The organism is Micromonospora sp. CMU55-4 (assembly GCF_011602315.1).
GTDB classification, from domain to species: Bacteria; Actinomycetota; Actinomycetes; order Mycobacteriales; family Micromonosporaceae; genus Micromonospora; species Micromonospora chalcea.
Window position 1 is genome coordinate 56923 of record NZ_JAAOLH010000008.1, and the last position, 56629, is coordinate 113551.

The 56629-nt window shown below is 72.7% G+C and carries 56 protein-coding genes (2 of these 56 running past the window's edge); 42 read left to right on the forward strand and 14 right to left on the reverse strand.

Features of this window, described 5'->3' with window-relative positions:
* Positions 1–75, forward strand: the end of a protein-coding gene (locus HA073_RS15800; RefSeq protein WP_166456763.1) for a hypothetical protein. 765 nt of this gene lie to the left of the window's left edge; the window shows 75 of its 840 coding nt (coding positions 766–840); its start codon lies off the left edge, out of view; the stop codon is at positions 73–75.
* 72 nt (positions 76–147) lie between these two features.
* On the opposite strand, the gene corA is transcribed toward HA073_RS15800, so the two are convergent.
* The gene (gene corA, locus HA073_RS15805; protein WP_043327771.1) at positions 148–1299 is read right to left on the reverse strand and encodes a magnesium/cobalt transporter CorA; all 1152 of its coding nucleotides are present in this window, start codon (positions 1297–1299) and stop codon (positions 148–150) included.
* A gap of 323 nt (positions 1300–1622) precedes the next feature.
* Positions 1623–2717 carry a PLP-dependent aminotransferase family protein gene (locus HA073_RS15810; protein WP_030499384.1) on the reverse strand — a complete coding sequence of 365 codons (1095 nt, stop codon included), beginning with the start codon at positions 2715–2717 and terminating at the stop codon, positions 1623–1625.
* A gap of 199 nt (positions 2718–2916) precedes the next feature.
* On the opposite strand from HA073_RS15810, the gene HA073_RS15815 reads away from it, so the two are divergent.
* Positions 2917–3795, forward strand: a complete 879-nt coding sequence (locus tag HA073_RS15815) for a 3'(2'),5'-bisphosphate nucleotidase CysQ (protein ID WP_043327770.1) — start codon at positions 2917–2919, stop codon at positions 3793–3795.
* Positions 3796–3895: 100 nt separating this feature from the next.
* Complete coding sequence (locus HA073_RS15820) at positions 3896–5392, forward strand: hypothetical protein (protein WP_166456764.1); 1497 nt, start codon at positions 3896–3898, stop codon at positions 5390–5392.
* A gap of 60 nt (positions 5393–5452) precedes the next feature.
* On the opposite strand, the gene HA073_RS15825 is transcribed toward HA073_RS15820, so the two are convergent.
* From HA073_RS15825 to HA073_RS15840, 4 genes are read right to left on the reverse strand one after another with little or no spacing between them, the layout of a single operon-like run.
* Entirely contained in the window at positions 5453–6367 is a 915-nt protein-coding gene (locus HA073_RS15825) for a glycosyltransferase family 2 protein (RefSeq protein ID WP_013289266.1), read from the reverse strand.
* Complete coding sequence (locus HA073_RS15830; RefSeq protein WP_043327767.1) at positions 6364–7362, reverse strand: sulfotransferase; 999 nt, start codon at positions 7360–7362, stop codon at positions 6364–6366. Before HA073_RS15830 ends, HA073_RS15825 begins: the two co-directional genes overlap by 4 nt.
* Entirely contained in the window at positions 7359–7937 is a 579-nt protein-coding gene (locus HA073_RS15835) for a glycosyltransferase (protein WP_113974519.1), read from the reverse strand. The genes HA073_RS15830 and HA073_RS15835 overlap by 4 nt, the downstream gene beginning before the upstream one ends.
* Complete coding sequence (locus HA073_RS15840) at positions 7937–8413, reverse strand: polysaccharide biosynthesis protein (protein ID WP_030499390.1); 477 nt, start codon at positions 8411–8413, stop codon at positions 7937–7939. Before HA073_RS15840 ends, HA073_RS15835 begins: the two co-directional genes overlap by 1 nt.
* Before the next feature lie 498 nt (positions 8414–8911).
* On the opposite strand from HA073_RS15840, the gene HA073_RS15845 reads away from it, so the two are divergent.
* From HA073_RS15845 to HA073_RS15885, 9 genes are all read left to right on the forward strand, one after another.
* On the forward strand, positions 8912–10735 hold the full coding sequence (locus tag HA073_RS15845; RefSeq protein WP_166456765.1) for a Wzz/FepE/Etk N-terminal domain-containing protein: 1824 nt from the start codon (positions 8912–8914) through the stop codon (positions 10733–10735).
* Positions 10732–11739 (forward strand): DUF3048 domain-containing protein, encoded by a 1008-nt coding sequence (locus HA073_RS15850; RefSeq protein WP_166456766.1) that lies wholly within the window; start codon positions 10732–10734, stop codon positions 11737–11739. The genes HA073_RS15845 and HA073_RS15850 overlap by 4 nt, the downstream gene beginning before the upstream one ends.
* On the forward strand, positions 11736–13217 hold the full coding sequence (locus HA073_RS15855) for an O-antigen ligase (RefSeq protein ID WP_069089222.1): 1482 nt from the start codon (positions 11736–11738) through the stop codon (positions 13215–13217). The genes HA073_RS15850 and HA073_RS15855 overlap by 4 nt, the downstream gene beginning before the upstream one ends.
* Positions 13217–14422: a hypothetical protein gene (locus tag HA073_RS15860; RefSeq protein ID WP_064448107.1), complete on the forward strand. Its 1206-nt coding sequence runs from the start codon at positions 13217–13219 to the stop codon at positions 14420–14422. The genes HA073_RS15855 and HA073_RS15860 overlap by 1 nt, the downstream gene beginning before the upstream one ends.
* Before the next feature lie 17 nt (positions 14423–14439).
* On the forward strand, positions 14440–15303 hold the full coding sequence (locus HA073_RS15865) for a sulfotransferase (RefSeq protein ID WP_043327762.1): 864 nt from the start codon (positions 14440–14442) through the stop codon (positions 15301–15303).
* Positions 15270–16883 carry an oligosaccharide flippase family protein gene (locus HA073_RS15870; RefSeq protein ID WP_166456767.1) on the forward strand — a complete coding sequence of 538 codons (1614 nt, stop codon included), beginning with the start codon at positions 15270–15272 and terminating at the stop codon, positions 16881–16883. Before HA073_RS15865 ends, HA073_RS15870 begins: the two co-directional genes overlap by 34 nt.
* A 28-nt stretch (positions 16884–16911) precedes the next feature.
* Positions 16912–17844, forward strand: coding sequence for a sulfotransferase (locus HA073_RS15875; RefSeq protein WP_166456768.1), 933 nt, complete (start codon positions 16912–16914; stop codon positions 17842–17844).
* 141 nt (positions 17845–17985) lie between these two features.
* The gene (locus tag HA073_RS15880; protein ID WP_043327759.1) at positions 17986–19029 is read left to right on the forward strand and encodes a glycoside hydrolase family 26 protein; all 1044 of its coding nucleotides are present in this window, start codon (positions 17986–17988) and stop codon (positions 19027–19029) included.
* A 219-nt stretch (positions 19030–19248) separates the two neighbouring features.
* A complete protein-coding gene (locus HA073_RS15885) occupies positions 19249–22305 on the forward strand; it encodes a malectin domain-containing carbohydrate-binding protein (protein WP_233514793.1) in 3057 nt (1018 codons plus the stop codon).
* A gap of 96 nt (positions 22306–22401) precedes the next feature.
* Here the strand turns inward: HA073_RS15885 and HA073_RS15890 are convergent, their stop codons facing one another.
* A complete protein-coding gene (locus tag HA073_RS15890) occupies positions 22402–22794 on the reverse strand; it encodes a cyclic nucleotide-binding/CBS domain-containing protein (protein WP_030499400.1) in 393 nt (130 codons plus the stop codon).
* Positions 22795–22906: 112 nt separating this feature from the next.
* Here HA073_RS15890 and HA073_RS15895 point away from each other — a divergent pair, with 112 nt between their 5' ends.
* The 4 genes from HA073_RS15895 (at position 22907) to HA073_RS15910 (ending at position 25916) form a co-directional block, all read left to right on the forward strand.
* Positions 22907–23362 (forward strand): NUDIX domain-containing protein, encoded by a 456-nt coding sequence (locus tag HA073_RS15895; protein ID WP_231915615.1) that lies wholly within the window; start codon positions 22907–22909, stop codon positions 23360–23362.
* Between the two features lie 70 nt (positions 23363–23432).
* Positions 23433–24164 carry a sugar phosphate nucleotidyltransferase gene (locus HA073_RS15900; RefSeq protein ID WP_043327756.1) on the forward strand — a complete coding sequence of 244 codons (732 nt, stop codon included), beginning with the start codon at positions 23433–23435 and terminating at the stop codon, positions 24162–24164.
* Positions 24152–25219 carry an iron-containing alcohol dehydrogenase family protein gene (locus tag HA073_RS15905; protein WP_166456769.1) on the forward strand — a complete coding sequence of 356 codons (1068 nt, stop codon included), beginning with the start codon at positions 24152–24154 and terminating at the stop codon, positions 25217–25219. Before HA073_RS15900 ends, HA073_RS15905 begins: the two co-directional genes overlap by 13 nt.
* Positions 25194–25916, forward strand: a complete 723-nt coding sequence (locus HA073_RS15910) for a CDP-alcohol phosphatidyltransferase family protein (RefSeq protein WP_069089255.1) — start codon at positions 25194–25196, stop codon at positions 25914–25916. Before HA073_RS15905 ends, HA073_RS15910 begins: the two co-directional genes overlap by 26 nt.
* Positions 25917–26004: 88 nt before the next feature.
* Here HA073_RS15910 and HA073_RS15915 read toward each other — a convergent pair whose 3' ends face one another.
* Entirely contained in the window at positions 26005–27279 is a 1275-nt protein-coding gene (locus HA073_RS15915; RefSeq protein ID WP_166456770.1) for a glycosyltransferase family 4 protein, read from the reverse strand.
* Positions 27280–27303: 24 nt separating this feature from the next.
* Between HA073_RS15915 and HA073_RS15920 the strand changes: the two genes are divergently transcribed.
* The 5 genes from HA073_RS15920 (at position 27304) to HA073_RS15940 (ending at position 32733) form a co-directional block, all read left to right on the forward strand.
* Complete coding sequence (locus tag HA073_RS15920) at positions 27304–28164, forward strand: Fpg/Nei family DNA glycosylase (RefSeq protein ID WP_030499405.1); 861 nt, start codon at positions 27304–27306, stop codon at positions 28162–28164.
* Positions 28165–28489: 325 nt separating this feature from the next.
* Positions 28490–29995, forward strand: coding sequence for a sugar transferase (locus HA073_RS15925; protein ID WP_069089258.1), 1506 nt, complete (start codon positions 28490–28492; stop codon positions 29993–29995).
* A gap of 33 nt (positions 29996–30028) precedes the next feature.
* On the forward strand, positions 30029–31252 hold the full coding sequence (locus tag HA073_RS15930) for a histidine kinase (RefSeq protein WP_064448098.1): 1224 nt from the start codon (positions 30029–30031) through the stop codon (positions 31250–31252).
* A complete protein-coding gene (locus tag HA073_RS15935) occupies positions 31249–32004 on the forward strand; it encodes a LytTR family DNA-binding domain-containing protein (protein ID WP_043327751.1) in 756 nt (251 codons plus the stop codon). Before HA073_RS15930 ends, HA073_RS15935 begins: the two co-directional genes overlap by 4 nt.
* Before the next feature lie 66 nt (positions 32005–32070).
* Positions 32071–32733, forward strand: a complete 663-nt coding sequence (locus HA073_RS15940; RefSeq protein WP_240925799.1) for a DUF5701 family protein — start codon at positions 32071–32073, stop codon at positions 32731–32733.
* 22 nt (positions 32734–32755) lie between these two features.
* Here the strand turns inward: HA073_RS15940 and HA073_RS15945 are convergent, their stop codons facing one another.
* Complete coding sequence (locus HA073_RS15945; RefSeq protein WP_166456772.1) at positions 32756–33307, reverse strand: Uma2 family endonuclease; 552 nt, start codon at positions 33305–33307, stop codon at positions 32756–32758.
* Positions 33308–33614: 307 nt separating this feature from the next.
* On the opposite strand from HA073_RS15945, the gene HA073_RS15950 reads away from it, so the two are divergent.
* On the forward strand, positions 33615–33965 hold the full coding sequence (locus HA073_RS15950) for a hypothetical protein (protein ID WP_051611565.1): 351 nt from the start codon (positions 33615–33617) through the stop codon (positions 33963–33965).
* Positions 33965–35605, forward strand: a complete 1641-nt coding sequence (locus HA073_RS15955; protein WP_113974508.1) for a cation acetate symporter — start codon at positions 33965–33967, stop codon at positions 35603–35605. The genes HA073_RS15950 and HA073_RS15955 overlap by 1 nt, the downstream gene beginning before the upstream one ends.
* 45 nt (positions 35606–35650) lie before the next feature.
* Here HA073_RS15955 and HA073_RS30630 read toward each other — a convergent pair whose 3' ends face one another.
* Both HA073_RS30630 and HA073_RS15965 read right to left on the reverse strand, forming a co-directional pair.
* Entirely contained in the window at positions 35651–36508 is an 858-nt protein-coding gene (locus HA073_RS30630; RefSeq protein WP_064448094.1) for a hypothetical protein, read from the reverse strand.
* Positions 36501–37001: a SigE family RNA polymerase sigma factor gene (locus tag HA073_RS15965; RefSeq protein WP_043327745.1), complete on the reverse strand. Its 501-nt coding sequence runs from the start codon at positions 36999–37001 to the stop codon at positions 36501–36503. The genes HA073_RS30630 and HA073_RS15965 overlap by 8 nt, the downstream gene beginning before the upstream one ends.
* Positions 37002–37152: 151 nt before the next feature.
* On the opposite strand from HA073_RS15965, the gene HA073_RS15970 reads away from it, so the two are divergent.
* The 3 genes from HA073_RS15970 to HA073_RS15980 are packed head-to-tail and all read left to right on the forward strand — an operon-like array spanning position 37153 to position 40081.
* Positions 37153–37917 carry an ABC transporter ATP-binding protein gene (locus HA073_RS15970; protein WP_043327744.1) on the forward strand — a complete coding sequence of 255 codons (765 nt, stop codon included), beginning with the start codon at positions 37153–37155 and terminating at the stop codon, positions 37915–37917.
* The gene (locus tag HA073_RS15975) at positions 37902–39590 is read left to right on the forward strand and encodes a hypothetical protein (protein ID WP_064448093.1); all 1689 of its coding nucleotides are present in this window, start codon (positions 37902–37904) and stop codon (positions 39588–39590) included. The genes HA073_RS15970 and HA073_RS15975 overlap by 16 nt, the downstream gene beginning before the upstream one ends.
* Positions 39590–40081 (forward strand): SRPBCC family protein, encoded by a 492-nt coding sequence (locus tag HA073_RS15980; RefSeq protein ID WP_043327742.1) that lies wholly within the window; start codon positions 39590–39592, stop codon positions 40079–40081. The genes HA073_RS15975 and HA073_RS15980 overlap by 1 nt, the downstream gene beginning before the upstream one ends.
* 6 nt (positions 40082–40087) lie before the next feature.
* On the opposite strand, the gene HA073_RS15985 is transcribed toward HA073_RS15980, so the two are convergent.
* The gene (locus HA073_RS15985; RefSeq protein ID WP_043327741.1) at positions 40088–40345 is read right to left on the reverse strand and encodes a hypothetical protein; all 258 of its coding nucleotides are present in this window, start codon (positions 40343–40345) and stop codon (positions 40088–40090) included.
* Here HA073_RS15985 and HA073_RS15990 point away from each other — a divergent pair.
* From HA073_RS15990 to HA073_RS16045, 12 genes are all read left to right on the forward strand, one after another.
* Entirely contained in the window at positions 40335–40931 is a 597-nt protein-coding gene (locus HA073_RS15990) for a flavin reductase family protein (RefSeq protein WP_374102394.1), read from the forward strand. The genes HA073_RS15985 and HA073_RS15990 overlap by 11 nt on opposite strands.
* Positions 40932–41105: 174 nt before the next feature.
* Entirely contained in the window at positions 41106–41474 is a 369-nt protein-coding gene (locus HA073_RS15995; protein ID WP_030499418.1) for a DUF485 domain-containing protein, read from the forward strand.
* Positions 41452–43125: a cation acetate symporter gene (locus HA073_RS16000; RefSeq protein ID WP_043327738.1), complete on the forward strand. Its 1674-nt coding sequence runs from the start codon at positions 41452–41454 to the stop codon at positions 43123–43125. Before HA073_RS15995 ends, HA073_RS16000 begins: the two co-directional genes overlap by 23 nt.
* A 66-nt stretch (positions 43126–43191) precedes the next feature.
* Positions 43192–44169: an NAD-dependent epimerase/dehydratase family protein gene (locus HA073_RS16005; RefSeq protein ID WP_043327737.1), complete on the forward strand. Its 978-nt coding sequence runs from the start codon at positions 43192–43194 to the stop codon at positions 44167–44169.
* 74 nt (positions 44170–44243) lie between these two features.
* Positions 44244–45491, forward strand: coding sequence for an LCP family protein (locus HA073_RS16010; RefSeq protein WP_043327736.1), 1248 nt, complete (start codon positions 44244–44246; stop codon positions 45489–45491).
* Between the two features lie 203 nt (positions 45492–45694).
* Complete coding sequence (locus HA073_RS16015; protein ID WP_043327735.1) at positions 45695–46909, forward strand: LCP family protein; 1215 nt, start codon at positions 45695–45697, stop codon at positions 46907–46909.
* Between the two features lie 197 nt (positions 46910–47106).
* Positions 47107–48024: an LCP family protein gene (locus tag HA073_RS16020; RefSeq protein ID WP_233607736.1), complete on the forward strand. Its 918-nt coding sequence runs from the start codon at positions 47107–47109 to the stop codon at positions 48022–48024.
* A gap of 28 nt (positions 48025–48052) precedes the next feature.
* Positions 48053–48388 (forward strand): rhodanese-like domain-containing protein, encoded by a 336-nt coding sequence (locus HA073_RS16025; protein ID WP_030499424.1) that lies wholly within the window; start codon positions 48053–48055, stop codon positions 48386–48388.
* Between the two features lie 7 nt (positions 48389–48395).
* Positions 48396–49187 carry a glycerophosphodiester phosphodiesterase family protein gene (locus HA073_RS16030; RefSeq protein ID WP_166456774.1) on the forward strand — a complete coding sequence of 264 codons (792 nt, stop codon included), beginning with the start codon at positions 48396–48398 and terminating at the stop codon, positions 49185–49187.
* Between the two features lie 76 nt (positions 49188–49263).
* The gene (locus HA073_RS16035; RefSeq protein WP_043327733.1) at positions 49264–50718 is read left to right on the forward strand and encodes an ATP-binding protein; all 1455 of its coding nucleotides are present in this window, start codon (positions 49264–49266) and stop codon (positions 50716–50718) included.
* 63 nt (positions 50719–50781) lie between these two features.
* Complete coding sequence (locus tag HA073_RS16040; RefSeq protein ID WP_176722903.1) at positions 50782–51198, forward strand: ATP-binding protein; 417 nt, start codon at positions 50782–50784, stop codon at positions 51196–51198.
* A gap of 60 nt (positions 51199–51258) precedes the next feature.
* Positions 51259–52143, forward strand: a complete 885-nt coding sequence (locus HA073_RS16045; RefSeq protein ID WP_166456775.1) for a DUF5926 family protein — start codon at positions 51259–51261, stop codon at positions 52141–52143.
* Positions 52144–52151: 8 nt separating this feature from the next.
* Here the strand turns inward: HA073_RS16045 and HA073_RS16050 are convergent, their stop codons facing one another.
* Positions 52152–53366, reverse strand: coding sequence for an arginine deiminase (locus tag HA073_RS16050; RefSeq protein WP_043327730.1), 1215 nt, complete (start codon positions 53364–53366; stop codon positions 52152–52154).
* A 162-nt stretch (positions 53367–53528) separates the two neighbouring features.
* Between HA073_RS16050 and HA073_RS16055 the strand changes: the two genes are divergently transcribed.
* The 4 genes from HA073_RS16055 (at position 53529) to pheA (ending at position 56443) form a co-directional block, all read left to right on the forward strand.
* Positions 53529–54266: a hypothetical protein gene (locus tag HA073_RS16055; protein ID WP_043330823.1), complete on the forward strand. Its 738-nt coding sequence runs from the start codon at positions 53529–53531 to the stop codon at positions 54264–54266.
* A 144-nt stretch (positions 54267–54410) separates the two neighbouring features.
* The gene (locus tag HA073_RS16060; protein ID WP_030499431.1) at positions 54411–54863 is read left to right on the forward strand and encodes a hypothetical protein; all 453 of its coding nucleotides are present in this window, start codon (positions 54411–54413) and stop codon (positions 54861–54863) included.
* Positions 54864–54936: 73 nt separating this feature from the next.
* On the forward strand, positions 54937–55476 hold the full coding sequence (locus tag HA073_RS16065) for a hypothetical protein (RefSeq protein WP_166456776.1): 540 nt from the start codon (positions 54937–54939) through the stop codon (positions 55474–55476).
* A 10-nt stretch (positions 55477–55486) separates the two neighbouring features.
* Positions 55487–56443 carry a prephenate dehydratase gene (gene pheA / locus HA073_RS16070; protein ID WP_043327728.1) on the forward strand — a complete coding sequence of 319 codons (957 nt, stop codon included), beginning with the start codon at positions 55487–55489 and terminating at the stop codon, positions 56441–56443.
* 43 nt (positions 56444–56486) lie between these two features.
* Here pheA and HA073_RS16075 read toward each other — a convergent pair whose 3' ends face one another.
* Positions 56487–56629: the 3' portion of an AIM24 family protein gene (locus HA073_RS16075; protein ID WP_043327727.1), read on the reverse strand. Its footprint extends 577 nt past the window's final position; the window shows 143 of its 720 coding nt (coding positions 578–720); its start codon lies off the right edge, out of view; the stop codon is at positions 56487–56489.

Below are 56629 nucleotides of genomic sequence, written 5' to 3' on the forward strand. Positions count from 1 at the left end.
GGCCGTCCGGCCGACGACATCACCAAGGCCGTGCAGGCCGGCAAGAACGCCGCGAAGGCCGGCGGTCGCCGCTGACCTCGTACCGTCGGATCAGCGCCGGCACGCGGGGCGACCCGCGTGGCCGGCGCTTCCGCGTGTACGGGGCGGCTACAGCCAGCCGTTGCGGCGGAACAGGCGGTACAGCGTGAAGGACGCCGCGAGCATCAGCGCCCACACGCCCGGATAGCCGTACGTCCATTTCAGCTCGGGCATGTTGTCGAAGTTCATGCCGTAGATGCCGGCGATCGCCGTCCACACCGCACCGATCGCGGCCCAGGCGGCGATCTTGCGCATGTCGTTGTTCTGGTCGACGGTGACCTGGGCCAGCCGGGCCTGGAGGATCGAGTTCAGCAGGTCGTCGTAGGAGTTCACCTGCTCGACCGTGCGGCTGAGGTGGTCCTGCACGTCCCGGAAGTAGCGCCGGACCTCCTGCGGCACCGCGCGGTTGACCTGCGAGGTGAGCGTCATCAGCGGGCGCTGCAACGGCGCCACCGCCCGCTTGAACTCGACCAGCTCCCGCTTCATCTGGTAGATCCGCTGGATCCGGCCGCTGCTCTGCCGGTCGAAGACGTCCGCCTCCAGCACGTCGAGGTCGTCCTCCAGCCGGTCGGCGACCTCCAGGTAGAGGTCGACCACGCGGTCGGTGATCGCGTACGCGACCGCCCACGGGCCGTGCCGCAGCAGGTCCCGCTTCGCCTCCAGGTCGGCGCGGACCGGCGCCAGCCGGCAGGCGTCGCCGTGACGCACGCTGATCACGAAGTGCGGCCCGATGAAGAGCATCACCTGGCCGGTCTCCACCACCTCGGAGTTCTCGGTCAGCTCCGCGTGCTCGCAGTAGCGGGCGGTCCGCAACACCAGGAAGACGATCTCGCCGAAGTGCTCCAGCTTCGGGCGCTGCTGGGCCTTCACCGCGTCCTCCACAGCCAGCTCGTGCAGGCCGAAGGTGGCGGCGATCTCGGTCATCTCGGTCAGGTCGGGCTCGTGCAGGCCGAGCCAGACGAAGCCGTCCCGCTCCTGCCGGGCGGCGGCCAGGGCCTCGGCGTACTGGGGGCGGCCGGGGCGGCGCTCGCCGTCGACGTACAGCCCGCAGTCGACGATCCCGCTGCGCTCCGGGCCGGCCGGCTGGGCGGCACGGGGGGAGCCGTCGGCGTTGAGGATGCGGGACATCGCGCGTACCGGGGCCGCCCAGGCGCGGGGGCGCAGTGCCCGGCTGCCGCCGTCGGCGCCGGCGGTTCGGTCGCGTGCCACCCGGTCCGTCATCTCTCGCCCCCTCTCCCTAGAGCTGCGGCTTGCAGGTTACGCCGACCGGCGGCAGGCGCAGCGCGGGAGCGGGACGGGCGGTGCGACGGGCGTCACGCCCCGGCGCCGGGCGGGCCGGGCCGCGTCAGGGGGGTGAGGGGCGACACGGCCCACCCGGCACCCCTTGGGGGCGGGAGTGATGCTGGGCGTGCCGTCGGCCCTGGCCGGAGCGGCCCGGCCACCGGAAAGGTGAACGACACTCGCAGCATTGTGGGCTGCTGGCCGGTCCAGCGGGAGTGCCGAACCGGCCAGCGGGGCCTTTTTGTCAGAAACCCGACAGAAAATCAGCCGCGTACGGCGGCCATCGCCTCCGCGAGACGCCGGACGCCCTCGTCGATCCGGTCCGCGGTCACCGCCGAGTACGCCAGCCGCAGCGCGTGCCGGCCGCCGTCGACCATGAAGTCGCTGCCCTTCACCACCGCCACGCCACGCTCGGCGGCGGCCGGCGCGAGTCGGTCGACCTCGACGTCCTCCGGCAGCTCGACCCAGAGGAAGTAGCCGCCGTCCGGCTCCACGAACCGGGCCTCCGGGATGTGCCGGCGCAGCGACTCGGCCAGTACCGCCGACCGCTCGCCGAGCGCCGTACGGACCGTCCGGATCGACTCCTCGATCGCGCCGGAGACGCAGAACTGGTGCACGATCGCCTGGGCCACCATGCCCGGCGAGATGTAGAGGTTGGTGGCGCGCTTCGCGATCGTCGCGATCAGCTCGGCCGGGCCGACCAGGTAGCCGACCCGCACCCCCGGGCAGACCGTCTTGGTGAAGCTGGACGCGTGCACCACCACGCCACGGGTGTCCATCGACAGCATCGACGGCAGCGGCTCGCCCCGGAACCGGATGTCCGCGTACGGGTCGTCCTCGAAGATCGTGAACCCGTACTCGGCGGCCAGGTCGAGCAGCTCACGGCGCTTCTCCAGGGAGAGGGTCACACCGGCCGGGTTCTGGTAGTTGGGGATCACGTGCGCCAGCCGCGGCCGTACCCCGGACTCCAGCAGCTTGCGCAGCTCGGCGGTGTCCAGGCCGTCCGGCTGGATCGTCACGCCGTGCACCTCGCCGCCCATCTGCTGGAGGTTGAGCAGCGTGCGGTCGTACGTCGGGCGCTCGACCACCACCGCGTCGCCCCGGCGGACCAGGTGGTCGAAGAGGAACGCGTCGGCCTGCAGCGAGCCGTTGGTGATCAGCACCTGATCGGCCTCGACGCCGTGCTTCTCGGCGATCCACTTCCGCAGGGGCGGGTAGCCGACGGAGGTGCCGTACGCGGTGACCCCGGCGGGGTCGGCGTCGAAGGCGCGGACAGCGGCGGCCTTGAGCCCTTCGACATCGACGATGTCCAGCGAAGGCGCGCCACGGGCGAACGAGATCAGCTGCTCGGCGGTCATGCGCAGAGCCTAGGGCCTGGCCCGGCGGGTCCGACCGCCATACACGCGAAGTTCAACATGCGGGCGGCCGGGCGGGGCACCGGGTGCGTCCGGGGGATCCGAGGGCACCTCGCGACTGTCTACGATCCGACGGACGCTGGCGCCGGTCCGACCGGACGCCGAAGGATGACGGGTCGCGGCAGACCCGGGAGAACAAGGGATGAGGCTCGTGACCGAGGACGAGGCGGGACGGCTCGACGACCAGCGGTTCGCGCAGTGGCTGGCGACCGAGGCCGGCAAGGCGCTCACCGCGCTGCGGGACCGGCAGGGCTTCGCCGACCCGAAGGCGCTCAAGGACGCCGGCGACCGCGCGTCGCACGAGCTGATGACGGCGGCGCTGGCCCGCCTGCGGCCGGCCGACGCGGTGCTCTCCGAAGAGGAGGCCGACGCCCGCCGCGCATGGGCGGACGGCGAGCGAGCGCCCCGGCACGAGGCGGACCGGGTCTGGATCATCGACCCGCTGGACGGCACCCGTGAGTTCTCCGAGGAGGGGCGGGACGACTGGGCGGTGCACGTGGCGCTCTGGCAGCGCTCCGCCGCGCCCGACGGCGCCCTGGTCGCCGGTGCCGTCGGCATGCCGGCGCGGACCACGGTGGACGGTACGCCGCTCGTGCTCGGCACCACCTGCCCGCCGCCGAAGCCGACCGACGGGCCGATCCGGATCGCGGTGAGCCGCAGCCGCCCGCCCGCGTTCGTGGGCGAGCTGGTCGAGATGCTCGGTGCGACCGCCGTACCGATGGGCTCGGCCGGTGTGAAGGTCTGCGCCGTGGTGACCGGCGAGGTCGACGCGTACGTCCACGCGGGCGGCCAGTACGAGTGGGACAGTGCCGCCCCGGTCGCGGTGGCGCTCGGCGCGGGCATGCACGCGTCCCGGATCGACGGTTCGCCGCTGCGCTACAACCGCGCCGACCCGCGCCTGCCCGACCTGCTGGTCTGCCGGCCGGAGCTGGCCGACCAGTTGCTCGACGCGATCGCGCGGACCGGGGTCGAGATGCCCGCTTCGACCGTCACCGACACCCCCGGTCAGGCGTTCGGCTGAGTGTCACGGTACATACGGCCAGGTGAATGAGGGTTATCGTCGGGCAGGTATGCGTGGCGATCTGAGCCCGGACACGGGCCGCCGACAGCCAGGGAGGGTCATGCCGGCCGATCGAGAGCCGCACAACGCCTTCGGGCAGCCGACCGGCCTGTGGCCGGGTCAGGACATTCCACGCCAGGCAGGCGGCCCGTCGCTGCCCTGGCCGGAGGCCGAGGTCACCTCGTCTCCGCCGCCACCGGCCCGGACCGGCGGCGGCGACCTGCCGTGGCCGGAACGGCCGGACGCCGGCCACCGGGACGCCGCCTGGCCGCAGGACGAGCCGACGGTCCACGGTGACCCCGGCTGGGCGCCGCACGACGACGCCGACTGGGCCGGGCCGGGTCCGGCGGGCGACGCGGTACGGGGTGCGGGCGCGGCGGCGACCGCCACCCTGACCGGGCCGCCTCCGGTGGACGCCCCGCACGATCCGGCCACCGGCGGGCCGGGCCGCCCGCCCGCTCCGCCGCTCGCACCGGGGACGACTCCGCCGCCCGGCGGCGCCCGGCGACGCTGGCGCGTGGCGGTCGCGGCGGCGCTGGCGCTGGCAGTGGCCGGCGGCGGGGTCGCGGTGGCCGCGCTGCGGCCCGACTCCGCGAACCCGCAAGCAGGCGAGGCGCCCGGATCGGTCGGCCCGGCGACCTCGATGGGCCCGGGCGCGCCGGCTACGCCGGGTGCGTCCCCGAGCGCCGACCAGGGCCTCGGTGGCAAACCCTCGGCCCGCCCGTCGGCCTCCGAGAACGCGGGCCCGGCCTTCGGCGGTACGCGGCTGACGCTGCCCGGCGCCTCGATCGGCGTGCAGAACGGGGAGACCTTCGGTCAGGCGCTGGCCCGCTCCGACCGGACGTTCGGCAAGCTGCGGATGGCCCGGATCTTCTTCCCCGGCCTGCCGCCGGCCTGGTCCGGCAGCCGGGCCGACGTGGTGGACCGGACCGTTGTGGTGTCCTTCAAGGCGGCGCCGCAGGAGATCAACACCGGCAAGTTCGACTCCCGCCTGACCTCCTGGTTCGCCTCGATCCCGCGCGAGCACAACGTCTACTGGTCGTACTTCCACGAGCCGGAGGACGACGTCGAGCGCGGCGCCTTCACCACCGAGGCGTACCGGACCGCGTGGAAGCGGGTGGCCGGGCTGGCCGCCCGGGCGAACAACCCCAAGCTGATCAACACGCTGATCCTGATGTGCTGGACGCTCGACCCGAAATCCGGGCGCAGCTTCGACGCGTTCTACCCCGGCTCCGACGTGATCGAGACGCTCGGCTGGGACTGCTACAACTGGGGCAAGAAGTGGAAGCGGTACGCCCCGCCGCAGGAGATCTACGGCCCGATGATCAGCAAGTCGAAGGCGCTCGGCAAGCCGTGGGGCGTCGCGGAGACCGGCAGCGACCTGGTGCCGGGTGACCCGGGCACCGGCCGGGCGGCCTGGATCCGGTCGATGACGAACTTCCTCAACGGCCAGCGGCCGGAATTCGTCGCGTACTACAACCAGACCGTCAGCCAGGGCGACTTCCGGCTGCTCGACCAGCCGAGCATCCAGGCGTGGAAGTCCTTCTGCACGGCCTGACCTGACGACCGGACGAGAACGGGCGGGCGACCGAGGTCGCCCGCCCGTTCCGCGTACGCGTCAGATGCCCCGGCCGCGCTTGTGCAGCGTGCGCAGCACCCGGTCGGCCTGCACCGCCCGGCTCGCCACCGCCAGCGCCAGGTAGGCGCGCGGCTCCTTCGGGTTGCGGGCCAGCGTGCGCCGCGCCCAGCGGACCGCGTCCCGCCGGTTACCCATGGCGGCCTGCGCGAACGCGATCTGACCGGCCACCCGAGCCTCGCCGTGCGGCACGGTGGCGAACTCCGGGTAGCGGCGCAGCAGCCACTGCAACGCGGTCGAGATGGTCTCCCAGCGCTGTGCGAAGTAGGACCGCTTGTGCCAGCGGACCAGCACGTACGGGCTTTCCACGTTCACCAGCGGCGCGTACCGGGCGGCGCGGAGCAGGAACTCGTAGTCCTCCGCGTAGCTGCCCGGGATCTGCTCGTCGACCAGGCCGATCGCGTCGAGCAGCGCGGCCCGGCGGATCAGGAACGTGGACGGGTGCAGCTCGGTGAGCCGGTCGCGCAGCAGCGCCTCCAGCGAGATTCGGGCGCGGTCCAGCGATCGGTCCACCGTACGGTCGTCGTAGCTGACCCGGATGCCGCAGCTCACCAGCGCGCCGTCCGGGTGCGCGTCGAGCGCCCCGAACTGGGCGGCGAGCTTGCCGGGCAGCCACTCGTCGTCGTCGTCGCAGAACGCCACCCAGTCGCCGGTGGCCGCCTCGATGCCGGTGTTGCGCGCCCCGGCCAGCCCGGCGGTACGGGTGTTGGTGATCACCCGGATCCGGCGGTCACCCCGGTCGGTCTCCAGCGACCGGTCCGGCTCGGACTGGTCGTAGACCACGATCGCCTCGATCAGCCCCGGGTGCGCCTGGCTGAGGATCGCGTCGAGCGCCGCGCGCAGCAGCTCCGGACGGTCCCGCGTCGGTACGACCACCGAGATGCTCGGCCCACTCATGCTCTCTCCACGGACTCGTCGGATCCCCGCTGGCCCAGATAGCCGTAACGGACCCGCAGGGGAAGCGTGGCCAGGCTGACCACGGCACGGCTGCGTCGCGGCAGGCGGTCGCGCCATGCCTCGTCGCGGCGCACTGTCAACGGCCCGCCGCTGAACCGCAACGGGTTGCCGGCGACGCTGTGCGCGCGGAACGGCGCGGCCGGCTCGCTCGCCGCGTCGGCCGCGTCCGCCGAGAGGATCCGCAGCGCGGCCGGGTCGTCCGGCAGGCCGGCGAAGTCCCGCACCCGGCTTACGGTGCCGGCCGGGTCGGCGGTGAAGTCCTCGTACCGCAGCCGCAGCACCTTGGCCCTGGAGGCGAGCAGGTGGAACGCCGCGTTCTGCGCGGTCCACAGCTTGCTCACCTCGAACGGCGAGAAGGTCGGCATGAAGTCCTCGCCGTCGACCACCTCGGGGCGGCGCACCTGCTTGCCCCACGAGTACGCCACCGCCCGGCTGTCCCGGACCAGGTGCAGGACCCGCAGGTCGAGCCCTTCGGCCCAGCGCAGCGCGAACGCGAGCGAGGCGTGCTTGCTGGAGTCCACCACGACCCGGGCGCCGGTCACCGCGAGCGCGGCCCGGTAGATCCGGGTGTACAGGTCGGCGTAGCGGCGCACGTCGGCGAGCTGCTCCGGCGGGAGCGCCTCCTTGGCGAGCCGGGGGATGTGCCGGGTCCGGTCGACCCGGTCCTTGAGCGCCAGCACGTCGTCCCGGTCGACCGCGTCCCAGCCGCCGAACGCCTGGTCGCCGACCTGCCGCCAGAACGGGCAGCCGGTGAACCGCTCGCCGCAGCCGCACCGCTCGTCGGCCCCGAGCGCCCGCTCCCACAGGTGCACGACCTCACCGACGGCGCACACGTCGGCGCTCTGCGCGAGCAGCAGCTCCAGCAGCGTGGAGCCGCTGCGGCCGAGGCCGCCGACGAAGAGGACCCGCGGCGCAGCCGGGTCCGGGCCGCTCATCCGCGCCGCCCGGCGGTCCGCTGGCGTACCCGGCCGGCGACCAGGCCGTCGATCACCGCGCCGACCCGGGCGACCGCCTCGGCGCGCGGGTCCGGACGGCCCGGGTCGGCGGCCAGGACGAACCGGCTCGGGTCGGCCAGGCCCTCGTCCAGCGCGGCGACCAGCTCGACCTCGGACTCGCACAGCCGCACCATGCCGGCCGCGCCCAGGCGGCGGGAGAACAGCTGCTGGTGGTTGTCGACGTGCTCGTCGTGGGCCGGGTCGCGGGGCACCACGATCGGCAGGTGGCCGGTGCGCCGGGCCTCGGTGATGGTGGCCGGGCCGCCGTGGCTGACCACGAGCGTGGACTCCGCCATCGCCTGCTGGAGTTCCTCGTGGCCGAGGAACGGGGTGGCCTCGGGCAGGGCCGGGGTGCGGCTGTGGCCGTACTGGAGGACCAGCCGGACCTCGGGCCGGGCGGCGTGCCAGCGTTCCAGCCAGCCGACCAGCCGGTCGAAGCGGTGCACGTCGGTGCCGACCACGACCAGCACGAACGGCCTGGACCGCCGGTCCCGCTGCTGGGGAATGTGCGCCATCAGAGGAGGTTCCCCACGACGGTCGCCTCCGGGTACATCCGGCGCTGCTCCTCCCACTGCACGAGCATTGCGGAGAGGAAGGGCCGGCAGAGCCGGGCGGTGAGCGTCGCGCTGTCGATCCGGTCGTACACCTCGATGTAGACCGTCGGGATCTTGCGCATGCGGGCCGCCACCACGAACGGCAGTGCGACCCCGGCGCCGGTGGTGACGACCGCGTCGACCTGGCGCCGGCGGATGACCTTCAGCGCGAGGAACGCGTTGCGTACCAGGTTCTTGACGTTGCGTGTGGTGGGGTGGTGCGCCCAGACCACGTCCTCGCCGGCGAGCAGCGAGCGCGCGTCCGGGGTGTCGAAGGTTACCCATGCGCGGCGCCGATCCCGGTACCACGGTTCCAGGGCCAGGAGCTGGGCCAGGTGCCCGCCACTGGAACCCACCAGCAGGACCTGTCCCGAGTCCTCGGTTGACCCGCTCACCACAAACGTCCTCCCGTACGCGGATGACGCGTCCGGATTTTTGTGAATGCCCCTCGGACGCGTCCTGACAACCTACTGGCGGGCCCGTGGGCAACTGAAGGGGCCATTGGACGGATCCTCGCTCGCCGGTCGGCTCACCTCGCGATTCCCGTCAACGGGATGCGCGTCGACCGGCCGTCGGGCAGGTCAGCCCGGCCGCGCCCGGACCACGGGCCGGGACACCCGGACGAAGTGAGATGTGTCAGGATTCCGTCACCGCTCCGCACGAGAGCCGTCGGCGACGTCGGCTTACCGGGGGCAAGTCGGGCCCGGCACCGGGAAACCCGCCGAATGGTCAGCGCCGATCGGCCATTTCTACGCGGGCTGCCCACACCCGGGCAGGCTTACCGGAACGTGAGCAGACTTTCCCTCGTCGTTCGGATCGGGGACACTCAAGGCCACGGTCAGGTCCAGCTGTGCCGTGGACTGCCCGGCTCGGTCGAAAGGGAGCGACAGACTCTGATGCCCTCACCCCATTTGGCCGAGAGCGACGCCGACGGTCTTGCCCTGATGGCCTACCTGGGCTGGCTGCGCCGCCGTTGGTGGATCCTGCTGCTCGCCGCGGTCCTCGGCCTGGGCGGAGGGCTGGCGCTGAGCCAGGTCCAGGAGGCGCGCTACACCTCGACCACGTCGCTGCTGGTGCGCCCGCTCGGCTCGGGCGCGGAGAACAACCCCAACGCCAAGGTCAACCTCGACACCGAGGCGCAGGTGGTCCGCTCGCTCGTGGTGGCGGAGCGGGCCAAGGCGCTGATGAAGGTCGACACCGGGGCCGACCAGCTCGTCAAGTCGGTGACCGTCAAGGTCCCGCCGAACAGCCAGATCCTCCAGGTGGCGTACGAGGCGAACAGCCCCGAGGGCGCCCAGTCGGGCTCGCACGCGTTCGCCCAGGCCTACCTGGACCTGCGCAAGGCCACCGCGCAGAAGTCGCTGGAGAACGAGACGAACACGCTCAAGCAGCAGATCGCCGATCTGCAGAAGCAGTTGAGCGCGATCGCCGGACGGATCTCGGCGGCGCCGTCCAACTCGCCCGAGCGGGAGCGGGCCGAATCCGACCGCCAGCTCGTCACCAACCAGATCAGCAACCTGTACAACCGGCTCAACCCGCTGAGCGCGGCCGGCTCCGATCCCGGCGAGATCATCTCCGACGCCCGGCTGCCGGAGCGGCCCAGCTCGCCGAACCGCACGCTCAACCTCGCCAGCGGCATGGGCGCGGGTCTGCTGCTCGGCATCGTGCTGGCGCTGGTGCTGGACCGGCTGGACACCCGGATCCGCCGCGGACGCGACATCTCCGACCGGGTCGGCCTGCCGCTGCTGGTGGAACTGCCGTCGCGCGCGCCGTCGCTCGCAGTCCTGCCGGCCACCCACCGGGCCTCCCGCGAGCTGGGCCGGCTGCGCAACGTGCTGCTCTCCGCGGTGCCCGAAGCGGCGCAGGGCGGGCGCGGGCGCCAACTGCTGCTCTGTGACGCCTCGGCCGGCACCGCCGCCGGGTTCGTCGCCGCCAACCTCGCCGCCTCGTACGCCCGCACCGGCCAGCAGGTCGCGCTGATCACCACCAAGCCCGACTCGGCGGTGGGCGCGATCACCGGCGTCGCCGAGGGGCGGCACAGCCTCGCCTCGGTGCTGCGCCGCGACGTGCCCCCGCTCAAGGCGCTCGCGCCGGTGCCGGGGCTCGGCCAGCTCCGGGTGCTGGTGCCGGGCGACCTGGACGCCGAGGTCGAACTGCCGGTCGCCGGTCTGCTGGAGATCCTGCACGAGCTGTCCGCGCGCTTCGACCACGTGATCATCGAGACCGCGCAGCCCACGTTCGCCGTGGAGGCCCAGGCCCTGGGCCGGTACGTCGACGCGGTGATCATGGTGGCCGAGGCGGGCAAGACCCGCAGCGGTGAGATCACCGCCGCGCTCCAGCAGTTCGAGCAGGTGAACGCGCCGGTGATCGGCGCCGTGCTGGCTCCGCGCCTGCCCGAACCGCCCGCCGGCGCCACCCGCCCGGCGACGTCCGGCGGGTCGAACGTGTCGAGCGCGCCGGCTGCCCCGGCCAACCGGCCCAAGCCCCGGCCCAGCCCCGGCCCGTCCGCCGAGTCGACCATGGTGCTGCCGCGCATGCAGTCGTCCCGGCCCGCCCCGGCGAAGCCGGCCGCTCCGGCGCCGCAGATGCCCGGCAAGGCCACCCCGCCCGCCGCCCCGGGCAAGCCGGTGCCGCTCAACGGCACCGGCGGCACGTACCGCTCCCGGGGTGACGGCGACGGCCGCAGCTACGCCCTCGACTCCGGCGAGGACCTGGGGTGAACCGTCGGCAGATGCTCCGCGCCGCCATCGCCCCCGCCGTCGTCCTCGGCGTCGGGACCGGGTGCAGCGAGCCCGAGCCCAAGCCGGGCAAGGTCCAGGTGGTGGACCCGGGCGACGTCACCTCCTCGCCGTCCGCGGCCAGCGCTTCGCCGACCCTGCCCAAGGGCCCGCTGACCGGGGCTCCGGTCAGCACCCCGGCCGCGGCGACCCGCCAGGCGGTCGCGGTGCCGCTGCGGGTGAGCCCCGCGACCACACCGGCCGGCCTGGACGCCGCCGACCTGGTCTACGCCGAGTTCGCCGAGGCGGACACGCTGCACCTGACCGCGGTGTTCCACTCCAAGGACGCCGCGAAGATCGGCCCGGTCACCGAGATCCGGCCGGTCGACATCCGGTCGCTCACTGTGCTGCGCCCGTTCGTCGGCTACAACGGCGGCCCCACCGGCTTCCTCACCCAGTTCGAGAACTCCGACCTCGACGGCGTCACGCCCGACGACGACAGCAAGGTCTTCTCCGGCGGCTACACGTCGACCGCCGCGCTGCTCAAGGCCGCCCCGAAGGGGGGCCAGCCGCCCCCTGCGCCGATCGACCACACCACCGACGGCGAGGCGCTCGCCACCCGCGACCTGGCACCCGCCACCGAACTCACCGTCACCGTCTCCGGCGGTCCGCCGATGGTCTGGCGGTACGACCAGGCGAAGTCCGTCTGGGCCGGCAGGATCGGCAAGGTCACCGTGACCGCCGCATCCGTCATCGTGCTGACGATGGAGTACCGCACGCTCGACGTACGCAACCCGTCCCCGCGCTCGCTGCCCTCGGCGAACGTCTTCGGTGAGGGCGCGGTGCTCGCCGTGTCCGGGCCGAACAGCGCCAAGGGCCGGTGGCGCAAGCCCGGCCTGCCTCTGGTCTGCACGCTCGCCGACACCGGCGGCGACCTCCTGCGCCCCCAGCCCGGCAACGCGTGGGTCATCTACGCGCCGACCACCGCCAAGGTCTCCGTGAAATGAGCACCGCCACCCCGCCCCGTACCGCGCGCGGGTCGGTTCCGCTCGCCGCGGTGTCGCCCGGCGGGAACCGCCTCCGCCCGGTGCGGGTACGGCCGGAGGGCTGGTCGTGGCGGCTGCCGACGGCATGGCCGCTGATCGCGGTCTTCCTGCTGTACCCGCTGTGGTGGGTGCTCGGCGTGTCGAGCTTCGTGTTCGTCATCTTCGCGGTGCCGATGGTGGCGCAGATGCGCAAACGCGGCCCGGTCCGGGTGCCGCCCGGCTTCGGGATCTGGATGGTCCTGCTGCTCTGGGTGTTCCTGTCCGTGCTCACCCTCGACCTCACCGCGCCGAACACGCTGCCGCCCGGCGGCAGCGGCAAGTACATCGGCTGGGGCATCCGGCTCGCCAACTACGTCGCGATGACAGTGACCATGCTCTACGTCTACAACCTGCGCGAACGGGAGCTGTCCCAGCGCCGGATGGTGCGACTGTTCGGGTTCATGGGCGTGGTCGTGGTGCTCGGCGGCTGGATCGGCTCGCTCTTCCCGAACCTCAGGTTCGTCGCGCCGCTGCGGTTCGTGCTGCCGCAGTCGATCGCCGGCCACCCGTACGTCACCTCGCTCATGGAGATCAAGTTCGCCCAGGTGCAGCAGGTGATCGAGGGGGAGGCCAGCTCGCCCCGCCCGTCCGCGCCGTTCACCTACACGAACTCGTGGGGCCAGAACACCGCGATCCTGCTGGTCTGGCTGATCGTCGGCTGGGTGGTGCTGGGCAAGCCGCTGCGCCGCACCGCCGGCGTGGCCATCGCGCTGGCGGCGATCTTCCCGATCGTCTACTCCCTCAACCGCGGCCTCTGGATCGGCCTCGGCATCGCCGCCGCGTACGTGGCGCTGCGGCTCGCGCTGCGCGGCCGGATGGTGGTGCTCGGCGGGCTCGCCCTGGCGGTCGGACTGATCGGCGTGCTGATCGTCGCGACCCCGCTCGGCCGCACCTTCGACGAACGCCTGCAGAACGGGCACAGCGACGACATCCGCACCACCCTGTCGCAGGGCGCGGTCCGGGCGGCCAACCAGTCGCCGATCCTCGGCTACGGCGGCAACCGGGCGCTGATCGGCAGCAACCGGTCGATCGCCATCGGCAAGTCCGAGGACTGCAAGCAGTGCGGCAACCGGGAGCTGGGCAGCAACGGCCAGGTCTGGGCGCTGCTCGTCGGGCAGGGCTGGGTCGGCGCGATCTGCTACAACGCGTTCTTCATCTACTGCATCTGGCGCTACCGGCGCGACCACAGCGCCATCGGGATCGCCGGCACGCTCGTGCTCATCCTCATGCTCTTCTTCCAGTTCACCTACGGTGCGATGGAAGCAACCCTCGCCTACGCCCTGATCACTGTCGCCCTGCTGGCCCGCAACGACCGGATCCGCCGGTCGCTCGCGCCCGCGCCACCGCAGGGCACGATCGCCGGGCTACGGGCCCGGCTGGAAGCGACCGGTGACCGCTGATGGTGTTCCGCGTACCCCCGGACGGCGACGGCCGTGCCGCGTACCTCGGTGAACTGGCCGGGCTGATCTGGCCCGCGCCGGCCGAGCCCAGCCTGCGCCGCGGCGGCGCCGGCTGGGTGGTGGTGCCCTCGGCGGCCCGCCCCCGGCTGCTCGTGCCCACCGGCTCCGGCCGGGCGGCGGCGAGCGCGGTCCGGCACTCCACCGAGGCCGTCGGCCGCAAGGCCAAGCTGGTCCGGCAGGGCCTCGCCACCGCGTTCCGGCTCGGTCTCGGGCCGCTCGTCTTCCGCGACCGGCTGGTCGTCGACGGCGGCGGGCTGGACGCGCACCTGGCCGAGGTGCTGGGTGAGCCGGCGCTGGTCAGCCTGCACATCGGGCCGGCCCGCGCGAACCGCAAGCCGGTGCTGCAACTGCTCGCCCCGGACGGCCGGGCCCTCGGGTACGCGAAACTCGGCGTCGACCCGCTGACCCGCGCGCTCGTGCACGCGGAGGCGGACGCGCTGCGCCGCCTCGCCGAGGTGCCGCTCGGCCCGGTGGTCCTGGCCGGGGTACGCCACCACGGCGACTGGCACGGGCACGCGCTGCTCGTGCAGGAGGCGCTGCCGGTGCGGCTGCCCCGGGCCGCCCCGGCCGCCGCGCAGGCGGCCGAACGCGCGGCCATGGTGGCGGTCGCCGGCTGTCTCGGCGTACGCCGGGAGTCGTGGGCGGCCAGCGGGCACGCGGCCCGGCTCACCGCCGCGGTGGACGCGCTCGGACCCCGGCCGGAGGCCGGGCGGCTGCGCGCGGTGCTGAAGTCCGTCGCGGACGCCGACCCGGTGGTCGCCTTCGGCGCGTGGCACGGGGACTGGAACGGCGGCAACAGCGCGGTGCTCGCCGACGGCCGGGTGCTGGTCTGGGACTGGGAGCGGTTCGAGGCGGACGTGCCGGCCGGGTACGACGCGCTGCACCTGGCGGTGCAGGGCGCGATGAGCCACGACGGGGTGGAACCGGTCGAGGCCGCGCGTGCGCTGATCGCCGGCGCCGGGGCAACCCTGGCACCGTTCGACCAGACCGGTGGGGGCGCCGATCTGGTCGCCGTGCTCTACCTGGTGGAGCTGGCTGCGCGCTACCTGCGCGACCGGCAGGCGGAGGCGGGTGCGCGACTGGGGCACGTCGACACCTGGCTGCTGCCCGCCGTGGAGGAACACCTGGCCCGCCGGGCCCGGTGAGAGTGAGGAGTGGGGACGTGACGGTGGCCAGGGAGCAGGCGCTCCGCGCGGTGAAGTCGGTGAGCCGGACGGTCGGTCGGTTGACCGCCGGTTCACGGATGGTGCCGGGATTCCTGATCGTGGGGGCGCAGCGCTGCGGCACCACCTCGCTTTTCAAGACGCTCTCGCAGCACCCCGGCGTGCTGCCGCCCGCGTACCACAAGGGCGTGCACTACTTCGACATGGACTACCACCGGGGGATGAACTGGTACCTCGGGCACTTCCCCACCACGGCCAAGGCCGAGGCGGTCAAGGCCCAGATCGGGGTACGCGGGATCACCGGCGAGTCCAGCCCGTACTACATGTTCCACCCGCTGGCCGGGCAGCGCATCGCCAAGGACCTGCCCTCGGTGAAGCTGCTGGTGCTGCTGCGTGACCCGGTGGAGCGGGCGTACTCGGCGCACTCGCACGAGCTGGCGCGGGGCTACGAGACCGAGTCTGACTTCGAGCGGGCGCTGGCGCTGGAGGAGCAGCGGACCGCGGGCGAGCGGGAGCGGATGATCCGCTCGGCCGCGTACGCGAGCGAGCACCTGCAGCACAACGCGTACCTGGCCCGGGGCCGCTACATCGAGCAGCTGGAGCGGCTGGAGGCGCTCGTCGGGCGGGAGCGGATGCACGTCATCGACAGCGACGACTTCTTCGCCGACCCGCGCCCGTCCTTCGACGCGGTCTGCGACTTCCTCGGGCTGCCCCGCTGGGCGGACATCGCGTTCGGCAAGCACAACTCGCGGTCCCGTTCGCCCATGTCGGCGGAGCTGCGGGCCCGGCTGGAGGACCACTTCGCCCCGTACGACGAGCGGCTGGCGGCGTGGTGGGGACGCGTGCCGTCGTGGCGGCGGTGACCCGGCCGGACGCCGGCGGCACCCCGACGCTCACCGCACCGCCGCCCGGGCCGGGCGCGGGGCTCGGCGGCGCGGCCCGGCAGGGCTTCGCGAACCTGGTCGGTGTCGGCCTGGCCGCGGTGGCCGGGTTCGGGCTCAACATCGTCATCGCCCGGGGCTGGTCCGTCCGCGAGGCCGGCATGTTCTTCGCGGCCACCAGCGCGTTCATGATCGCCGCGTCGGCGGCCCGGCTCGGCACCGACGTCGGCACCGTCTACTTCGTCAGCCGCCAGCGCACGCTGGACCGCCGCGACCAGATCCGGGGCACGATCCTGGTCGGGTTGCTGCCGGTGCTCGCGGTCGGCGCGCTGCTCGGCCTCGCCGGCTGGCTGGCCGCGCCGGCGCTGGCCCGGGCCACCATGCCGGAGGCCGGGCCGGATGCGGTGACCGCGCTGCGCATCCTGCTGGCGTTCGTGCCGCTGGCCGCGCTCAACGACTACGCGCTCGCCGCCTGCCGGGGCTTCGGCCAGATGCGCCCGCTGCTGACAGTGGAGCGACTCGGCCGCACGCTGGTGCAGTTCCTGGCCGTGGCGGTGGCCGCCTGGCTCGGGCTGTCCGCCACCGTGGCGCTGCCGTTGGCCTGGGTGGTGCCGTACCTGCTCGCCGCGGTGGTCGCGCTGTTCTGGCTGAGCCGGCTCGTCGGCCGGGCCGGGCGGCAGGTGACCCGGCCGGTGCCGGCGCGTGAGCTGGCCGGGCCGTTCTGGCGCTTCACCGGGCCACGTGCGGTCAGCAGCCTGGCCGCGATCGTGGTGCAGCGGCTGGACATCGTGCTGCTCAGCGCGCTGCGCGGGCCGGCCGAGGCGGCCATCTACACGGCGGCGACCCGGTTCCTGGCGCTGGGCCAGCTCTCCAGCGTCGCGCTGTCCAGCTCGGTGCAGCACCGGCTGGCCGCCGCGTTCGCCCGCAACGACCGGGCCGAGGCGGGCCAGCTCTACCAGGTCGCCACCGGCTGGCTGGTGATCCTCTCCTGGCCCGCGTACCTGATCTTCGCGGCCTTCGCGACGCCGATGCTGGCGCTCTTCGGCGCCGGTTACGCCGACGGCCGCCGGGTCGTGGTGCTGCTGGCGCTGACCATGCTGCTGGCCACCGGATGCGGCATGGTCGACATGGTGCTCAACATGGCCGGGCGCACCGCGTGGACGTTCTACAACGCGATGACCGGCACCGTGCTCAACGTGGTCGGCAACCTGCTGCTCATCCCGCGGTTCGGCATCCTCGGCGCGGCTCTGGCCTGGACGATCTCGATCCTGGTCACCAACCTGGTGCCGCTGACCCAGCTCTGGTGGTCGATGCGGCTGCACCCGTTCGGCGCCGGCACCCGTACCGCGATGGCGCTCGCCGTCGTGGCGCTGGGCCTGCCGCTGGGCGCGGCGAGCCTGCTCGACGCCACGCCGCCGGTGCTCGCGCTGGTGAGCGCCGTCGGCCTGGCCGCGTACGCGGCGGGTGTCTGGCGCTGGCGGCGCACGCTGAACCTCGACGCGCTGCGGTCCCTTCGCCGCGGCCGCAACCGCGCCGGGTCGGACCCGGCCGCCCAGTCCTGACCGATCCTGCGCACCGATGGGACCTTCGATGACCAGCGACTCCCCCCTCGCCCCGCACTCCGGGCTGTCCACCGTGAAGGCCGCGAAGCTCGCCGCGGTCGGCCTGCTGGCGGACCGCAAGGAACGCCGCGAGCTGGAACGGCCGGTGGAGGCGGGCAACCGCCGCCTCACGCTGAAGGTGGAGCGCCCGATCTTCATCCTGGGGGCCCCGCGTTCCGGCACCACGTTCCTGGGCAGTTGCGTCGGCGCGCTGCCGGACGTGTCGTACCACTTCGAGCCGCGCCTGACCAAGGCGGTCGCCCGCTGTGTCTACGAGGGAAGCTGGACGCCGCAGCGGGCGGCCCGCTACTTCCGGGGCTACTACGGCGCGCTGCTCGCCGCGTCCGGGCACGGTGGACTGCGCTTCGCCGAGAAGGACCCGGAGAACTGCTTCATCGTGCCGTTCCTGACCGAGGTCTTCCCGGACGCGGTCTTCCTGCACGTCTACCGGGACGGCCGGGACGTGGCGGTGTCGCACGCCGAGCAGCCCTGGCTGAACGCCGCGTCCACCGGCACCGGTCGCAGCGGCCGGGGCGGTACGCCCTGGGGCGCCGCGCCGCGGTTCTGGGTGGAGCCGGAGCGGCGCGACGAGTTCACGCAGGTCTCCGACCTGGGCCGGTCGGCCTGGATGTGGCGGCGCTTCACCAGCAGCGCGCTCACCCAGCTCGCCGAGCTGCCCGCGGACCGGGTGCGGCACCTGCGCTACGAGGAGGTCGTCACCCGGCCGGCGGAGGCCGCCGAGGTGGTCGCCGACTTCCTGGAGGTACGCGACCCGGCCGGCCGGGCGGCGTTGCACGCCCGCTTCGCCAAGGCCCGGCCGGGCTCGGTGGGGCGCTGGCGGCAGCGACTGACCGAAAAGGATCTGGCCGATGTGCTGGCGCAGGCCGGACCGCTGCTGAGCGAGCTCGGCTACCCCGCCTGAGCGCTCCTCCCCGGGTAGAGTGCCAGGGGTCGCCCGCCCGGCCCGGCGTGCCTCTCCGCTCACGCGGATCCGTCAGGGCCCCACCGTGGCCGGCGACCGTCCTGGGGAGAGGTTGCGGTGGTACGACGGTTACGACTGACGATGGCTGCCGTGCTGGGCCTGGCCTTGCTGGCACCGGCCGTGACGGCCTGTGAGATCGGCTCCGAACGGTCCGACGAGGGGACCACGGCGGCGCCGCCTCCACCGACCGTGACGCCGCGGACCGCGCCGGTCCGCACCACCGGCCGCGGGCCGGAGCCGCCGGAGCAGGGCGCCTGGCTCGGCACCTGGGTCAAGCCGCAGTACCACACCGCCACCGGGCGGGCCGCCGCGTTCGACGAGTTCAACCGGGCCGCCGGCGGCACACTCGCCATCGCGCACATGTTCCACGAGTGGAACGAGCCGTTCCCGGGCGCCAGCGAGCGGGCGTTCCAGGCCCGGGGCAGGCTCCAGATGATCTCCTGGCAGGGCACCGACACCCGCTCCACGGTCAGCGGCATCTACGACACGCTGATCCGGGAACGCGCGCGCGACGTCAAGGAGTTCGGCGTTCCGGTGCTGCTGCGCTACCGGTGGGAGATGGACCGGCCGAACCTGGCCGCGAGCATGCACTCGCCGGAGGACTACGTCGCCGCGTGGAAGCACGTCCGCGGCATCTTCACGGAGATGGGCGTCACCAACGCGGCCTGGGTGTGGTGCCCGCACGCGGACGGCTTCGCCGAGCCGCAGCGCCGGGCCGCCGCCTACTACCCCGGCGACGACCAGGTCGACTGGCTCTGCGCCGACGTCTATCCCAGCCCGGAGTGGAACAGCTTCTCCAATCGCATGGACCACTTCATGGCGTTCGCCAAGAAGCACCCGCGGCCTGTCGTCATCGGCGAGTTCGGCCTGACCCAGGACGGGCGTCCGGGCCAGCGGGCCGACTGGATGCGCGAGGTCGGGCCGTACCTGAAGAAGCACCCGCAGATCAAGGCGGCGGTCTACTTCGCGGCGAAGCAGACGCAGAAGCCGATTTACGACAGCACGTTCGGCGACGACCCGGAAAGCGAGAAGGTCTTCCGGGAGATGGCGACGGATCCGTACTTCCAGCCGCCGATGCCCGACCTGAGCGTCCCCTCAGGGACACCCTCCGTGTCCGGCGAGTGATAGTCGCTCGTCTTTTCGTGCGACCCGGGCCGTTTCCTCGGCCAAAAAGGCCGATCCCGGGTGGACGCGCGACCGGCGAATGCGAGAAGGTATTGCTCTCACGTCTGCGGTCGGTCGAGTGACGCCCCGCCTCAAGTCGGCACCGGCCACGATCGCAGCGCCTCCGACGTATTCCCCCCGGAGTAGCCTGTGGCTTCCTCGATCCTGAGACACCGCTCGGTGTCCGCCTTCGGCGCTGCCGTACTCGGCATCGCCACCCTGTTCACACCGGTGCCGGCGCTCGCCGCGCCGACCACCGCGCCCGCGCCCGACCACAGCACGATGGTCGGCGAGGTGCCGTCGGACAAGACGCCGAACATCAACGACGGCAACGTGGTGGCCATCCACGACGCCGGCAGCAAGGTGATCGTCGGCGGCTCGTTCACCAACGCGCAGAACCGGGGTTCCTCACCCACTCCGGTCGACCGGCGCGGGCTGCTCGCCTTCGACAAGGCCACCGGCAAGATCGACAATGCGTTCGCGCCGGTGCTGGACAACGACGTCACCGCCATCATCGCCGGCCCGACCCCGGGCACCGTCTACGTGGCCGGCAAGTTCAACAAGGTCGGCGACAAGAACTTCCGCAAGCTGGCGCTGCTGAACGTCGCCGACGGCACCCCCGTCGAAGGGTTCAAGGGCCCGGCGTTCAACGGCACCGTCAGCGACATCGCGCTCGTCGACGGCCACCTGCTCGTCGGCGGCATCTTCACCACCGTCACCGCGACGACCAACCGCAACGGGCTGGCCTCGCTGAACCCGACCACCGGCGCGGTGGACGACTACCTCACCGTGGCGCTGACCGAGAACCACAACTGGACCCCGACCAACAACGGGGCCTCGGCCGGTGTGGGCGTGGAGAAGTTCACCGTCTCGCCGGACGGCAAGCACCTCGTGGTCATCGGCAACTTCAAGAAGGCCGACGGCGTCGTGCACGACCAGATCGTGCGGATCAACCTCGGTGAGAACTCCGCGACCATCGCCGACTGGAACACCGACAGCTACGCCGCGGCCTGCAAGTACACCGCGTTCGACTCGTGGGTGCGCGACGTCCAGTTCTCCCCGGACAGCAAGTACTTCGTGGTGGTCACCACCGGCGCGTCCTACCCCGGCACGCTCTGTGACTCCGCGGCCCGCTGGGAGACCGACGCCACCGGCGCCGGTCAGAAGCCGACCTGGACGAACTTCAGCGGCGGCGACACCTTCCTCTCCGTCGGCATCAGCGAGAAGGCCATCTACGTCGGCGGCCACTTCCGCTGGTCGAACAACCCGCTCGCCCGGGACAAGGCCGGACCGGGCGCGGTGCCGCGTGCCAGCATCGCCGCCCTCGACCCGGTCAGCGGCCTGCCGCTGTCCTGGAACCCGGGCCGCCACCCGCGCGGCTACGGCGTCACCGAGATGCTGGTGACCCCGGAGGGGCTCTGGCTGGGCAGCGACCAGGAGTACATCGGCGACTTCGACTACCAGCGCAAGCGGCTCGCGTTCTTCCCGCTGGCCGGTGGCAACGCCCCGCACTCGACCAGCACCAAGGGCCTGCCGGGCAACGTCTACCAGGCCGGTCGCGCGGCGCAGACCGAGGTGCTCTACCGGGTCAACGCCGGCGGTCCGGCCATCCCGGCCACCGACGGCGGGCCGGACTGGGCCGCCGACAGCGAGGCCTCGCCGAGCCCGTACCACAACACCGGCAACAGCGTGACCACGTACCCGACGAACGCCACGTTCGACGCCACCGTGCCGGCGAGCACGCCGGCCACGCTGTTCAACTCGGAGCGGTGGGACGAGTCGACCGCGCCGGACATGCAGTGGGACATCCCGGTCGCGGCCGGCACCCGGATCGACGTCCGGATCTACATGGCCAACCGCTGGTCCGGCACGAGCAAGCCGGGTAACCGCAAGTTCGACGTCAGCGTCGACGGCGTGCTCAAGCTGAACGACTTCGACCCGGTCGTGGCCGCCGGTGGCACCGACCGCGGCACGATGCAGTCGATCTCCCTGGTCAGCGACGGCGTGGTCGACATCGACTTCGGCCGGGTGGTCCAGAACCCGCTGGTCCACGGCATCGAGATCGTCAAGACCGCGCCCACCCCGGACGCCTCGGACGTGCTCTACCGGGTCAACGCCGGTGGCGACCAGATGGCCGCGCCGAGCGGGCCGGCCTGGGCTGCGGACACCGCCGCCGCGCCGAGCACCTACCACAACACCGGCAGCCAGGTGACCAGCTACACCACCAACGCCGCGCTCGACGCCACCGTGCCGGCCGGCACGCCGGTGGAGCTGTTCAACTCGGAGCGGTGGGACGAGTCGACCGCGCCGGACATGCAGTGGGACTTCCCGGTTCCGGCCGGCACGCCGGTGCAGGTGCGCCTCTACCTGGCGAACCGCTACGCCGGTACCGCCACCGCCGGCAAGCGCAAGTTCAACGTCAGCATCGACGGCGTCGTCAAGCTGAGCAACTTCGACCCGATCACGGCGATCGGCGCAACCAACCGGGGCACCATGCGGGCGTTCCCGGTCACCAGTGACGGCAACATCGACATCGACTTCGGTCGCGTCCTGGAGAACCCGCTGGTGCAGGCCATCGAGATCGTCAAGCTGCCGCCGGTGCCGCCGTCCACCACGGTGGACAGCATCACCAAGCGGACGTACGACGGCGCGTCCTCGGTCGGCAACGCGATGTCGGTGCCGAACGGCGACAACACCGGCTGGTCGAACATCAAGGGCGCGTTCTGGGTCGGCGGTGACCTGTTCTACGGCGTCGGCGGCGACCTCTACAAGCGCTCGTTCGACGGCACCGAGTTCGGCACCGCGAAGAAGCTGGACCCGTACCACGACGCGAAGTGGGACCTGGTCGTCACCGGCTCCGCGCCGGAGGGCTCCACCTACGCCGGCATGACCGGCAACTTCTCCGCCGAACTGCCGAACGTGACCGCGATGTTCTACTCCAAGGGCCGGGTCTACTACTCGCTGGCCGGTCAGAGCACGCTGTTCTGGCGCGGGTTCGCGCCGGACACCGGCACCGTCGGCGCCGAGCGCAACACGGTCACCGGCACCACCGGCTTCGCCGACGCGGGCGGCCTGTTCCTGGACGGCGACACGCTCTACGTCGTCTCCCGGAGCACCGGCAACCTCGCCTCGATGGCGTGGTCGGGCGGCGTGCCGACCGGTACCGCCACGGTGCGCAGCGGTCCGAGCGTCGACGACGTGGACTGGCGCGGCACCTCGGTCTTCGTCGGCCCCTGACGGGCGGCACGACCGAAACAGAACACACACGACGATGGCCCGGCCGGTATCGGCCGGGCCATCGCCCTTCTCCGGCGCCCGTCGCGCCGGCCCGGTTCAGCTCCGGGTCGGCGCGTGCTGCCCCGCCCAGACCCGCATCAGATCCCGTACCGAGATCACTCCAGCCACCTCACGCCCGTCGAGCACGACCAGGTGCCGGAAACCGCCCCGGGCCATCGCCGCGGCGGCCTCCTCGACCGTCCAGTCCGGGCCGGCGTAGACGACGTCCCAGGTCAGGTGCGCGCCGGTGCGCTCGACATCCGGGTCGAGCCCGGCACCGATCGCCTTCAGCACGTCGCGTTCGGTCATGATCCCGACCCCTTCGGAGTCCGGGTCGATCACGACCGCCGACCCGACACCGCGGGCCGACATCATCCGGGCCGCCTGCCGGAGCGTGTGCTCCGGCCCGACCACGAGTACCTCGCTGGACATCGCTTCGCGTACCTGCATCACACATCACCCCTGTGGGACGGCGACTGAGTACGGACATGGTGGGCCCTCTATGCGTACCGGGACAAGGACGGGCATCGCCGGAGGCGGCGCGGATGGCTACTGTCGGAGGGTGCCCACCGAGCCCCTGCGCTGCGCCGGCGCGCTGATCGTCGACGACGACGGCCGCATCTTCATCCAACGCCGATCCCCCGACCGACGCCTCTTCCCGAACTGCTGGGACATCGTCGGCGGCCACCTCGAACCGGGCGAGGAGATCGACGACGCGCTGCGCCGGGAGGTCACCGAGGAGACCGGCTGGTCCGTGTCGCACGTGCTCGGCCTGGTCGGCGAATACCGTTACACCGCCGACGACGGGCTGACCCGGGTGGAGACCGACTTCCTGGTCCGGGTGGACGGCGATCTGAGCCGCCCTCGGCTGGAGGCCGGCAAGCACACCGAGTTCCGCTGGCTGGCGGAGTCGGACGTCGACCTGCTCGACGAGCACCGGGACGTCAACGACGGGCTGATCCGGCGGATCGCCGAGGACGGCTTCGCCGCGCTGCGTTCGATCGGGCTGACGGGCTGAACCACTGCCGGTCGGCGCCCGGCGATATCCTCGCCGGGTGGAATCGGGTCGAGAAGAGGAGCGTGTCGGCATGATCGGGATGGTGCTCGCCGCGGGAGCGGGGCGCCGGCTGCGGCCGTACACCGACACCCTGCCCAAGGCCCTGGTGCCGGTCGACGGGGAGACCACCATCCTCGACATCGCGCTGCGCAACCTCGCCGAGGTGGGGCTGAACGAGGTCGTGATCGTGGTCGGCTACGCGGCCGACGCGGTGCGGCAGCGGCAGGCCGCCCTGGAGGAGAAGTACGGCGTCACGCTCACCCTGGTCCACAACGACAAGGCCGAGGAGTGGAACAACGCGTACTCGCTCTGGCTGGCGCGCGAGTACTTCTCCCGGGGCGTGTTGCTCGTCAACGGCGACACCGTGCACCCGGTGAGCGTGGAGAAGACGCTGCTGGCCGAGCGCGGGCCGGGCATCCTGCTCGCCGTGGACACGCTCAAGCCGCTGGCCGAGGAGGAGATGAAGACCACCTTCGACGCCGCCGGCCAGCTCACCCGCATCACCAAGCTGATGGACCCGGGCGAGGCGTACGGCGAGTACATCGGCGCGACGCTGATCGAGCCGCAGGTGGCCGAGCCGCTCGCGGACGCGCTGGAGGCGACCTGGCGGCGCGACCCGAACCTCTACTACGAGGACGGCTACCAGGAGTTCGCCGAGCGCGGCGGCGAGGTGCGGGCGGCCCCGATCGGTGACGTCTCCTGGGTCGAGGTCGACAACCACGCCGATCTGGCCCGGGCGCGGGAGATCGCGTGCCGCTACTAGCCCGCAGCGTCCTCACCCCGCTGCACATCGACGTGCGGCGGGGCGCGGTGGCCGACCTGGCGGCGATCCTCTCCGACGGGCGGATCTCCGCCGGTGGCGACGTCGCCGTGGTGGTCGGGCCGGGGCAGGGCGAACGGATCGCCGAGCTGATCCGGCCGTCGTTGCGCTCGGCCGACGTGTTCACCGTGGCCGGGGGGACGCTGGACGCCGCCGACGACCTGGGGACGAAGCTGCGCGCCCGGTCGTACGACGCGGTGGTCGGCATCGGCGGCGGCAAGACGATCGACGTGGCCAAGTACGCGGCGACCCGGCGCGGGCTGCCGATGGTGTCGGTGGCGACGAGCCTCGCCAACGACGGCATCGCCTCCCCGGTCGCCAGCCTGATCACCGAGGGCCTGAAGGGCTCCTACGGCGTGCACATCCCGATCGCCGTGATCGTGGACCTGGACTTCGTGGAGGCCGGGCCGGAGCGGCACAACCGGGCCGGCATCGGCGACGTGGTCAGCAACATCAGCGCGCTGGCGGACTGGGAACTGGCCCGGCGGGTCCGCGGTGAGCGGGTCGACGGGCTGGCCGCCTCGCTGTCGCGCGCGGGCGCCGAGGCGGTGCTCAACCACCCGGGTGACATGAACGACGACGGCTTCGTCACGGTGCTCGCCGACGCGCTGATCTCCAGTGGCCTGGCGATGGCGATCGAGGGCACCAGCCGGCCGTGCAGCGGCGGCTGCCACGAGATCATGCACGCGATCGACGCGCTCTTCCCCGGCACCGCCTCGCACGGCGAGCTGGCCGGGCTCGGCGCGCTGTTCTGCACGTACCTGCGCGGCGACGAGCGCCGGTTCGCCGAGATGACGGCCTGCCTGACCCGGCACGGGCTGCCCCGGCTGCCTGCCGAGGTCGAGCTGACCGACGACCAGTTCGTGGAGGCGGTGCAGTTCGCGCCGGCCACCCGGCCGGACCGTTACACCATCCTCGAACACCTCGCGATGTCCGCTACCGAGACGCGGGAGCGGCTGGCAGACTACGCCGGTGCCCTCCGCGACCACATTGGCTGAGCCCCGTCCCACAGTCGCCGACTTCCACCGGGTCAACCGGGGAGGCGGCTTGTTCAGCGAGTCGATCAGTCAGTGGATCGGGGCGGCCTTCGCGCTTGCCGCCCAGCGCCTGGGGTTGCGCCCGACCGCGCTGACGCTGGCCAACCTGGTGCTGGGGCTGGCCGCCTCGGTCACCGTGGTGGCGCTCGCCGACGACGTGGCCGCCGGCACCGTACCGGCCTGGGCGGTCGGGCTGTTCGCGCTGGTCGCGTGGCAGGTCGCGTACGCGCTGGACTGCGCCGACGGGCAGCTCGCCCGGGTGACCGGGCAGGGCAGCGCGGCCGGCGCCCGGATCGACGTGCTCTGCGACGTGGCCGCCCAGATTGCGCTGGTCGCGGCCATCGGCGCGACGGCGGTGGCGCAGCGCCCGTCCACGCCGGTCTGGCTGGTGGCGGTGTTCGCCGGCACCTGGATGGTCAACCTGGTGACGTCGGTGATGCAGTCCGGGCCGAACGCGGCGAGCATGGTCACCTCGACCTCGCTCCCGGTACGCCTGGTGAAGCTGGTCCGCGACTACGGCGCGGTGATCTTCGTGGCCGGTCTGGTGCTGGCCTTCGCGCCCGCGCTGGCGTTCTGGGTGATGGTCGCGTTCACGATCGTCAACGGTGGCTTCCTGCTGGCGAGCATCGCCTTCTCCGCCCGCGCCTCCCTGCGGTAAGGAAGGGCCCCTTCTTAACGCCTCGTGCATAAAAAGGGGCCCTTCCTAACACCCGGGCTCAGCACACCCGGGCTCAGCACACCTGGGCTCAGCGCGCGGGGCGGCCTCCGGGGGCGGCCAGGCCGGCGTAGATGTCGATCAGGCGCTTGGTGATCACGTCGGGGTGGAACGTGCGCTCGTACCGGGATCGGGCCGGACCGGCGAGCATCCCCGCCTCGGCGGCGGCCAGCGGCAGCGCGGCGGCCAGCGCGTCCGCCTCCGGCGCCACCACCCAACCCGCCTCGCCGCGCTGCACCCCGACCGGCAACGCGACATGCCCGTCGCCGGGCGCGGCGGTGGCCACCTCGGCCGGGCCGGTCCCGGCGGGCTCGCGCGGGCCGTCCGCGCCCACCAGGTACGGGATGCCGCCCAGCGCGGTGCCGAGCACCGGCCGCCCGGACGCCAGCGCCTCGATGATCACGGTGGGCAGCACGTCGTGCCAGGTGGAGGTGGCCAGCACCACGGAGCTGTCGGCCAGCGCCGCGCGTACCCCGGAGCGGTCGAGCTGGCCCAGGTAGAGAACGTCGGGCCGCTCCGCGGCGGCCGCCTCGGCGAGCGGGCGCAGCTCGCCGTCACCGGCGATGCGCAGCGGGCCGAGCGCACCCACCGGATGCCGCCGCCACGCGGCGAGCAGCAGGTCCAGCCCCTTCTCCGGGCTGAGCCGCCCCATGAAGAGGAAGCCGTTCCCGACCCGCGCCGGTGTGCCCGGGTCGGGTACCGCGTTCGGCTTGACCACGATCCGCTCGTCCGGAATGCCGTAGTCGCGCAGATGATCAGCCACAGCCGTGGTGAGCGCGATGTACCGGTCCACCGACTTCCAGGTCGGGCGGTGCACGGCGAGCGTGGTCGCCATCAGCGCGCTCTGCGCCCGCGAGTTGCGGTAGCAACGGTGCACGATCGCCGGCACGCCCAGCGCCCGGCCCCGGCAGTCCTGGCAGATCACGCCGTCACGGAAGTACAGCCCGGAGGAGCAGACCTGCCGGTAGTTGTGCACGGTCTGCACCACCGGCACCCCGCGCTTGTGCGCGGTCCGCACCACCCAGGGCGAGAGCAGAGGGTACGGGTTGTGCAGGTGCAGCACGTCCGGCCGGTGCTCGGTCAGCAGGCGGTCGAGGTCGTGCTGGGCCTTCGGGGCCCAGATCGGCGAGATCGGCAGCAGCGCCTTGGCCGGCTTGGACATCGACGGGATCTCGTCGGAGCTGCGCAGGAACGGCAGCACCTCCACGCCGACGGCGGTGAGCTGGGCGATCTCCGCGTCGACGATGGTGTTCTCGCCGGAGGGCTGGGCTTCCCGGTACCGGTTGTGCGCCACCACGATTCTCACGGGAAAGAAGGCTACCGTTGGACGATGCCCGAACTTCCGGAGGTGGAAGCGCTCGCCGGTTACCTGCGCGAGCGTGCGGTGGGCCGCCGCGTGGAGCGGTTCGAGGTCGCCGCGATCAGCGCGCTCAAGACGTACGACCCGCCGCCGAGCACTGTCGCCGGCCGTACGGTCACCGGTGCCGGCCGGTACGGCAAGTTCCTCGATGTCCGGTTCGACGAGGGACTGCACCTGGTGGTCCACCTGGCCCGGGCAGGCTGGCTGCACTACCGGGAGGCGTTCCCGGCGGCGACCCCGCTGCGGCCCGGCAAGGGCCCGATAGCGGTGCGGGTACGCCTCGACGACGGCTCCGGCTTCGACCTGACCGAGGCGGGCACCCAGAAGAAGCTGGCCGCCTATCTGGTCACCGACCCGGCGCTGGTGCCGGGTGTGGCGAAGCTCGGGCCGGACGCGCTGGAGGCGGATCTGCCGACCTTCGCCGAGCGGCTGCGCAGTCGCCGGGGCCAGGTGAAGGGCGTGCTGACCGACCAGTCGGTGCTCGCCGGGGTGGGTAACGCGTACTCCGACGAGATCCTGCACGCGGCGCGGCTGTCGCCGTTCGCGATCACCGACCGGCTCACCGACGACCAGCTCGCCGGCCTGCACGCGGCGACGCGCACGGTCCTCGGCGACGCGGTACGCCGGTCGATGGGCCAGCGGGCGGCGGAGCTGAAGGGCGAGAAGCGCTCCGGGCTCAAGGTGCACGCCCGCAAGGGCCTGCCGTGTCCGGTCTGCGGCGACACGGTGCGTGAGGTTTCGTTCGCCGATTCGAGCCTCCAGTACTGCCCCACATGTCAGACCGGCGGGAAGCCGCTGGCTGACCGAAGGTTGTCCCGTCTCGTACGGTGAGTAACCGCACCCGGCGATTACTGAGTGGAATCGACCCGGGATCACCGAAGGTCCGGGTCCGCCCCTCTACCCGAGTGGTCATCCATCGGTATAGTGGCTCGGTCCCCGGCTTCACAACTGATTCGGAGCCGGCCAGATCTCACCGAGCACCAGCGGCACGGCTTCTTCGCGGGGGCCGGTCCGGGCCGGGCCCGCGTGGGAGACTGGGACGGTGAGCGACCCGGATCCTCACGGCGAGTGAGGGTGCGGGTCATGCGGGAGGACATGGGTTGAGGTGACGACAAGCCTCCAGCGCCCGGTAACCGACAGAGGCCGGAGCAAGAGCGTGCGGCACGTCGACAGCTTTGAGATCCAGCCGCCGACTCCGCCGTCGCACAACGGCGTACCCCGGTCGGCGTGGGCCCGCGCTCGGCGCCGGGTCTCCCGGTGGCACCGGCCCTACATCCTGTTCCTGCTGCTGCTCGACTTCGGCGCGGCGGCTCTGGCCAGCTTCCTGGCCGTGCAGATCTTCGAGCAGGCGGCCTCCGGTTTCCGGGACGCGCCCGAGGCGTGGTTCTACACCGTGGCGTTCCTGCTGCTGCCGCTCGGCTGGGTGCTCATCCTCTGGGGCAACCGGGCGTACGACCGGCGCTACCTCGGCCTCGGTCCGGACGAGTTCAAGCGGGTGATCCGCTCGGGCCTGGCGGTCGCAGCGACCGTGTCGTTCCTCGCCTTCGCGACGAAGACCACACTGTCCCGGTGGACCGTCGGCTTCGCGCTGCTCGGCGCGCTGCTGCTGATCCTGCTCGGCCGCCTGATCGCCCGGGCCGCCCTGCACGGGCTGCGCCGCCGGTTCGGGCACGCCGGGCACCGGATGGTGCTCGTCGGCACGCTGCCCGAGTGCCTGGAGGTCTACACCACTGTCACCCGGCACCCGTCGGTCGGCCTGATCCCGGTGGCCATCCACCTCACCGACGGGTACGCCGCCGCCCGCGGCCTGGAGACCCCGGTGCCGGTGTACGCGGGCCGCGACGTGCTCGCCCTGGTACGTGAGGTCGGCGGCGACACCATCGCGGTCTGCGGCTCGGCCAGCGCCGAGCCGGGCGAGCTGCGCCGCCTGGCCTGGCAGCTGGAGGGCTCCGGCGTCGACCTGGTGGTCGCGCCCCAGCTCACCGACATCGCCGGTCCCCGGGTGCACATCCGCCCGATCGAGGGCCTGCCGCTGCTGCACGTCGAGGAGCCGACCCTGTCCGGGCCGGCGCTGCTGGTCAAGAACCTGATGGACCGGGTGGCCGCCGGCCTGGGCCTGCTGATGCTGGTCCCGCTCTTCGCCGCCATCGCCCTGGCCATCCGGATCTCGGACCCCGGGCCGGTCTTCTTCCGCCAGCCCCGCGTCGGGCACGAGGGGCGGACGTTCCGGGTCTGGAAGTTCCGGACCATGTACGTCGACGCCGAGGAGCGGCTCGCCGGTCTGGTCGACCGGAACGAGACCGACGGCATGCTGTTCAAGATGAAGCAGGACCCCCGGGTCTTCCCGGTGGGCCGCTTTCTGCGGGCCACGTCGCTGGACGAGCTGCCCCAGCTGATCAACGTGCTGTGGGGCGAGATGTCGCTCGTCGGCCCGCGCCCGCTGCCCGCCGACGACGGCGACTTCCTGGGCGACGTACGCCGCCGGCTGCTGGTCCGGCCGGGCATGACCGGGCTGTGGCAGGTGTCCGGCCGCTCCGACCTGTCCTGGGACGAGGCGGTCCGGCTCGACCTCTACTACGTCGACAACTGGTCGCTGGCGTACGACCTGAGCATCCTGTGGCGGACCGTGGGCGTGGTGCTGGCCCGCAAGGGCGCGTACTAGCGCTACCGGGCCGGCACCCGGCAGGATCGCTGCGTGGGTGGCAACCTCTCCGCCGTCTTCGCCGTCGTCTCGCTCGTGACCGCGTTGGCGGCGGCGCTCTGGGCGGTGCTGCGGCTGCGTGGCCGACGGGGCATCGCCACGGCGACGCAGCGCGCCACGTACGAGGTGCTGCACACCGCCGGGCTCGCCGCCGAGCCGCTGCGCGCCGGGCTGACCGCCGCGGACGCGGCGAAGGCCGTACGCCATCTGCGGGCCCTGGTGGGCGCGGCCGGGCTGGCGCTGACGGACCGGGACACGCTGCTCGCCGTCGACGGGCAGGGCGCGCACCACGGCGATCAACTGGTCGCGGCGGCCCGGCGCGCGGTCGGCAGCGGGCGTTCCACAGTGCTGGGCGAGTCGGAGCTGCGCTGCGACCTGGTCGACTGCCCGGTCCGCGGCGCGGTGGTGGCGCCGCTGCGCGCGGACGGCCGGGTGGTCGGCGCGCTGGTGGCGGTGGCCGGCGAGCGGCCGGCCCCGGGTCTGGTGCAGGCCACGCTGGAGACCGCGCACTGGGCGGGCGACCAGCTCGCCCTGGCCGAGCTGGAGTCGTCGCGGGAGCGGCTCGCCCGGGCCGAGGTGCGGGCGTTGCGCGCCCAGATCAGCCCGCACTTCATCTACAACGCGCTGACCGCGATCGGTTCGTTCGTGCGTACCGACCCGGAGCGGGCCCGGGAGCTGATCCTGGAGTTCGCCGAGTTCACCCGCTACTCGTTCCGGGCGCACGGCGAGTTCACCACGCTCGCCGAGGAGCTGCGCTCGATCGACCGCTACCTGACCATCGAGCGGGCACGGTTCGGCGAGCGGCTCCAGGTGCGCCTGCAGATCGCCCCCGAGGTGCTGCCGGTGACGCTGCCGTTCCTCTGCCTGCAGCCGCTCGTGGAGAACGCGGTCCGCCACGGGTTGTCCCGCAAGCCGGGCACCGGCATGGTGAGCATCGAGGCCCGGGACGCGGGCGCGGAGTGTCACATCACGGTGGAGGACGACGGGGTGGGGATGGATCCGACGACGCTGACCGCCGGGATCGCCGAGCTGTCCGGGGCGGGCAGCGACCCGGCCGACGACCCGGGGCAGCACGTCGGCCTCTCGAACGTCGACGAACGGCTCCGGTCGGTCTTCGGGGACGGGTTCGGCCTGGTCGTCGAGACCGGCCTCGGCTCGGGTACGAAGGTGAGCATGCGGGTGCCGAAGTTCCACCCCGGCGTACGGGTTTCCTCGTGACGGGGTTCCTTCGGGTGCTGGCGGTGGACGACGAGCCGCCCGCGCTGGACGAGCTGGCGTACCACCTGCGCGCCGATCCCCGGGTGGCCCGGCTGCACACGGCCGGGGACGCGACCGAGGCGCTGCGGGTGCTCCGCGACGACGACGTGGACGTGGTGTTCCTCGACATCCGGATGCCGGGGCTGGACGGCATGGAACTGGCCCGGGTGCTGCGCCGGTTCGCCCGTCCGCCGGCGATCGTGTTCGTCACCGCGTACGACGACGGCGCGGTGGACGCGTTCGACCTGGGCGCCACCGACTACGTCCGCAAGCCGGTACGCGCCGAGCGGCTGGCCGAGTCGCTGCGCCGGGTGATCGGCTCCCGGGTGGTGCCGTCGCACCCGGCCGCGCTGGCCCGGGCGGAGGAGGATCCGACCATCCCGATCGAGCTGGCGGGCACCACCCGGATGCTGCCCCGTTCGGCGGTGCGGTGGGTGGAGGCGCAGGGCGACTACGCGCGCCTGCACACGGCGGACGGGTCGCACCTGGTCCGGGTCTCGCTGGCGACGCTGGCCGAGCGCTGGGCCGATGCCGGGTTCGTCCGGATCCACCGTTCGTACCTGGTGCAGTTGCGGCTCATCGCCGAGTTGCGGCTGGTCAACTCCGGCTATGTGGTGGTGATCGACGGATCCGAGCTGCCGGTGAGCCGCCGGCACACCCGGGAGCTGAAGGACAAGCTGGTCCGTGCCGCGAAGCAGGACTGGAGTCGCTGAGGGAGGGGTCACCGCAAACCCTGGCGTACAATGTACGGCAGACCGTACGACAGGGTGGGGGACCGCATGTCCGACGACCGCTTCGACGCCGCCGCAGAATTCGACAGCCAGCTCGACCGCCTCGTTCAACTCGGCTATCCGGCGCTGGCCGGGCAGACCGAGGAGACGTTCCGCGCCCTGCTCAGCCCGCTGCGCGACGCGGCGGTCACCGGTTCCGCCGGGCTGCGCGGCCCCACCGAGGGGCGGGTGCCGTTCCTGCTGGTGACCACGCGGGAACTGGTGCCGGTGCCGGAGCGGATCGCGCTCACCACGCTCGCCGGCAAGCGCAAGACCGGCATCCTCGACCGGAACTTCCCCGCCGACGACCTGCCCACCTTCCACCCGATCAAGGAGCTGGAGGTGCCGGCCGGGCCCGCGTACCTGCTCTTCGACGTGGACCGGGGCGAGGAGTACCGCAACGTGGCGCCGTCGGCCGCGCTGGAGGACATGACCGCGAAGGACCGGCTCCCCATCACCATCGACGAAGGTCTGGCGTTCGTCACGCTGTACCCGGCGGCGCTGGCGAGCAACAGGTGCTTCTCGCTCGTGGGCTCGCGCTGCGGTGACCGGCGGGTGCCCGCGCTCTGGATCAGTCAGGGCGCGCCGAAGCTCGGGTGGTGCTGGTTCGGCAACCCGCACACCTGGCTGGGCTCGGCGACCTCGAACCCGGTACGGGTGGGACTCGGCTGACGCCCAGGCGGGATCAGGGCGCTCAGAAGATCTCGGCGACCGGCAGGACGAGCGGGAACGGCTGGTCGGCGCGGTACACGTCGGCGGTGGAGAGCACCGCCGACTCGCGGTAGCGGCCGTCGACGTTCTCCAGCACGGTCAGGGTCTCCTTGCGCGGCTCGACGAGCCAGTAACGCGCGATGCCGGCCACGCCGTACTCGTGGCGCTTGAGGACCAGGTCACGACCGGCGTTGCCGGGCGAGACGACCTCGACCACGAGCAGCACGTCGGCCGGGGCGAGGGCCGGGCCACCCCGCTCCAGTGCCTCCTCGCGGGCGACGAAGACGTCCGGCACGAAGTAGGAGGAGCGCTTCGCGCTGACGCCGACGTCCTGCCCGACGAGCAGACCGGCCGGAGCCTGCCGGTCGAGGAGCCGGCGGAGACGGTTGGCGATCGCGCCGTGCCGGACGTCGGCGTGTGGGGACACGAGCAGGCTCCCGTCGAAGATCTCGTAGTCCTGGCCGTCCTCGGGGAGGTCCTGGAGGTCGTCCACCGTCCAGACGTCGCCGGTGCCGGGTCGTGCCGGGCTGGTCACTGTCACACCTCCTCTCTACCGGCTCACCCTGACACCCCGCCCGGTCGTCCACAACGACTCCGCGCCGTCCACCGGGTTATCCACAGGGGTGAAGCGTTATCCACAGGTTGTGCACAGGGCGCAACGACGCGGTCTTGACAATTCGGCTCAGCGGGCGAGACTGCCGGGGGTGACCGGAGCCGAGGAACAGCATCCACCGGGGCGGCCCGTCGAGACCGCCCCGGTGCCCGGCCCGCGCGCGTCGCCGGCGCCCGCCCCCCGGCAGCCGGAGAGCCCGCAGCCGGCCGCCACCCCGCAGCGGACCCGGATCGTGCTGGCCGAGGTCTCCCGGGCCGGCAGCCCGGCCGACCGCACCCGCTCCGAACTGGCCCAGCAGACCCCTGTGGGCGAGACGCTGGTGCAGGGACTGATGCGGGCCCAGCTCTCGCTCGCGTTGCGGCTCAGCCTGCTGGTGATGATCGGGCTCGGCGGCCTGCCGTGGCTGTTCGCCATCGCGCCCTCGGTCGGCCGGGTCACGGTGCTCGGGGTCAACCTGCCGTGGCTGCTGCTCGGCGTCGTGTCCTTCCCGTTCCTGATCGTGGTCGGGTGGGCGTACGTGCGGCTGGCCGAACGCAACGAGCAGGACTTCGTCGACCTGATCCGACGGCCGGAACGCTGATGTCCAACGGGTACGTGGTCCCGGCGATCGTCGCCGTCACGCTGGTCACCGTCGGCATCGGTTTCTACGGGCTGCGGCTGGCCCGCACCACGTCGGACTTCCTGGTCGCCTCCCGGGCGGTCAGCCCGACCTGGAACGCCGCCGCGATCGGCGGGGAGTACCTGTCGGCCGCGAGCTTCCTCGGCGTCGCCGGGCTGATCCTCAAGTACGGCGTGGACGTGCTCTGGTACCCGGTCGGCTTCGCCGCCGGATACCTCGCGCTGCTGCTGTTCGTGGCCGCGCCGCTGCGCCGCTCCGGCGCGTTCACGCTGCCCGACTTCTGCGAGGTACGGCTCGGCTCCCGGCGGTTGCGGACGCTCGCCACCGTCTTCGTGATCTTCATCGGCTGGCTCTACCTGGTGCCGCAGTTGCAGGGCGCCGGGCTGACCCTGGCCACGCTCACCGGCTCGCCGTACCCGCTCGGCGCGCTGCTGGTCGCCGTGGTGGTGACCGCGAACGTGGCGCTGGGCGGCATGCGGGCGATCACCTTCGTGCAGGCGTTCCAGTACTGGCTGAAGCTCACCGCGCTCGCCGTACCCGCGATCTTCCTGGCGTTGCAGTGGCAGGCCGACGCCCGCCCGGCGGTGACCCCGCCCGACGGGCCGACGTTCCGGACCGCGACCACCGTCGTGGTCGAGCACCGCGCGACGCTCACGCTGCCCGACGGCGACATCCGGGAGGTACGCCCCGGCGACCGCCTCGAATTCGCCGCCGGTGACCCGGTGCCGGAGGTGTCCGGCGCGGCGACCGGCCCCGCCGAGTGGCTGCTGCCGGACACGGCGGGGGAGAACGACAGAGGGCTGTTCGCCACGTACTCGCTGATCCTGGCCACGTTCCTCGGCACCATGGGCCTGCCGCACGTGCTGGTCCGCTTCTACACCAACCCCGACGGCGCCGCCGCCCGCCGCACCACGCTCGTGGTGCTGGCGCTCGTCGGCGTCTTCTACCTGCTGCCCACCGTCTACGGCGTGCTGGGCCGCATCTACACGCCGCAACTGCTTGTCAGCGGCCAGACCGACGCGGTGGTGGTGCTGCTGCCCGGGGCGGCGCTCGGCGACGGCACCACCGGCCGGCTGCTCGCCGCGCTGGTCGCGGCCGGCGCGTTCGCGGCGTTCCTGTCCACCTCGTCCGGCCTGCTCACCAGCGTCGCCGGGGTGATCTCCACGGATGTGCTGGGCCGCGGCTCGGTACGCGGCTTCCGGCTCGCCACGGTGATCGCCGGCGGGGTGCCGGCGTTGCTCTCGCTGAACGTCTCCGGGCTGGACGTCTCGCAGGTGGTGGGGCTGGCGTTCGCGGTGGCCGCGTCGAGTTTCTGTCCGCTGCTGGTGCTCGGCATCTGGTGGCGCGGCCTGACCGACCTGGGCGCCGCCGCCGGGGTGCTGGTCGGCGGCGGCGCGGCGGTCGGCGCGGTCCTGCTCACCGTGCTGGGGCCGCCGTTGACCGGATGGCCGGCGACGCTCACCACGCAGCCGGCCGCGTGGACGGTGCCGCTGGCGTTCGCGGTGATGGTGCTCGTCTCCATGGCCAGCCGGCGGCGTCTCCCGCGTGACGTCGGCGCCACCATGCTCCGCCTGCACACCCCGGAGTCGCTGCGCCTGTGAGGCGGGGCCGCGCTCGCTCGGCCCCGCCTCACCTCCGCGCACCCGTCAGCAGGTGTCCGTGCCGGCACACAGCCGGTTCGCCACCGACCGGGCGGTACGACGGGCCTCGGTGGGCGTGGTCTGGGAGTCGAGGCGGAGCTGCGCCACCAGATCGCCCTGCCGGACGACGAGCCAGCGACCGGGCCGCCCTCCGACGTCGCTTCCCACGAGAACGCCGTCGTCACCGCCGAGCGACTCCGCCATGATCGACAGCGAGTCGCCCGGCTGCTCCATCTCGCAGCCCGTGACCAGCTTGCGGAGATTCTTCATCACCGTGGTGGCGGACGTGCCCGAGTGCCGGGTCACCCGCTGGACGATCCAGTCGGTGGGCGAGTTGAACGCCACCGACCGGGTGGCCACCTCCCCGTCGGACAGCGTCGGCGACTCGTTCACGCAGAAGGAGGACATGAACTCCAGGGACCAGTCACCGCCCACCTTTCCCGTCTGCATCGTGAAGCCCGTCGGCAGGTCGGCGAGCTGGAGCGTCGCCGCCGCCGGAATCGTCCGGCTCGGCGTACGGCTGGTCGGCCCGCCGCCGATGCTGGCGGCCGGCTCTCCCGCGGTGCGACTCGGCGTCGGCGCCCCGCTCGCCGACGGCTCGGCCGACGGCGTGGTGCTCGGCGTGGGCGCCGGCGTCGGCGTGATCGGTTCGACTGTCGCCGGGGGCACCGGCGGCGGTGCGGCGTCCGGACGGGCCAGCACCACACCGGTCGCCACGACCGCGACGGCGACCGCGGCGGCCAGGCCGGCGGCGAGCTGGGTACGCCGGGCCCGTTGCCGCCCTCGGCGGCGCACCTGCTCGGTGGGCGCCCAGATCAGGTCCTCGGTGTCCTGGTAGAGGTCGGAGAAGATCGGGTCAGGCATTGCGGACCTCCTCCGGGAAGTTCACGTCGAGCAGGGCGGCGAGAGCCTTGCGGCCCCGGGCCAGGCGGGCCTTGACGGTGCCGCTCGGCACGCCGATCTGCGCCGCGATCTCCGCGACCGACAGGTCGGCCAGGTGGTAGAGGACGATCGCCTGCCGCTGGTCCGCCGACAACTGCCGCAACGCGCTGACCAGCGCGACAGTGTTCTCGGAGGGTGGCCGGACCGGAGGTGGTGGTCCGTGCCGCCGGTAGGCGACCACGCTGTTGCGGACCTTGCGCCACCGGTTGACCAGCAGGCGGTGCCCGACGGTGCGCACCCACGCCTCCGGGTCGTCGTACGTGCCGACCTGGGACCAGCGCTGCCAGGCCCGCGCGTACGCCTCCTGGGCGGCGTCCTGTGCCTCGCTCCGGTCGCCGCCGAGCGCGTACAGCACTGTCACCACGCGTTGTCTGCTGTTCCGGTAGAACTCCTCGAACCCACTGTCCGGATCCATCTCTCTCCCCGCTGCCGTTCGTACGCCTGACACCCCCCGCCGTGGTGGGCGGTTGCACGCCGTCGGCGATCCGACTCGTACCTCTCAGGGATGAGGCGAGATCATCCTGCCGTCCGAGCAGCCGTTGGGCGGGGACCGATACGGTCAGACCATGACCGACCAGCACCCCGCGCTCTCCCTTCGTGGCCTGGCCAAGCGCTTCGACACCAAGATCGCGGTGGCGGGCGTCGACCTCGCCGTGCCGACCGGCTCGTTCTACGGCCTGCTCGGACCGAACGGGGCCGGCAAGACCACCACGCTCTCCATGGCCGTCGGCCTGCTGCGGCCCGACGCCGGTGAGGCGCGGGTGCTCGGGTACGACGTCTGGGCCGACCCGGTACGCGCCAAGAGCCTGCTCGGCGTGATGCCGGACGGCGTACGCCTCTTCGACCGGCTGAGCGGGGCGGAGCTGCTCGCGTACCACGGTCTGTTGCGCGGCATGGACCCGGCGGTGGTCGACCAGCGGGCGGCGGAGCTGCTCGACGTGCTGGCGCTCTCCGACGCCGGGCGCACGCTCGTCGTCGACTACTCGGCCGGCATGAAGAAGAAGATCGGCCTGGCCTGCGCGTTGCTGCACGGCCCGCGCCTGCTGGTGCTGGACGAGCCGTTCGAGGCGGTCGACCCGGTCTCGGCCGCGCTGATCCGGGACATCCTGCACCGGTACGTCAGCGGCGGCGGCACGGTGATCTTCTCCAGTCACGTGATGGAGGTGGTCGAGCGGCTCTGCTCGCACGTGGCGATCCTGGCCGAGGGCCGGATCAAGCGGGTCGGCACGCTCACCGAGGTGCGCGGCGACCGGTCGCTGGAGGACGTCTTCGTGGAGGTCGTGGGCGGCCGGACCGCCACCGGGGAGGAGCTGTCGTGGCTGTCCCGGTGACCGCCCCCGAGCGGCCGGCCCGGCGCGTGTCGTCCCGGCACTTCGTCCGGCTCAAGCTGCGGGTGCTCGGCAACAACTTCCGGGGCCAGAAGTGGCGGATCGCGCTGTTCGTGCTGGGCCTGCTGCTCGGGCTCTGGTTCGCCGCCGTCGGGTTCTTCCTGCTCGCCACGCCGGGCCTGGCCGACGAGCCCCGGTACGCCCTGATGGTGGCCGCCTTCGGCGGTGGTCTGCTCACGCTCGGCTGGCTGCTCCTGCCGCTCGTCTTCTTCGGCGTGGACGAGACGCTCGACCCGGCCCGGTTCGCGCTGCTGCCGTTGTCCCGCCGCACCCTGGTCACCGGCCTGCTCGCCGCCGCCCTGGTGAGCGTGCCCGCGCTGGCGACGGCGCTCACCGCGGCCGGTCTGGTGGTCACCGCCGGGCTGCTGGGCGGCTGGTCAGCCGCAGTGGTCGGCGCGCTCGGCGTGGTCGCCGGGCTGCTGGTCTGCCTGGCCGGGGCCCGCGCGCTGACCAGCGCGTTCGCCACGATGCTGCGGTCCCGCCGGGTACGCGACCTGGCGGCGGTGCTGCTCGCCGTCCTGGCCGCCCTGCTCGGGCCGTTGCAGTTGCTGGTGCTCGCCGCGGTGCAGCAGACCGACTGGGACCGGCTGGACGGGGTGGCCCGGGTGGTCGGCTGGACGCCGTTCGGCGCGCCGTGGACGGTCGGCGTCGACGTGGCCGAGGGCCGGGCCGGCGCGGCGGTCGCGAAGCTGCTGATCGCGGTCGCGACGCTCGGCGTACTCCTGTTCTGGTGGTCGCGGTCGCTGGAGTCGGCGATGGTGGGCGCGGCGAGCGCCGGCCCTTCGCGCGCGCCGCGCGGCGTGGCCGGCGGCGCGGTCACGCAGTTGTTCCCCCGCGCGGTGGGCTGGGCGCGGCGGGACCGGTTCGGGGCGCTCGTCGCCCGCGAGTGCCGCTACTGGTGGCGGGACGCGCGGCGGCGGGCCAACCTCATCACGGTCGCCGTGGTCGGTGTGTTCGTACCGGTGATGGTCAACCTCGGCGGCGTCTCGTTCTCCACCGAGGGCGGGGCGGAGTTCGGTGGCGGCGACTCCTCACCGGCGCTGGTCAGCCTTTCCATGATCTTCGTCGGGGTGCTCGCGTCGCTGACGCTGGCCAACCAGTTCGGCTTCGACGGCAGCTCGTACGCCGCGAACCTGGTCGCCGGGGTGCCCGGGCGGGTGGAGCTGCGGGCCCGGATGACCGCGTTCTCGATCTACGTGGTGCCGATGCTCGTCGTGATCGCGGTCGCGCTGGCGCTCTTCCTGGGGCGTCCCGCATGGCTCGGCGTGATGGGTGGCGCGTTGGCCGCCGCGTACGGCTGCGGGCTGGCGATCAACGGGTTCGTGTCGGTGCTCGGCGCCTACTCGCTGCCCGAGTCGAGCAACCCGTTCGCCATGAACAGCGGCGCGGGGTTCACCAAGGGCCTGCTCACGCTGGTTTCCATGGTCGCCTCCGCGGTGGTGGCGGTGCCGTTCGTGGTGGCCGCCGCGCTGCTCGGCGACGTGTGGCTGTGGCTGGCGCTGCCGATCGGACTGGCGTACGGGGTGGGCGCGGCGCTGCTCGGCGCGTACCTCGCCGGGGACACACTGGACCGCCGGCAGCCGGAGCTGCTGGCCACCGTCACGCCGAGGCGCTGATGCCGGTCGTCGAGGCGGTCACCACGGTCCCGATCCCGCCGGAGCTGGCGTTCGCGGTCTCCCAGACGGTCGCGCCGGTCCGCTACCGCTGGGATCCGTTCGTCCGTGAGCAGCACTTCGTCGACGGCGCGACGGCGCCCGGCCGGGGCGTGCGCACGTACACCCGCTCCCGGCACGGCCTGGTCATGGTCAGCGAGTACGTCTCCTGGTCACCGCCGACGAACGTCGGCATGAAGATGGTGCGCGGGCCGTGGTTCTTCGAGCGGTTCGGCGGCGGCTGGCGCTTCGCGCCCGGCCCCGAGGCCGGCACCACGATCGCGACCTGGCGATACAACTTCCGCTGCCGCCCGGCGTTCCTGCGCCCGGTGGCCGAGCGGATCGGGGTGTGGCTGCTCGGGCGCGACATCCGCCGCCGGATCGCCGGGTACGCGGCCGGATGCGCGGACCCGGAGGTGCTGGCCGCCGCCCGCCGCCTGCTCGCCGACGGCTGATCCCGGTTACGCGGTGCGGCGCATCGCCGCGTAGACGTGGTGGCCGTCGCCGACGCTCGTCATGGTGACCAGCTCCCAGCCGTAGTTGGACAGGTGCTCGACCGCTTCCATCAGCGGCTGGAACGCCCGGCGGCCCCAGGTGTTGTTCGCCCGGACCAGCAGGTGCCGGTGTGGATAGGCACGCAGGTCGACCTGACCGCCGAGGACGGCGTCGGCGGCGACGACCCGTTCCTGGGCGAGTTGCTGCGGGGGGATGAGACTCATGCCCGGCAGGGTATGGCGTTGCGTCGAACCCCGCCCGGCAGCGGGCGGCACAATGTTTCACGTGAATCCAGAGCCGGGCGCGCAGATCCATTCCACCGACCCGTTCGCGGCGCCGGCCGGGCAACGCTCGCCGGTACGGCGGCTGCGCGGTCGGCTGGCGGCCCCGGTGACGCTCTGGACCGCGCCCGGCCCGGCCGGGCTGACCGTCTCGTCCACGCTGGTCGCCGAGGGCGAGCCGGACCGGCTACTCGGCCTGGTCGACGCGGAGTCGGACCTGTGGGCGGCCATCGAGGAGGCGGGGCGGTTCGCGGTGGCCCCGCTGGGCCCGCAGCACCGGCAGCTCGCCGACCGCTTCGCCGGCCTGTTCCCGTCGCCCGGCGGCCTGTTCGCGCTGGACGCCTGGACCGAGACGCCGTACGGGCCGGTGCCGGCGGACGCCGGCGGGTGGGCGGGGTGCCGGCTCGACACCGCCCGCGAGTACGGCTGGGGCCTGCTGGTCGAGGCCACTATCGAATCGGTGGACCTGCCCCGGGACACCCTCCCCCTGCTGCACTACCGCGGCCGCTACCGCGAGCTGACCGACTGACCCACCCGGCGGTCGGGGTGACCGGTTAGCGGAGTGACGTGGGTCACTCGGCGCAGCCGGGGCGCCGTTCGGCGCAGCCGTTCGCCGCCGGGCGGCGGAGCCTTCCCGGGCGGGGAGCGCGCTCTCTACCGTGCGCGAAACTCCCCCCACGCCTGCGAAGGTGGTGATCCACAGATGTCCACGGACACACCCGCGTCCGCGCCCGCCGAGTCGGCGGCGGAACGGTACCTCGCCGTCCAGCGGTCCGACGAGTTCGCCGGGTTGCGGCGCGCGCTGCGCGGCTTCATCTTCCCGATGACCGTCGCGTTCTTCCTGTGGTACGCGCTCTACGTCATCCTCTCCGCGTACGCGCGGGGATTCATGGGCACGAAGCTGATCGGCAACATCAACGTCGCCCTGGTCTTCGGCCTGCTCCAGTTCGTCTCCACGTTCGTCATCGCCTGGCTCTACTCCCGGTTCGCCAACCGCCGGATCGACCCGGTCGCCGACCGGATCCGCGACGAGATCGGGGAGGTGACCCATGAACACGGTCCTCGCGGCTGAGGCGGGCAGCACCACCGCCCGGAACCTCACCATCACGCTGTTCCTGGTCTTCGTGGCGATCACGCTGGCGATCACCGTATGGGCCAGCCGGCAGACCAAGACCGCCACCGACTTCTACGCCGGCGGCCGGTCGTTCTCCGGTTTCCAGAACGGCATGGCGATCGGCGGCGACTACATGTCGGCGGCGTCCTTCCTGGGCATCGCCGGCATCATCGCGCTCTACGGCTACGACGGCTTCCTCTACTCGATCGGCTTCCTGGTCGCCTGGCTGGTGGCGTTGCTGCTGGTGGCGGAACTGCTGCGCAACTCCGGCCGGTACACGATGGCGGACGTGCTGGCGTTCCGGATGCGGCAGCGGCCGGTCCGGACCGCGGCGGCGGTCTCCACCATCACCGTGTCGATCTTCTACCTGCTGGCCCAGATGGTCGGCGCCGGCGCGCTCGTCGCGCTGCTGCTCGGCATCAAGCCGGGCACCACCTTCCTCGGCATGGACGCCGACACCGCCAAGGTCGCCACGATCATCATGGTCGGCGCCCTGATGATCATCTACGTGACGGTCGGCGGCATGAAGGGCACGACGTACGTGCAGATCGTCAAGGCGTTCCTGCTCATGGGCGGCGCGCTGGTGATGACGCTGCTGGTGCTCGCCAAGTACAAGTTCAACCTGTCCTCGCTGCTCGGCGACGCGGCCAGCGCCTCGGGCAAGGGAGCGGCGTTCCTCGAACCCGGGCTGCGCTACGGAGTGGAGACACCCGGCGACGCGCTGAAGACGTTCTACAGCAAGATGGACCTGCTCTCGCTGGGCATCGCGCTGGTCCTCGGCACGGCCGGCCTGCCGCACATCCTGATCCGCTTCTACACCGTGCCGACCGCGCGGGCGGCCCGCAAGAGCGTGCTCTGGGCGATCGGCATCATCGGTGCGTTCTACCTGCTCACCCTGGCCCTCGGCTTCGGCGCGGCGGCGATCGTCGGCGGGCAGGCGATCACCGAGCAGGACAAGGCCGGCAACACGGCCGCGCCACAGCTGGCCGAGGCGCTCGGCGTGGACTTCCTCGGCGGGAACCTGGGCGGGGCGACACTGCTGGCGATCATCGCGGCGGTCGCGTTCGCCACGATCCTCGCCGTGGTCGCCGGGTTGACGTTGGCGTCGTCGTCCAGCCTGGCGCACGACTTCTACGCCAACGTGGTGAAGAAGGGTGAGGCGTCGGAACGGCAGGAGGTGAACGTCGCCCGGATCTCCGCGCTGGTGATCGGCGCGGTCTCGATCGTCCTGTCCATCTTCGCGCAGAACCTGAACGTAGCGTTCCTGGTCGCGCTGGCGTTCGCGGTGGCCGCCTCGGGCAACCTGCCGGCGATCCTCTACAGCCTGTTCTGGAAGCGGTTCAACACCTCGGGCGCGGTCTGGGCGATCTACGGCGGCCTGCTCTCCGCCGTGCTGCTCGTCTTCTTCTCGCCGGTCGTCTCCGGCGCGCCGACGGCGATGTTCCCCGACCACGACTGGCACTGGTTCCCGCTGTCGAACCCGGGCATCATCTCGATCCCGTTCGGCTTCCTGTGCGGCTGGCTCGGCACGATCCTGTCCAAGGAGAGCGACGAGGAGAAGTACGCGGAGCTGGAGGTGCGCTCGCTCACCGGAGCCGGCGCGCACTGATCGGCACGTCGAGCGGGGCCCCTGCCGTACGCGGGGGCCCCGCCTCGCGTGTATAGGCTGACCGCCATGAAGGTCGCTCCCCGCTTCGGTAGCGGACACCGCATCCTGGTCACCGGCGGCGCCGGTTTCGTCCCGTCCCACCTGGTCGACCGGCTCGTCGAGCGCGGCTGCACGGTAGTGGTGCTGGACAACTTCGTCACCGGGTCCAAGGAGAACGTGGCCCACCTGCTGGACAAGCCGACCTTCACGCTGGTCGAGGCGGACATCTCCGACGGCCTGCCGCACCACCCGGCGATGACCGAGCGGTTCGACGCGATCCTGCACATGGCGTCCCCGGCCAGTCCCACCGACTTCGAGAAGCTGCCGGTGGAGATCCTCCGGGTGGGCTCGGTGGCCACGCTGGCGCTGCTGGAGCGGGCCACCGACGACGGCGCGCGGTTCCTGATGGCCTCCACCTCTGAGGCGTACGGCGACCCGAAGGAGCACCCGCAGCGGGAGACGTACTGGGGCAACGTCAACCCGATCGGCATCCGGAGCGTCTACGACGAGGCGAAGCGCTTCTCCGAGGCGGCCACCATGGCCTACCACCGCAGCCGGGGCACCGACACCGCGATCGTGCGGATCTTCAACACGTACGGCCCGCGGATGCGTCCGGACGACGGCCGGGCCATCCCGACGTTCATCTCCCAGGCGCTGCGCGGCGAGCCGATCACCGTGCACGGCACCGGCAACCAGACCCGCTCGATCTGCTACGTCGACGACCTGGTGCGCGGCATCCTGCTGCTGCTCGACTCGACGCAGACCGGTCCGATCAACTGCGGCACCGAGCACGAGATGTCGATGCGGCAACTGGCCGAGACGATCGTGTCACTCACCGGAAGCACGTCCGAGGTGAGCTACATCACTCGCGCTTCGGACGACCCGGAGATGCGCCGCCCGGACCTGACCCTCGCCCGCGAACTGCTCGGATATGAGCCGAGCGTCACGCCCGAAGACGGACTCCGGCGCACGATCGAGTACTTCCGCGGGCGGCTCGGGTACTGAACCCGCCCGGGACGCGGCTGACATCGGCGCGCGTACGAGGGCGTCGGTGGCCCGGCCGACCTACCCTCGGTTACATGTCAGCGACCTCGTCTGCCGGCTCTCCGTTCCCGCACCCCCTGAACCGGGACGCGGGCCGCGCTTCGGTTCCCGGCTCCGGCCGGGGCGCCACCGGGCGCGCCCGCACCTCGGATGCCCGCTGGTATCCCCCGCACGACGAGGCGCCCCGCTCGGGGCGTACCGGCGGTCCGGTGGGGCCGACCGGACCCGGCGGCCCGGGCGACGGCGGTCCGGGCGGTCCGGGCCGGCGCGGCCCTCGACCGCGCTGGGGACGCATCGGCCTGGTGGCCGGCGTCGCGGTGCTGGTGCTGGCGCTGCTCGGCGGCCTCGGCGCCTGGTTCTACGCCCGTAATCTCGACGACGACCTGGCCCGCACGGACCCGTTCGCCGGGATCACCGGCGGACGCCCGGCCAAGCAGGTCGACGGCGCGTTCAACATCCTGCTCGTGGGCAGCGACTCGCGGGATCCGGACGCCCCGGTCGACGGCTCCGGCAAGTGGCGCGCGGACACCGTGATCGTCATGCACATCCCGGCCGACCACAAGCGCGCCTACCTGGTCTCGGTGCCGCGTGACCTGTACGTGCCGATTCCGGAGAGCGCGGGCGCGTCCTGCGACTCCGGCTCCCGCAACAAGATCAACGCGGCGTTCGCGTTCGGCGGCCTGCCGCTCGCGGTGAAGACCGTGGAGTGCTTCACCGACGTACGGATCGACCACGTGATGGCCATCGACTTCGGCGGCTTCAAGGAGGTCACCGACGCCCTGGGCGGGGTCGACCTGAAGGTGGAGCGGACCATCACGTCGATCCACAAGCCGTACCGGACGTTCACCAAGGGCGTGAACCACATGAACGGCGCCGAGGCGCTGGACTGGGTCCGGCAGCGCAAGCAGTTCCCGGACGGCGACTTCGCCCGGATGCGGCACCAGCAGGAATTCCTGAAGGCGCTGATGGACAAGGCGGCAAGCAGCGGAACGCTCACGAACCCGAAGAAGCTGAACGACTTCCTCAAGGCGGTGACCGCCGCCGTCACGGTCGACCAGGGATTCTCGTTGACCGACATGGCAGTGCAGTTCCGCAGCCTGCGGGGCGAGAACCTGACGTTCGTCACCAGCCCGCACCTGGGTGGCCAGACCATCGACGGCCAGTCGGTGGTGGTCTCCGACCGGGAGAAGGCGCTGGCGATGTACAAGGCGATCGCCGCGGACCGGATGGCCGAGTGGATGCAGGCCAACCAGAAGGGTTCGGGCGACAACGCGGGCGGCTGACGTCGGCACGGCATGACCGGGAACGAGCGCTAGGGCCTCGCCACCACGGAGGCCAACCGCCGACCGGCTCCTTACCCCTGCCCGTTCGGCCACAACCCGAAGATGTGGGCCGGTATTGATGGGAATTGCCGCCCTACGAGGTCGCGAGAACGGGAACAGATACGTAAAGTGGTCCCGCCCCCGATCACCGAGCTGGAGCACGCATGTCGGTCCAGACCAGCCGTCGCCCGCAGTCACCGGCACCCGGATCATCCGGGCGGGTCCCTCCGGTCATCCCCACACAGCCCGGTTCCGGCGGTCGCGGTCCCGGCGGTGGCAAGAAGAAGCGCACCAAGCGCAAGGACCCGCTCTGGGCGAAGCTCACGCTGGTGCTCGGCGCCGTGCTGATGGTGACCAGTGGCGTCGCCATCGTCGGCAGCAAGGCGGTCATCGGCCAGGCCACCGACAACATCGCCCAGCGCAACCTGCTCGGCGGCGCGGGCAAGAGCGAGGCCGAAGGCGGCAACAGCCTCGAGGGCCCGATCGACATGCTGCTGCTCGGGGTGGACGCCCGCGAGCGCTGGGCCGCCGACGACGTCCGGTCGGACACGATCATCATCCTGCACATCCCGGCCAGCCACGACCAGGCGTACCTGATCTCGATCCCCCGGGACACCGAGGCGCGTATTCCGGCGTTCGAGAAGAGCGGCTACAAGGGCGGCACCGACAAGATCAACGCGGCCTTCTTCCACGGCGCCCAGAACGGCGGCGGCTGGGAGGGCGGCGCGCAGCTGATGGCCAAGACGATCAAGTCGATGACCGGAATCGGCTTCGACGGCGCCGCGATCATCAACTTCGGCGGCTTCAAGAGCGTGATCGACGCGCTCGGCTCGGTACGCATCTGCGTGAGCCACGAGGTCAAGTCGCACCACATGTCGTACGTCGACGGCAAGCCGATGTGGAACGCCGACGCGAAGAAGACCGGCAAGCCGTACAAGGCGGTGGTGCACAAGAAGGGCTGCCGGGAGATGCAGGGCTGGGAGGCGCTCGACTACTCCCGCCAGCGCTACGGCCTGCCGAACAGCGACTACGACCGGCAGCAGAACCAGCAGCAGCTGATCAAGGCGATGGCCAAGAAGGCCACCGAGGGCGGCATGCTGACCAACCCGATCAAGCTGAACTCGCTGATGAAGGCCGCCGGCAAGGCGTTCGTCCTGGACACCGGCGGCGTGCCGATCGCGGACTTCATCTTCACGCTCAAGAACCTCAACGGGAACGACCTGGTCACCCTGCGGACCAACGGCGGCACGTTCGCCGGCAACAGCAACGGCCGGGAGACGTTCAACGAGACGACCATGGACATGTTCCAGGCGGTCAAGAACGACAAGCTGGCCGACTTCGTGGTGAGCAACCCGGACGTCCTCTCCACCCGCAAATGACCTGCTGACCTGCGCGAAAGCGCCATCGGTCGGCCGATCCCCCCGTAGCCTGACGTGAGCGGGTCTCATGTCGCGGCTACGGGGGGATCGTCACGTCCAGGCCAGCACGGAACCGACGCGGGCGGGGCGCACCCGCCCGCTGGGCCCGGTTCCTGCTCGGCACCGGACTCGTCCTGGTCCTGCTCGCCACGCTCGGCGTGGCCGGGCTGAACTGGCTCACCCACCGCTACGACCGCACCGTCGCCAAGGAGCAACTGCTCGACCCGGCCGCCCGGAACAAGCGGACAGACCTGGACGGCGCGCTCAACTACCTCCTGATCGGCTCGGACCACCGGCCCGGCGCGAACCCCGAGGACCAGCGCTCCGACAGCATCCTGATCGTGCACGTGCCGGCCGGCATGCGGCAGGCGTACCTGATCTCCGTGCCGCGCGACCTGCTGGTGGCGCTCCCGGCGGCGCCCGGCTTCCCCGGCGGCCAGGACAAGGTCAACGCCGCGTACGAGCACGGCGGCGGGGGCGAGGGCGGCGCCCGGCTGCTCAGCACCACGCTGACCCGGCTCACCGGCATCCGCTTCGACGGCGCCGCGCTCGTCGACTTTTCCGGTTTCAAACAGGTGATCGACGAACTCGGCGGCATCCGGATGTGCGTGGACACGCCGGTGCGCTCGATCCACACGAAGCACCAGTTCGACGCCGGCTGCCAGCAGATGGACGGCGCCCGGACGCTCGACTACGTCCGCCAGCGCTACGACCTGCCCGGCGGCGACTACGACAGGCAGCGCCACCAGCAGCAGATGCTCCGGGCGGTGCTCGACCGGGCGGGCGAGACCCACCTGCGCACCGATCCGGTGAAGCTCGACCGGGTGCTGCGCGCGGCCGGCGGAGCGCTGACCGTGGACACCAACGGCGTACCCCTGGACGAGCTGCTGTTCGCGTTGCGCGGGCTACCGGCGGACGCCCTGCGCGGCGTCCAGGTGCCCTCGTACCCGCAGACCATCGACGGCGTCTCGTACGTGGTGCTGGACAACGGCGGCGGCGGTCTGTTCACCGCGCTGCGCGACACCCGGATGCCGCAGTGGGCCGGCGCGAATCCGCGCTGGGTCAACCGGCTGTGAGCGGTCCGGGCGGCTAGGCTTGGTGACCGTGTTCGGAGCCTCACTACCAAGCGTCCCCGCGTCGGCCGTGCCCGACGACGTCTACCTGCTCGACGTCCGCGAGGACGACGAGTGGGCCGCCGGCCACGCGCCGGCCGCCCGTCACCTGCCGATGACCGAGCTGCCCGCCCGGCTGGCCGAGATCCCGCAGGACCGCGACGTGGCGGTGATCTGCCGCTCCGGCGGCCGCTCCGCCCAGGTCGTCGGCTATCTGCTGCGTAACGGCTGGGACCAGGTGCGCAACGTCGAGGGCGGGATGGGCGACTGGGCCGCCGCCGGCCGCCCGGTGGTCACCGACGACGGGCAGCCGGGCCGGGTCGCCTGAGGCGGTCATGACCGTCCCCCTGGTCTTCGCCCACCGCGGCGCCTCGTACGACCTGCCGGAGCACACGCTCGCGGCCTACCTCCGTGCCATCGAGGAGGGCGCGGACGGGCTGGAGTGCGACGTCCGGCTGACCCGTGACGGGCACCTGGTCTGCGTGCACGACCGCCGGCTGGACCGCACCAGCAACGGGCACGGGCTGGTCAGCGCGCGTACGCTCGCCGAACTGGACGCGCTCGACTTCGGCTCCTGGCACCGGGCCGCGACGCTCGCCGAGGACGACGAGCCGCTGGACGAGTCGCACACCCGGCTGCTCACGCTGGAGCGGCTGCTCGACGCGGTGCTCGACGCCGGGCGGCCGGTCCGGCTGCTGATCGAGACCAAGCACCCCTCGCGTTACCGGGGCGAGGTCGAGCGCCGCCTGGTCACGCTGCTGCGCCGGTACGGGCTGGACGAGCCCCGCCCGGGCCACCGGGTCCAGGTGACTGTGATGTCGTTCTCGCCGCTGGCCGTACGCCGGATGCGGGAACTCGCCCCGGCGCTGCCCACGGTGCTGCTGCTGGAGGTGCTGCCGCGGCTGCTGCCGCTGGGCCGGCTGCCGTTCGGCGTCCGGATCGCCGGTCCCGGCGTGGACCTGGTCCGGGCCCGCCCGCGCCTGGTTCCCTCGCTGCGCGCGGCCGGCCACTCGGTGTACGTGTGGACCGTCAATGAGCCGGAGGATCTGGAACTCGTGCTGGAAGCCGGCGTGGACGGGGTGATCACGGACCGGCCGGCCCGTGCGCTGGCCCGGTTGGGCCGGTGAGTCCGGTCGATCGGTATCGGCCACGGTCGACCGGCCGGGGGTGTCCGGGAGGGCTGCCGCGCGGCACACTCGGGACATGCCGGAGCGAACCGACTACCCCGCCCTCATCGCCGGCCACACGACTGTGATCAACATGATCAACGCGGGCGAGTCCGGTCCCGCAGTGCTCAACCGCCTGCTCCACGAGGTCGGACCGGCGGTGGGCGCGGCCGGTCTGGTCTTCGTGGAGTTCACCCCGGCCGGCGGACGGGTGATCGCGGCGACCGGCCGCGCCGAGTTCGTGCTCGGCCGACCGCTGCCCGCCACCGACCCGGCCACCGTCTGCCTGCTCGCCGGGCCGCCGGTGCGGGAGGTCCGGGTCGACGCGATCCCGGGCGCGCTCGCCGACGAGGTGGCCGGCCGGGGGCTCAGCCGGATGATCGTGGCGCGTGCCGAGATCGGCGGTCTCACCGTCGGCAGCCTGCACGCGCTCTACCCGCTGGGCGAGCCGCCGGATGCCGCGCAACGCGCCGTGATCGGCTACGTGGCCGCGTGCGTCGCGCACATGTACGGCGACCAGACCGGCCTGCCGGTGCACGGGGACGGCCCGGTCGTGGCGGCGCTCGCCGACGGGCTGGCCGTGGTGGACCGCGACGGGCGGATCCGGCTCTGGAACCCGGCGGCGGTCCAGGTGACCGGCCGTCCGGCGGAGGAGGCGCTGAGCCGCCCGCTGCCGTTCCCGCTGCCGCCGCCGGGCCAGGTGCTCGACCACCGGATGCCGGACGGGCGCTGGCTGCGGATCACCTCCGGCGAGCTGCCCGGCCCGAACGCGCTGCGCGTGGTCACCTTCCGCGACGTCACCGACCAGCAGCGGCGCGACCACGACCGCGATCTCTTCGTGGCGGTGACCAGCCACGAGCTGCGGACCCCGGTCACCGTGATCAAGGGGTACGCGGACACCCTCACCGACCACTGGGACTCGCTGAGCGACGACGACCGCCGGCAGGCCGCGCGGATCATCGGCCAGCGCGCGAACGAGCTGGCCCGCCTGGTCGACAGGCTGCTGACCGCCGCCACCGAGAACCGTCCCGGCGGGGAACCGGCCGCGCCGTTCGACCTGGTCGACGCGCTGCGCGCGGCGGCGACGGACCTGCCGGCCGACATCCGGCACCGGGTCGTGCTCGACCTGCCGGCCGACCTGCCCAAGGCGCTCGGCGACCGGCACAGCCTCGCCACAGTGCTCACCGAGCTGGGCACGAACGCCGGGAAGTACTCACTGCCGGACACCCCGATCGAGGTCACCGCCGAGGCGAACGAGCGGACCGTCTCGTTCCGGGTGGCCGACCGGGGCATCGGCATCCGCCCGGAACACGTGGAGCGGGCCTTCGACCGGTTCTGGCAGGGCGAGTCCGGTGACCGCCGGCGGTATCCGGGCGCGGGACTCGGTCTCTATCTCGTCCGCCAGATCGTTGAACAGCAGAATGGATGGGTATCCCTCCGGCCCAGAGCCGGTGGCGGTACGGTCGCAGAGGTGCGGCTGCCGCGGGGTTGACCCGGCGCTCGCAGACGGGGAAGGAACGACGTGTCGACTGGTCCGCCCGAACGGTCGTGGTGTGTGGTGGTGCCCCACGACCCGACCGGCGCGCGTCTGGCCCGGCACCGGCTCGCCGACGAGCTGACCGGCGTCGTACCCCCGATTCTGCTGGCCGACCTGGTCGCGGTCCTCGCCGAACTGGTCGGCAACGCGGTCCGGCACGCCGACGCGCTGCCCGGCGGCGTGGTCCGGGTGGCCTGGCGGCTGCGGGTCACCGAGGAGGGGCCGAGCATCCAGCTCCGGGTCACCGACGGTGGTTCCGGCGCCGGCCCGTGCATGCGGGCCGCCTCGCCGGACGCCGCCGACGGGCGCGGGCTGCACATCGTCGCCGGGCTCGCCAGCGGCTGGGGCGTGGAGCGCGACGGCCTGGGCCAGAGCGTCTGGGCACGGTTCGATCCGGCCCCGGCGCACCGTCCGGGCCTGGTCGCGGCCGGCTGAACGCACGGGCAGGCGGGTCCTGCCCCCACCCGCGCGGCCCGGCATCTAGGCTGTCTCGCCATGAGCAAGCGTCGGAAGAACCAGCGGGTCGGCGAGAGCACCCCCAAGCGGGAGAAGGTGCGCGACGTCTTCGTGCCCCGGCCGTTCGAGGGCCTGGTCGACGAGCCGGAGTGGATCGCCCTGCGTGAGCTGGTCCCGGCCGCGTCCGCGCCGCTGCGGCTCACCCCGGAACTGATCGAGGAGTACGGCGACCGCCCGGTCACGCTGGCCACCGTGCTGCCGATGGCCGCCCCGGCGATGACCAAGCCGGACGGGCGCGTCTTCATCGGTCTGCAGCGGCACCAGCAGTCCGGCGACGTCTCCCGGGACCTGGCCGACGCGCTGATCTCCGCGCTGCGCACCGAGCCGGGCGGCCAGGTGAGCGTGCCGCCGCTGCCCGGGCCCGGCCCCCGCCTCCAGGACATCCTGGTGGACGGCCCGCTGGAGATCACCATGCACGACGGGTTCGACTTCTGGCTCGACCCGGGCGCCGCCGACGACCCGAACGTGCAGGCGTCCCTGGAGCGGGCCAACTCGGCCATCTACCCGACCGTGAAGCTGGCCGCCGCGCGGGCCGCGTACTGGTGCCAGGTGCCGGAGAAGGCCCACGTGCGGATGGTCCTGCCGGAGGACGAGGACGCCGCGCTGGACGCGCTGTCCCGGCTCGGCGCGGCCGGCGCGCTGACGCTCGGCGACGACACGAAGTTCGCCGGCATGTTCCGGGCACACGGGCGTCTCGCGCCGGTCTGGGACCTGCCGGAGGACACCCCGGCCGCCGAGTGGGAGGCGCCGCTGGCGGAGTTCGCCAAGCGTTACGCCGAGGCGGTCGCCGAGCAGGCGCCGCTGGACGCGGCCGGCCGCCGGTCGCGGCAGGGGCTGCTCGGCCGCCAGCTGACGCTGCGCTGACGTTCCGGTCAGGCGGCCCCGCCCTTCTCCCGCACCAGCGGGCAGGACATGCAGCGCGGGCCGCCGCGCCCGGAGCCCAGCTCCGATCCGGCGATCGCGATCACCTCGATGCCGGCCCGTTCCAGTTGCGCGTTGGTCTCCACGTTGCGCTCGTACCCGACGCAGAGCCGGGGCGCGAGCGCGAGCGTGTTGTTGCCGTCGTCCCACTGCTCGCGTTCGGCGGTGACCGGGTCGAGGCCGGTGTCGATCACCCGGAGCTGATCGAGGTCCATCGCGTCGGCGGCGGCGCGCAGGAACGGCGCCGGGCCGTCGACCCGCAGGTCGTCGCCGTCCGCGCCGACGATCACCGTGTACGCGGACAGCTCGTTGGCGATGTTCGGGTACATCAGCACGGCGTCGGTGTCGACCATCGTGCAGACCGTGTCCAGGTGCATGGTGGCGCGCTCCTGCGCGATCGGGACCACCAGGATGGTGTGCGCCAGGCCGGCGGCGAACACCTGCCGGGCCAGCCGCTCCGCGCCGGCCGGGGTGGTGCGTTCACCGACGCCGACGGCGAGCACCCCCGGGGCGAGCAGCAGCACGTCGCCGCCCTCCAGATGCTCCAGCCGCGGGTGGTAGACGAACTCGGTGCCGACGAACCGGGGGTGGTAGCGGTAGATCGCGTCGGTGAGCGTGGTCTCCCGCCGCCGCGCCGGCATGGCCAGGCTGGTGACACCGACCCGGTCCCCGATCCACACCGACGAGTCGCGGGTGAACAGCAGGTTCGGCAGCGGATCGATGACGAAGTCGTGCCGGTCCATCAGGGTCCACACGAGACCGCCGGGGCGGTCGCCGCCGATGCGCAACTCCTCGTGGGCGAGCCCGGCGATCAGCACGTCGGCCAGCCCGGCCGGGTCCAGGTACGCCAGGTGGTCGGCGACCCGGCGCCGCAGGGTGTGGCCGAGCCGGCGGGACCGCAGCACCTGATCGGTCAGCTCGGCCCGGGCGTCCGGCACGGCGAGCGTCTCGGCCAGAAGGTCGGCCAGGTAGAGCACCTCGACCCCGCGGGACCGCAGCGCCGCCGCGAACGCGTCGTGCTCCTCCTGCGCCCGTCCCACCCACGGGATGGCGTCGAACAGCAACGAGTCGTTGTTGCGTGGGGTGAGGCGGGCGAGTTCCGGTCCCGGGCGGTGCAGCAACACCGTCCCGAGCCGGGCGACTTCGCTGTCCACATAGTGGGTCACCCCCGCAGCCTAGGGCAGGCTTGCGCACCATTCGGAAAAGAAGCGTGGATGAATATGGCATTCATCCACACTCACTCCGGCGCCCCGGCTTGCCGAGCCCCCGGGGGCGCAACGTAGGGTAGTGGAGACATAACTTCGAGAGACCTTTTGCCGGAGGTCGCGATGACTGTCTTTCCCGCTCGTCGAGCCGTACCGAGCAGGGCACTGCCGCCCCGCACGGTGCCGCACACCCGGGTCGAGCCCACGTCGGTGCTCGAACCGGCCCGACCGACTCCACTGGAGTGGGCCCGGCGTCGCCGGGCGGAGCGGGGGGCCCGCCGGTTGGAAGCCGCCGGGGCCCGCGCCCTCGGCCAGCTCGACCACCTCGGGCCCGCCTGGCACGTCATCGAGTGGCCCCGGACGGACCCGGCCGACATGCTGCTCGACCGCGTCCGCGACGACCGGGCCGGGTTCCTGGCCATCGGCCCGAGCGGCCTGTTCGCGGTCACCATCGCCGACCACGGCCGCGCGCGCGTGCTCGTCGCCGGTGACGTCGTGCAGATCAACGGCAAGCGCCCGCCGTACGTGGCGGAGGCGCGCCGGGACGCCAAGCGGGCCAGCAAGGCCCTCTCCGACGCGGTCGGCCTGCCGATCCCGGTCACGCCGGTGCTGACGTTCGTCGGCTCCGGCGTGATCAGCGTCTACGGGCTGCCGAAGGACTGCCTCATGGCCACCCACCGGGAGCTGGACCGCCTGCTCGTGGCCGGCGGGAACCGGATCAGCCCGGCCACCGCCGAGAAGCTGTCCCGCGTGGCCCAGGCGCCGTCGACGTGGTTCAACGGCACGTACCGTCCAACCGCCGACTACCGGTGGTACGACGAGGGCCGAACGGCCGCTGACAAGCGGGCCGCCCGCCGGTAACGTCTCCGGCGACGCCACGCGGCCCCCGGCTCCGCCCCCGACTGGTTCCGTCGGTCCGCGTCGTCGCCGGCCGCCCGGCAGCCGATGCTCCCGCCGCACCGACCGGCTAGCGTGGACAGACCGTCGGTGTACATAGGAGGCGCGGTGGCCCACGTCGAACTCTCACTCTCGGACGTGTTCGCGCCCCCGGCGGGCTCCACCGAGCAGGAGTCCGACAACTTCGGGCAGTGGTCCGGCATGGTCTCCCGAGCCGCCGAGCCGTGCCTGCTGATCGACGCCGGCACCACGGTCGTGGCGATCTCCTCGTCCGGCTGCGCGCTGCTCTGCCTGGGCGCGCCGGGGGACGTGATCGGCCTGCCGCTGCTGGAGGGCGGCCTGCGCCTGGTGGACTTCACGGCCAGCCCGAGCGAGCTGACCGAGCAGGAGACCGACAAGATCCCGCCGCTGCTCGCGCTGCACTCCGGGCGACTCGCCCGGGGTCTGCTCCGCGTGCAGGGGCCCAACTCCGACGCCGGCCGCACGGTCGACGCGATCTCCACCCCGGTGCTCACCGACGGCGTGGTGGCCGGCTCGCTCACCTTCCTCTCCGCGGTCTGACCGGCACGCTTCCACCCGGGCCCGGCCTCCTCCTACGATGGGCTCGGCCCCCGCCGTACGACGACATCCCTCGATGCCGAGGACGCCCACCGTGCTCCGCACCCCCCACCCCGGTTGCCGGCACCGCCCACTGGCGCTGCTGGCGGTGCTCGCCCTCGCCGCCTGCGGCGCGCCGCCCGAGCTGCGCACGCCGCCCGCCGTCGCCACGCCCGCGCCGGTCCCGTCGACGTCCGCCACGCCCACCCCGAGCGCCACGACGGTGGCACCTGTCACACCGTCCGCGCCCGTGCTCTCCCCGTCCACGCCGGTGACGGCGACGCCGTGCCGGGGCCGGCCGTCCGGCGACCGGATCGTCGCGCTGCTGCGCGGGTCCGCCGGAGTGCTGCCCCGCGACGTCCGGGTCACAGTGGCCACCGGTCCGCTCTGCGCCGAAGGGTGGCAGTACACCGTGCTGGCGGTCACCGGACACGAGGAGCTGCAGGTCGTCACCCGGGGCGGCAGCGGCACGCCGACGCTGGTGACGGCCGGGACGGACGTGTGCGGCGTCGAGGTGCGGACCCTCGCGCCGCCCGGCATCCGTACCCTGGCCTGCGACGGCACGCCGGGTGCGTAGGCTGGTCGGCATGCCGGGAACACCGCCGACCCGCTTCGTCTACCTGGGCCCCGAGGGCACCTTCGCCGAACAGGCCCTGCGAACGGTGCCCGCCGCCGAACGCGGGGAGCGCACACCGGCGCGTAGCGTCGGCGAGGCGCTCGACGCGGTACGCGCCGGCGACGCGGACGCGGCCCTGGTGCCGCTGGAGAACTCCATCGGCGGCGCCGTCGGCGTGACGCTCGACGAGCTGGCCGAGGGCGACCCGTTGGTGATCACCCGCGAGGTCGTCCTGCCGGTGGAGTTCGTGCTCGCCGCCCGGCCCGGCACCACGCTCGCCGACGTGCGCGGCGTGGCCGCCCACCCGCAGGCGTCCACCCAGTGCCGGGGCTGGCTGCGCGAGCACCTGCCCGACGCCACGGTTGTCGACGTGCTCTCCAACGGCGCCGCGGCGGCCGGCGCGGCGAGCGGCGAGTACGACGCCGCCATCTGCGCCCCGATCGGCGCGACCCGGCACCGGCTGGCGGTCCTCGCCGACAAGATCGCCGACCATCCGGACGCGGTGACCCGCTTCGCGCTGGTGTCCCGCCCCGGGCCGCCTCCGCCGCCGACCGGTGACGACCTCACCTCGCTGGCGGTCTACATCGCGCACGACCGGGTGGGCGCGCTGCTGGCGGTGCTCATGGAACTGGCGGTGCGGGGCGTGAACATGACCCGCATCGAGTCCCGCCCCACCGGTGAGGCGCTCGGCCGGTACGTGTTCTTCCTGGACTGTGCCGGGCACGTCGCCGACGTACGCCTCGGCGAGGCGTTGCAGGGGCTGCGCCGGGTCTGCGCCGACGTGCGGTTCCTGGGGTCGTACCCCCGGCACCGCTGGAACGCGGCGGCGGGTGACCGGTCGGCGGCGGCGTCCACCGGGCCCTCCGACCTCGACTACGCCGACGCGGCGGCCTGGGTGGCCCGGCTGCGGTCCGGCGAGCTGAGCTGACCGGCCCGGGGCGACCACGGCGGGCGCCCCGGGCACCGGAGGGTCACTGCAGCAGGCCGCCGAGCACGCCGCCCTGCTGCTGGGTGCCGCTGCCGGCCACCGGAGGCTCCTCCGAGGGCTGGACGACGACGAAACCCTGACCGGCGAAGCTCATCGTGAACGCCTCACCGGTGCTGCGGCCGAGCA

Excerpts from the sequence above, each read along its gene's own strand:
- HA073_RS15940 (WP_240925799.1), top strand. The coding sequence starts at position 32,071 with ATGTCCGACGACCGCTTCGACGCCGCCGCAGAATTCGACAGCCAGCTC.
- HA073_RS16035 (WP_043327733.1), top strand. The coding sequence starts at position 49,264 with ATGCCGGAGCGAACCGACTACCCCGCCCTCATCGCCGGCCACACGACT.
- HA073_RS15980 (WP_043327742.1), top strand. The coding sequence starts at position 39,590 with ATGCCGGTCGTCGAGGCGGTCACCACGGTCCCGATCCCGCCGGAGCTG.
- HA073_RS16010 (WP_043327736.1), top strand. The coding sequence starts at position 44,244 with ATGTCAGCGACCTCGTCTGCCGGCTCTCCGTTCCCGCACCCCCTGAAC.
- HA073_RS15955 (WP_113974508.1), top strand. The coding sequence starts at position 33,965 with ATGTCCAACGGGTACGTGGTCCCGGCGATCGTCGCCGTCACGCTGGTC.
- HA073_RS16055 (WP_043330823.1), top strand. The coding sequence starts at position 53,529 with ATGACTGTCTTTCCCGCTCGTCGAGCCGTACCGAGCAGGGCACTGCCG.
- HA073_RS30630 (WP_064448094.1), bottom strand. The coding sequence starts at position 36,508 with ATGCCTGACCCGATCTTCTCCGACCTCTACCAGGACACCGAGGACCTG.
- HA073_RS15855 (WP_069089222.1), top strand. The coding sequence starts at position 11,736 with ATGAGCACCGCCACCCCGCCCCGTACCGCGCGCGGGTCGGTTCCGCTC.
- HA073_RS15880 (WP_043327759.1), top strand. The coding sequence starts at position 17,986 with ATGGCTGCCGTGCTGGGCCTGGCCTTGCTGGCACCGGCCGTGACGGCC.
- HA073_RS15815 (WP_043327770.1), top strand. The coding sequence starts at position 2,917 with ATGAGGCTCGTGACCGAGGACGAGGCGGGACGGCTCGACGACCAGCGG.
- HA073_RS16045 (WP_166456775.1), top strand. The coding sequence starts at position 51,259 with ATGAGCAAGCGTCGGAAGAACCAGCGGGTCGGCGAGAGCACCCCCAAG.
- pheA (WP_043327728.1), top strand. The coding sequence starts at position 55,487 with ATGCCGGGAACACCGCCGACCCGCTTCGTCTACCTGGGCCCCGAGGGC.
- HA073_RS15920 (WP_030499405.1), top strand. The coding sequence starts at position 27,304 with ATGCCCGAACTTCCGGAGGTGGAAGCGCTCGCCGGTTACCTGCGCGAG.
- HA073_RS16015 (WP_043327735.1), top strand. The coding sequence starts at position 45,695 with ATGTCGGTCCAGACCAGCCGTCGCCCGCAGTCACCGGCACCCGGATCA.
- HA073_RS16065 (WP_166456776.1), top strand. The coding sequence starts at position 54,937 with ATGCCGAGGACGCCCACCGTGCTCCGCACCCCCCACCCCGGTTGCCGG.
- HA073_RS15875 (WP_166456768.1), top strand. The coding sequence starts at position 16,912 with ATGACCAGCGACTCCCCCCTCGCCCCGCACTCCGGGCTGTCCACCGTG.
- HA073_RS15820 (WP_166456764.1), top strand. The coding sequence starts at position 3,896 with ATGCCGGCCGATCGAGAGCCGCACAACGCCTTCGGGCAGCCGACCGGC.
- HA073_RS15985 (WP_043327741.1), bottom strand. The coding sequence starts at position 40,345 with ATGAGTCTCATCCCCCCGCAGCAACTCGCCCAGGAACGGGTCGTCGCC.
- HA073_RS15825 (WP_013289266.1), bottom strand. The coding sequence starts at position 6,367 with ATGAGTGGGCCGAGCATCTCGGTGGTCGTACCGACGCGGGACCGTCCG.
- HA073_RS15900 (WP_043327756.1), top strand. The coding sequence starts at position 23,433 with ATGATCGGGATGGTGCTCGCCGCGGGAGCGGGGCGCCGGCTGCGGCCG.
- HA073_RS15990 (WP_374102394.1), top strand. The coding sequence starts at position 40,335 with ATGAGACTCATGCCCGGCAGGGTATGGCGTTGCGTCGAACCCCGCCCG.
- HA073_RS16000 (WP_043327738.1), top strand. The coding sequence starts at position 41,452 with ATGAACACGGTCCTCGCGGCTGAGGCGGGCAGCACCACCGCCCGGAAC.
- HA073_RS15965 (WP_043327745.1), bottom strand. The coding sequence starts at position 37,001 with ATGGATCCGGACAGTGGGTTCGAGGAGTTCTACCGGAACAGCAGACAA.
- HA073_RS15810 (WP_030499384.1), bottom strand. The coding sequence starts at position 2,717 with ATGACCGCCGAGCAGCTGATCTCGTTCGCCCGTGGCGCGCCTTCGCTG.
- HA073_RS16030 (WP_166456774.1), top strand. The coding sequence starts at position 48,396 with ATGACCGTCCCCCTGGTCTTCGCCCACCGCGGCGCCTCGTACGACCTG.
- HA073_RS15995 (WP_030499418.1), top strand. The coding sequence starts at position 41,106 with ATGTCCACGGACACACCCGCGTCCGCGCCCGCCGAGTCGGCGGCGGAA.
- corA (WP_043327771.1), bottom strand. The coding sequence starts at position 1,299 with ATGACGGACCGGGTGGCACGCGACCGAACCGCCGGCGCCGACGGCGGC.
- HA073_RS15970 (WP_043327744.1), top strand. The coding sequence starts at position 37,153 with ATGACCGACCAGCACCCCGCGCTCTCCCTTCGTGGCCTGGCCAAGCGC.
- HA073_RS15830 (WP_043327767.1), bottom strand. The coding sequence starts at position 7,362 with ATGAGCGGCCCGGACCCGGCTGCGCCGCGGGTCCTCTTCGTCGGCGGC.
- HA073_RS15860 (WP_064448107.1), top strand. The coding sequence starts at position 13,217 with ATGGTGTTCCGCGTACCCCCGGACGGCGACGGCCGTGCCGCGTACCTC.
- HA073_RS15845 (WP_166456765.1), top strand. The coding sequence starts at position 8,912 with ATGCCCTCACCCCATTTGGCCGAGAGCGACGCCGACGGTCTTGCCCTG.
- HA073_RS16005 (WP_043327737.1), top strand. The coding sequence starts at position 43,192 with ATGAAGGTCGCTCCCCGCTTCGGTAGCGGACACCGCATCCTGGTCACC.
- HA073_RS15890 (WP_030499400.1), bottom strand. The coding sequence starts at position 22,794 with ATGCAGGTACGCGAAGCGATGTCCAGCGAGGTACTCGTGGTCGGGCCG.
- HA073_RS15835 (WP_113974519.1), bottom strand. The coding sequence starts at position 7,937 with ATGGCGCACATTCCCCAGCAGCGGGACCGGCGGTCCAGGCCGTTCGTG.